This is a genomic window from Kribbella sp. NPDC002412 (assembly GCF_053592935.1).
Map to the genome: position 1 here is coordinate 1 of NZ_JBSFBL010000058.1, position 46904 is coordinate 46904.

At 69.4% G+C, this 46904-nt stretch carries 46 protein-coding genes; 17 read left to right on the forward strand and 29 right to left on the reverse strand.

Annotated elements, in window-relative coordinates:
* A partial coding sequence (locus ACWCOV_RS34075; protein WP_449833472.1) for a DUF5937 family protein occupies positions 1-833 on the reverse strand: 833 nt, incomplete at its 3' end.
* A 103-nt stretch (positions 834-936) separates the two neighbouring features.
* On the opposite strand from ACWCOV_RS34075, the gene ACWCOV_RS34080 reads away from it, so the two are divergent.
* Positions 937-2088 carry an MFS transporter gene (locus tag ACWCOV_RS34080; protein ID WP_449833473.1) on the forward strand — a complete coding sequence of 384 codons (1152 nt, stop codon included), beginning with the start codon at positions 937-939 and terminating at the stop codon, positions 2086-2088.
* Between the two features lie 192 nt (positions 2089-2280).
* Here the strand turns inward: ACWCOV_RS34080 and ACWCOV_RS34085 are convergent, their stop codons facing one another.
* On the reverse strand, positions 2281-3285 hold the full coding sequence (locus ACWCOV_RS34085) for a LacI family DNA-binding transcriptional regulator (protein ID WP_449833474.1): 1005 nt from the start codon (positions 3283-3285) through the stop codon (positions 2281-2283).
* 10 nt (positions 3286-3295) lie between these two features.
* Positions 3296-4996 carry a glycoside hydrolase family 36 protein gene (locus ACWCOV_RS34090; RefSeq protein WP_449833475.1) on the reverse strand — a complete coding sequence of 567 codons (1701 nt, stop codon included), beginning with the start codon at positions 4994-4996 and terminating at the stop codon, positions 3296-3298.
* Between the two features lie 102 nt (positions 4997-5098).
* Between ACWCOV_RS34090 and ACWCOV_RS34095 the strand changes: the two genes are divergently transcribed.
* Genes ACWCOV_RS34095 through ACWCOV_RS34110 form a run of 4 tightly spaced genes read left to right on the forward strand, consistent with a single transcriptional unit; the run spans position 5099 to position 9513 of the window.
* Positions 5099-6337, forward strand: a complete 1239-nt coding sequence (locus tag ACWCOV_RS34095) for a hypothetical protein (RefSeq protein ID WP_449833476.1) — start codon at positions 5099-5101, stop codon at positions 6335-6337.
* Entirely contained in the window at positions 6334-7581 is a 1248-nt protein-coding gene (locus ACWCOV_RS34100; RefSeq protein ID WP_449833477.1) for an extracellular solute-binding protein, read from the forward strand. The genes ACWCOV_RS34095 and ACWCOV_RS34100 overlap by 4 nt, the downstream gene beginning before the upstream one ends.
* A gap of 7 nt (positions 7582-7588) precedes the next feature.
* The gene (locus ACWCOV_RS34105) at positions 7589-8635 is read left to right on the forward strand and encodes a carbohydrate ABC transporter permease (protein WP_449833478.1); all 1047 of its coding nucleotides are present in this window, start codon (positions 7589-7591) and stop codon (positions 8633-8635) included.
* The gene (locus tag ACWCOV_RS34110) at positions 8632-9513 is read left to right on the forward strand and encodes a carbohydrate ABC transporter permease (protein ID WP_449833479.1); all 882 of its coding nucleotides are present in this window, start codon (positions 8632-8634) and stop codon (positions 9511-9513) included. The genes ACWCOV_RS34105 and ACWCOV_RS34110 overlap by 4 nt, the downstream gene beginning before the upstream one ends.
* A 20-nt stretch (positions 9514-9533) precedes the next feature.
* Here ACWCOV_RS34110 and ACWCOV_RS34115 read toward each other — a convergent pair whose 3' ends face one another.
* From ACWCOV_RS34115 to ACWCOV_RS34145, 7 genes are all read right to left on the reverse strand, one after another.
* Positions 9534-9944, reverse strand: a complete 411-nt coding sequence (locus ACWCOV_RS34115; protein WP_449833480.1) for an STAS domain-containing protein — start codon at positions 9942-9944, stop codon at positions 9534-9536.
* A gap of 101 nt (positions 9945-10045) precedes the next feature.
* Entirely contained in the window at positions 10046-10744 is a 699-nt protein-coding gene (locus ACWCOV_RS34120) for an endonuclease/exonuclease/phosphatase family protein (protein WP_449833481.1), read from the reverse strand.
* On the reverse strand, positions 10741-11877 hold the full coding sequence (locus ACWCOV_RS34125; protein WP_449833482.1) for an ROK family glucokinase: 1137 nt from the start codon (positions 11875-11877) through the stop codon (positions 10741-10743). Before ACWCOV_RS34125 ends, ACWCOV_RS34120 begins: the two co-directional genes overlap by 4 nt.
* A 61-nt stretch (positions 11878-11938) precedes the next feature.
* Entirely contained in the window at positions 11939-12898 is a 960-nt protein-coding gene (locus ACWCOV_RS34130) for an ROK family glucokinase (protein ID WP_449833483.1), read from the reverse strand.
* A complete protein-coding gene (locus ACWCOV_RS34135) occupies positions 12889-13272 on the reverse strand; it encodes a hypothetical protein (protein ID WP_449833484.1) in 384 nt (127 codons plus the stop codon). Before ACWCOV_RS34135 ends, ACWCOV_RS34130 begins: the two co-directional genes overlap by 10 nt.
* Positions 13269-14585: an ArsA family ATPase gene (locus ACWCOV_RS34140; protein WP_449833485.1), complete on the reverse strand. Its 1317-nt coding sequence runs from the start codon at positions 14583-14585 to the stop codon at positions 13269-13271. The genes ACWCOV_RS34135 and ACWCOV_RS34140 overlap by 4 nt, the downstream gene beginning before the upstream one ends.
* A 4-nt stretch (positions 14586-14589) precedes the next feature.
* Positions 14590-15480, reverse strand: coding sequence for an SRPBCC family protein (locus ACWCOV_RS34145; RefSeq protein WP_449833486.1), 891 nt, complete (start codon positions 15478-15480; stop codon positions 14590-14592).
* Between the two features lie 110 nt (positions 15481-15590).
* Here ACWCOV_RS34145 and ACWCOV_RS34150 point away from each other — a divergent pair, with 110 nt between their 5' ends.
* Positions 15591-17378, forward strand: a complete 1788-nt coding sequence (locus ACWCOV_RS34150; RefSeq protein WP_449833487.1) for an AMP-dependent synthetase/ligase — start codon at positions 15591-15593, stop codon at positions 17376-17378.
* A gap of 28 nt (positions 17379-17406) precedes the next feature.
* On the opposite strand, the gene ACWCOV_RS34155 is transcribed toward ACWCOV_RS34150, so the two are convergent.
* Positions 17407-18024 carry a LuxR C-terminal-related transcriptional regulator gene (locus tag ACWCOV_RS34155; RefSeq protein WP_449833488.1) on the reverse strand — a complete coding sequence of 206 codons (618 nt, stop codon included), beginning with the start codon at positions 18022-18024 and terminating at the stop codon, positions 17407-17409.
* Positions 18025-18041: 17 nt separating this feature from the next.
* Positions 18042-19736: a histidine kinase gene (locus tag ACWCOV_RS34160; protein ID WP_449833489.1), complete on the reverse strand. Its 1695-nt coding sequence runs from the start codon at positions 19734-19736 to the stop codon at positions 18042-18044.
* A gap of 136 nt (positions 19737-19872) precedes the next feature.
* Between ACWCOV_RS34160 and ACWCOV_RS34165 the strand changes: the two genes are divergently transcribed.
* On the forward strand, positions 19873-20790 hold the full coding sequence (locus ACWCOV_RS34165; protein ID WP_449833490.1) for a hypothetical protein: 918 nt from the start codon (positions 19873-19875) through the stop codon (positions 20788-20790).
* On the opposite strand, the gene ACWCOV_RS34170 is transcribed toward ACWCOV_RS34165, so the two are convergent.
* Positions 20759-21907, reverse strand: a complete 1149-nt coding sequence (locus tag ACWCOV_RS34170) for an alpha/beta fold hydrolase (protein ID WP_449833491.1) — start codon at positions 21905-21907, stop codon at positions 20759-20761. The two genes, ACWCOV_RS34165 and ACWCOV_RS34170, sit on opposite strands and share 32 nt — an antisense overlap.
* A 186-nt stretch (positions 21908-22093) precedes the next feature.
* Here ACWCOV_RS34170 and ACWCOV_RS34175 point away from each other — a divergent pair, with 186 nt between their 5' ends.
* Positions 22094-23515 carry an FAD-dependent oxidoreductase gene (locus ACWCOV_RS34175; protein ID WP_449833492.1) on the forward strand — a complete coding sequence of 474 codons (1422 nt, stop codon included), beginning with the start codon at positions 22094-22096 and terminating at the stop codon, positions 23513-23515.
* Entirely contained in the window at positions 23512-24489 is a 978-nt protein-coding gene (locus ACWCOV_RS34180; protein ID WP_449833493.1) for an NAD(P)H-dependent flavin oxidoreductase, read from the forward strand. Before ACWCOV_RS34175 ends, ACWCOV_RS34180 begins: the two co-directional genes overlap by 4 nt.
* Here the strand turns inward: ACWCOV_RS34180 and ACWCOV_RS34185 are convergent.
* Complete coding sequence (locus ACWCOV_RS34185) at positions 24479-25222, reverse strand: phytanoyl-CoA dioxygenase family protein (RefSeq protein ID WP_449833494.1); 744 nt, start codon at positions 25220-25222, stop codon at positions 24479-24481. The two genes, ACWCOV_RS34180 and ACWCOV_RS34185, sit on opposite strands and share 11 nt — an antisense overlap.
* Positions 25223-25364: 142 nt before the next feature.
* Between ACWCOV_RS34185 and ACWCOV_RS34190 the strand changes: the two genes are divergently transcribed.
* Entirely contained in the window at positions 25365-27704 is a 2340-nt protein-coding gene (locus ACWCOV_RS34190; protein ID WP_449833495.1) for a glycoside hydrolase family 95 protein, read from the forward strand.
* Positions 27705-27730: 26 nt separating this feature from the next.
* Here the strand turns inward: ACWCOV_RS34190 and ACWCOV_RS34195 are convergent, their stop codons facing one another.
* The 5 genes from ACWCOV_RS34195 to ACWCOV_RS34215 form a co-directional block, all read right to left on the reverse strand.
* Positions 27731-28480, reverse strand: coding sequence for an enoyl-CoA hydratase-related protein (locus ACWCOV_RS34195; RefSeq protein ID WP_449833496.1), 750 nt, complete (start codon positions 28478-28480; stop codon positions 27731-27733).
* A gap of 57 nt (positions 28481-28537) precedes the next feature.
* A complete protein-coding gene (locus ACWCOV_RS34200; RefSeq protein ID WP_449833497.1) occupies positions 28538-28957 on the reverse strand; it encodes a YybH family protein in 420 nt (139 codons plus the stop codon).
* Positions 28954-30183, reverse strand: a complete 1230-nt coding sequence (locus ACWCOV_RS34205) for an ornithine cyclodeaminase (RefSeq protein ID WP_449833498.1) — start codon at positions 30181-30183, stop codon at positions 28954-28956. The genes ACWCOV_RS34200 and ACWCOV_RS34205 overlap by 4 nt, the downstream gene beginning before the upstream one ends.
* A 106-nt stretch (positions 30184-30289) precedes the next feature.
* Complete coding sequence (locus ACWCOV_RS34210) at positions 30290-31588, reverse strand: hypothetical protein (protein ID WP_449833499.1); 1299 nt, start codon at positions 31586-31588, stop codon at positions 30290-30292.
* Positions 31581-32363 (reverse strand): alpha/beta hydrolase, encoded by a 783-nt coding sequence (locus ACWCOV_RS34215; protein WP_449833500.1) that lies wholly within the window; start codon positions 32361-32363, stop codon positions 31581-31583. Before ACWCOV_RS34215 ends, ACWCOV_RS34210 begins: the two co-directional genes overlap by 8 nt.
* Before the next feature lie 299 nt (positions 32364-32662).
* Between ACWCOV_RS34215 and ACWCOV_RS34220 the strand changes: the two genes are divergently transcribed.
* The 6 genes from ACWCOV_RS34220 to ACWCOV_RS34245 all read left to right on the forward strand — a co-directional run bounded on the left by ACWCOV_RS34220 (position 32663) and on the right by ACWCOV_RS34245 (position 38198).
* Entirely contained in the window at positions 32663-33427 is a 765-nt protein-coding gene (locus ACWCOV_RS34220) for a lysophospholipid acyltransferase family protein (RefSeq protein WP_449833501.1), read from the forward strand.
* A gap of 37 nt (positions 33428-33464) precedes the next feature.
* Positions 33465-33857 carry a DUF2237 family protein gene (locus ACWCOV_RS34225; protein ID WP_449833502.1) on the forward strand — a complete coding sequence of 131 codons (393 nt, stop codon included), beginning with the start codon at positions 33465-33467 and terminating at the stop codon, positions 33855-33857.
* Positions 33858-33899: 42 nt separating this feature from the next.
* Positions 33900-35273, forward strand: coding sequence for a class II 3-deoxy-7-phosphoheptulonate synthase (locus ACWCOV_RS34230; protein WP_449833503.1), 1374 nt, complete (start codon positions 33900-33902; stop codon positions 35271-35273).
* A 13-nt stretch (positions 35274-35286) separates the two neighbouring features.
* A complete protein-coding gene (locus ACWCOV_RS34235) occupies positions 35287-36312 on the forward strand; it encodes a threonine aldolase family protein (protein WP_449833504.1) in 1026 nt (341 codons plus the stop codon).
* A gap of 81 nt (positions 36313-36393) precedes the next feature.
* Positions 36394-37371 (forward strand): ribose-phosphate diphosphokinase, encoded by a 978-nt coding sequence (locus tag ACWCOV_RS34240; protein ID WP_449833505.1) that lies wholly within the window; start codon positions 36394-36396, stop codon positions 37369-37371.
* A gap of 401 nt (positions 37372-37772) precedes the next feature.
* The gene (locus ACWCOV_RS34245) at positions 37773-38198 is read left to right on the forward strand and encodes a hypothetical protein (protein WP_449833506.1); all 426 of its coding nucleotides are present in this window, start codon (positions 37773-37775) and stop codon (positions 38196-38198) included.
* Between the two features lie 114 nt (positions 38199-38312).
* On the opposite strand, the gene ACWCOV_RS34250 is transcribed toward ACWCOV_RS34245, so the two are convergent.
* The 10 genes from ACWCOV_RS34250 to ACWCOV_RS34295 all read right to left on the reverse strand — a co-directional run bounded on the left by ACWCOV_RS34250 (position 38313) and on the right by ACWCOV_RS34295 (position 46539).
* Positions 38313-39191: a helix-turn-helix domain-containing protein gene (locus ACWCOV_RS34250; RefSeq protein ID WP_449833507.1), complete on the reverse strand. Its 879-nt coding sequence runs from the start codon at positions 39189-39191 to the stop codon at positions 38313-38315.
* Positions 39192-39201: 10 nt separating this feature from the next.
* The gene (locus ACWCOV_RS34255; protein ID WP_449833508.1) at positions 39202-39771 is read right to left on the reverse strand and encodes a DUF6879 family protein; all 570 of its coding nucleotides are present in this window, start codon (positions 39769-39771) and stop codon (positions 39202-39204) included.
* Positions 39768-40007, reverse strand: a complete 240-nt coding sequence (locus ACWCOV_RS34260) for a hypothetical protein (protein WP_449833509.1) — start codon at positions 40005-40007, stop codon at positions 39768-39770. The genes ACWCOV_RS34255 and ACWCOV_RS34260 overlap by 4 nt, the downstream gene beginning before the upstream one ends.
* 581 nt (positions 40008-40588) lie before the next feature.
* On the reverse strand, positions 40589-41299 hold the full coding sequence (locus ACWCOV_RS34265) for an SDR family oxidoreductase (RefSeq protein ID WP_449833510.1): 711 nt from the start codon (positions 41297-41299) through the stop codon (positions 40589-40591).
* On the reverse strand, positions 41296-41676 hold the full coding sequence (locus tag ACWCOV_RS34270) for a DUF3224 domain-containing protein (protein ID WP_449833511.1): 381 nt from the start codon (positions 41674-41676) through the stop codon (positions 41296-41298). Before ACWCOV_RS34270 ends, ACWCOV_RS34265 begins: the two co-directional genes overlap by 4 nt.
* A gap of 61 nt (positions 41677-41737) precedes the next feature.
* Positions 41738-41950, reverse strand: a complete 213-nt coding sequence (locus ACWCOV_RS34275) for a hypothetical protein (protein ID WP_449833512.1) — start codon at positions 41948-41950, stop codon at positions 41738-41740.
* 68 nt (positions 41951-42018) lie between these two features.
* Positions 42019-43365 carry a glycoside hydrolase family 32 protein gene (locus ACWCOV_RS34280; RefSeq protein WP_449833513.1) on the reverse strand — a complete coding sequence of 449 codons (1347 nt, stop codon included), beginning with the start codon at positions 43363-43365 and terminating at the stop codon, positions 42019-42021.
* The gene (locus tag ACWCOV_RS34285) at positions 43362-44207 is read right to left on the reverse strand and encodes a carbohydrate ABC transporter permease (protein WP_449833514.1); all 846 of its coding nucleotides are present in this window, start codon (positions 44205-44207) and stop codon (positions 43362-43364) included. Before ACWCOV_RS34285 ends, ACWCOV_RS34280 begins: the two co-directional genes overlap by 4 nt.
* Positions 44204-45136 (reverse strand): carbohydrate ABC transporter permease, encoded by a 933-nt coding sequence (locus ACWCOV_RS34290; protein WP_449833515.1) that lies wholly within the window; start codon positions 45134-45136, stop codon positions 44204-44206. The genes ACWCOV_RS34285 and ACWCOV_RS34290 overlap by 4 nt, the downstream gene beginning before the upstream one ends.
* On the reverse strand, positions 45136-46539 hold the full coding sequence (locus tag ACWCOV_RS34295; protein ID WP_449833516.1) for an ABC transporter substrate-binding protein: 1404 nt from the start codon (positions 46537-46539) through the stop codon (positions 45136-45138). The genes ACWCOV_RS34290 and ACWCOV_RS34295 overlap by 1 nt, the downstream gene beginning before the upstream one ends.
* Before the next feature lie 164 nt (positions 46540-46703).
* Here ACWCOV_RS34295 and ACWCOV_RS34300 point away from each other — a divergent pair.
* Positions 46704-46904 (forward strand): LacI family DNA-binding transcriptional regulator (locus ACWCOV_RS34300; protein WP_449833517.1); only part of this gene is annotated, 201 nt, incomplete at its 3' end.

Here is a 46904-nt window from a genome sequence, read left to right on the forward strand (position 1 = left end):
TGCTCGGACAGCGCACTGGTCGTTGCGGGCGGGTCGAGCGCGACCAGGAGGGTTGCGCGGGTGCGGCCGAGCAGACGGGCCAGTGGATCAGGGGGAGCGGGGGCGTCTGACCACAGGCGGGCCGCTCCGCGGGCCGGGTAGACCACAGTGGGCTGGTAGCTCGGGTCGACGACCATGACGAGGTGCGGCCAGGCGAAGACGCCGGGGACGAGCAGGATGCCCTGTCCGGTGAGCTCGTGGTCCGGTTCGCGGTACCGGGTGGCGATCAGGCGGTCGTCCTCCCAGACGAGCGTCGGGTGCAGGTCGTCGAAGAGGGCGGCCAGTCCGCCGTCGGTGAACTGCTGGCCGCGATACGCGATGTCGTCGTCCAGCACGCGGCTGATGAGCTGCCAGTCCGGCCGGACCAGTGCTTCCCAGGCGCTCTCGATCTCGTCCGCGAGGCGTTCCCGAGCGCCGGGCAGGTCCTCGAGCATCCGGTCGATCTCGGGTGCGCCGGGGTTGCCGAGCTCGTCCCGGGAGCGGGTCAGCTCGGATCGGACGCGGTCGAGCGGTGTGCTCCGGACCCGTGCGATCTCCGTCGCGAACCTGGCTCGCGAGGCCTTGGGCGGCGGCGTGAGGAAGTCCGGTGTGAACCCGACGCGGGGCTGGACTGCCTTCAATCCACGCAGCTCGAGTCCGGCCGCCGCCTCAGCCTTCGCGGCCACCCACGGGGCGTACAACCCGCGCTGCCGCACGCCGTGCAGCACCCGGACCGCCGACATCGTCTCCCACAACGGCGAAGCCCCGAACCGGCACCGCAACGCATCCCCCTGCGTGAACCGCAGAACGGTCATCCGTCACAACTTTCGGCCACAACCAAAACTCTACGCCGCTAAGGCCGACACCGGTCACCCTCGAGCTGTGAGGTCCTACCGCGCAGTTCTAGCCATCTGGGGTATGCGCACGATCTTTGTCGCCCACACCATCTCGATGGTCGGGACGATCGCCGCCCAGGTCGCCCTGTCCATCCTGGTCTTCGAGCGGACCGGCTCCCCACTGCTCTCTGCCTTGGTCCTCGTCTGCTCCTTTCTGCCCTATGCCTTGGGCGGGATCGTGCTCTCGTCCATCGCCGACCGCTTCCCCGCCCGCCGCGTCCTGGTGGGTTGCGACCTGCTCAGCGCCCTCTGCATCGGCCTCATGCTGATCCCCGGCCTACCGGTAGGCGCCCTCCTCGGTCTCCTCCTGCTGACCGGCGTCATCGCGCCGATCTTCGCCGGTGCCCGCGCGGCCAGCCTCGCGCACCTGCTGCCGGCGGACCTCTTCCCGATCGGCCGATCGTTGCTCCGGGCAATCAGCCAGGTGACTGTCCTCACCGGCTTCGCCCTTGGCGCAATCGCCGTGGCTGCGATCGGCCCCACCTGGCTCCTCGCCCTTGACGCAGTCACCTTCGGAGCATCCGCGATCCTCATCGGCGTAGGCACGCCGTACACCCCACGCGGCGAGCGGAAGCGCAACACAGTCAGTGACTCGTTGGCCGGCCTGCGCTACATCTTCAGCACCAAGCGCCTGCGCACCCTCATCCTGCTGACCTGGGTCGCGCCCGCCTTCTCCTCCGTCCCCGACGGCCTCGCGGTCGCGTACGCCGCGCAGACCGGCGCCGCCGCGTCAGCCGCCGGCGCACTCTTCACCGGGTACGCCGCCGGCACCGTCCTCGGCGAACTCGTCGTCGCGCGCTGCACCCCTGCCACGCGACGACGGCTCGTCGTCCCACTCGTGATCGCCAGTCAGGTCCCCGCGATCGCGTTCCTGCTAACGCCTTCCATCCCGCTGGCCGCCGTACTGCTGGCCGTCTCCGGCGCCGGCTACGCCTTCAACCAGGCCATCGACCCGATGATCCTCGCGACCGTGGAACCGTCGTACCGCGGCCGCCTGTTCACCGTCCAGACCAGCGGCCTGATGGCCGTCCAGGGCCTGAGCATCGCCCTCGGCGGCCTGGTCGGCACCTTCCTGAAGCCCAACCTGACCATCACCGTCTCAGGAGTCGTCGGTACGACGATCACCCTGCTGATCGCCCGTCAGGCGCTCACCACGGAACGACTGCGCCGTTGACCGAGTTGACCTTGATGCCGTCCTGGCGCAGGGTGCTCGCGTAGAGCAGGGTCAACGCGTTGAGCGCAGCCTTCGGGGTCCGACAACAGCACGACTGAGCCCAACCCGCTGGACATGTTGGCGATCCGCGCGTTCGGGTGTGGCCGGTCGGTAGTCGCTCGCCGTGGATCGCCCGCTTCCTCGATACCGCGCTCAAGCGCTCGAGCGAACGACCAGGGGAGCGGTGACGAGGCAGCCCGGGTGATCCGGGTCGCCGTTGATCTCGCGCAGCGCCCGGTCGAACAGGGCGGTGGCGATGTCGCGGAGCGGGATCCGCGCGGTGGTCAGCGGGGTGTCGAGCATGCTCGCGAAGGGGAAGTCGTTGAACCCGGTGACCGCGACATCCTGGCCCACCGTGATCCCGCGCCGCTGCAACGCGCGCATCGCGACCACGGCGTACGCGTCGTTGTCCGCCACGAACACGTCCGGCGGATCCGTCTCTCCGACGTACGACGCCACCGCCTCGAGCGACCCGAACGACTCCACGACCGTCTCCGGGAACTCCCGCAGGAACCCGTCCTGCCGTTGATGCACCCACGGCAACGCGCTGTCGGTCGCCAGGTACACGGCTCGCGTCCGACCGGTCGACTGCAGGTGCCGGGCGATCCCGGCCATCGACGTCTCGTTGTCGACGTCGACCCAGCACTGCCGGTGCTGGTGCCCGGTGCGCCCGAACGCGACGAACGGGAACGGCCGCTGGCTGAGGTACGCGATCCGGTCGTCGTGCGGCATCGTCTCGAGCACGACGATCGCGTCGACCTGCCGGGCCGCGATCAGCTTCTCGTAGAGGGCGATCTCGGTCGCCCCCTCGGTCGGGGTGGTGACGTGGACGCCGTACCCGGAGACCGCGGCGGACTTCACCAGGCCGCCGAGCAGCCCGTGCAGGAAGCCGCCCAGGCCTGGGTTCTGGTCGCTGAACGCGTCGTCCTCGAGGTAGAGCGGAAGCCCGATCACCTGGCTGCGGCCGGACGAGAGCGCCCGCGCGGCGTGGTTCGGCGTGTACCCGAGCTCCTTGATCGCGGCCCGCACCGTCTGCACGGTCGGCGGGCTGACCCGATGCGGCGCGTTGAGCACGTTCGAGACCGTCATCGCCGAGACCCCGGCCAGCCGGGCGACGTCCGCGACCGTCGTCCGTCGTGGCTTCTGCTGCTGCGTCAATCCAGCCCCCTCAGTTCCGCACGATCCGCGCCAGTCCGGCCACGGGTACGTCGATCGCCCACAACTCCGGCGGTGTCGTCGTCTCCCGATGCAGCTCCACGCCCGTGCAGTCCGACACTACGAGGTCGACCGGTCCAGGACCGGCTCCTTCGACCAGAATGCGCGTTTCGCTGCCCCCGTTCACCACCACGACGGTCCGGTCGGACTCACTCAAACGCACGACAGGGTTGGCGAAAACGGCCACGACGGTCGACCCGCCGACCGCCCGCACCTGCGTGTACCGGGCATCCGGCCGCATCGGAGTCAGTACGCCGCCCAGCAGCACGTCGGCGTGATCGCTCAGGAACCCGAGCCAGAACCGCACGACCCGCTGATGGTCCACCGGCAGCGCATCGAGCTCCATCGACACTTGCGGGGTACTGAACATCGCGCCGATGAACTGCTGGGCGACCGTCTCCGGAGCGGCGGACGGGTGCCACATCAGCATGTCCGAGTGCACCGCCCGATCGCCGGCGAGCAGTCGCGCGTCGACCGTGCGGACCCGGTTCTCGACGGGGTCCATCGCGCAGTCGCCCGCCCGCAGAAACGTTCCGAACCGCCACAGCCGCGGATGGACGTAGTCCTGCCGGAACTCGATCAGCACGTCACGCCGCAGCCGCCGGAGCTCGTCGGTGATCGCCTGCAGAATCGACTCGACGCCCTCGTCCAGTCCCGGGAGCTGCCAGGACGCCCACGTGTCGAGGAAGTCGAGCTTCAACCCGTCCACACCCCAGTCGCGCACCGGCCGCACACAGGACTCGACGATGTGGTCGCGTACTTCGGGCAGCCGTGGGTCCAGCACCGACGCCTCGAGGTGCTCGAGATGGCCGAGCGTGCTGTCCGCCAGGCGCTCCCAGGCCTTCGAGTGGCGACCGATCAACGGTGGCGCGATCCACAGGACGTACCGCAGCCCGAGGTCGCGCACCCGCCGTACGTGCTCGGTCATGTCGTGGAACGTCGGCTCCCAGTCGCCGCAGTAGGCGTAGCCGCGGCGAGTGTCGTCGGTCTGCCACCCGTCGTCGACGATCACGGCTTTGCAGCCGTACGACGCTCCGGAGCGAGCGTGCCGTTCGACGGACTCGGCGGAGACGTGCTGGTGGTCGCTGTACCAGGTCGAGTACATCGCCTGCCGGGCCAGCTCGGGGACCGGCGCGATCCGGTCGCCCAGCTCGCGCGTCCAGTCGTCGGTCACACCCCGCAGTGCCTCGGCGAAGTGCAGTCCGCGCAGGTCGATCCGCACGGTGAACCGGTGCAGGCCGTCGGTCGGCTCGACGTCGTCGACCGCCAGCTGGATCAGCTGCTCGGCGCTCTCCTCGTTGACGCCGATCGCGAAGTCGCAGCCGCGGACCGTCGCCGACAGGGAGACGGTCAGCAGGCTCCGGTCCTGCGCGTCGACGAGAGCCGCGACCGGCGCCGACCGGACCGACCGGATGTCGCGGTGCGAACCCCAGTCGGTCGGCAGCTCGCGATGTGACGACTGCGTCGCCCGCCACAGGGTCACGGCGGACTCGGCGGGCCAGGTCCAGAGCAGCTGCGCGGTGCCGTCGGCGACCACGTCGTACCGCAGCACGCCGGGCTCGGCGGCCGGCAGCTCGGTGATCGAGTGGGCGCCGCCGACCGAACCGGTGCGGTGCGTGCGGCCGTCGGGGGAGCGGATCTCGAAAGTCGTCACGAGCTGGACTATAGCGGTAAAACCCGATGCCAAGAAGGTATTGACGGAATTCCCGGGCGCTCCTAGTTTTAGCGCTAATATCCGATTCCCCGAGGAGTGGCCGTGCTGGCTGTCAGCTCCGACAACCCGATCGTCGAGGACGCCTTCGGCTGGGCCCGCAAGCGCGCGCTCGACTGGGTCCAGACCGGCGCCGCGCCAGGCAACCTGCCGTCGTACTGGGCCGGCTACCCGTCCCGGCCGCTGTTCTACGCCCGCGACGTCTGCCACCAGGCGGCCGGCGCGCACCTGCTCGGCCTGGACGCCGAGAACTTCGCGATGTTCCGGCACTTCGCCCGGTCGGCGACACCGGCCCGGAAGTGGTTCCCGCTGTGGGCGTTCCACTTCGACGGCCGGATCGCCGAGATCGACTACCACCACGACGAACACTTCGTCCGGGAGATCCCCGCGGTGTTCGACCTGACCTACCGGGCGCTGGAACAGTACGACTGGACCGGCGACCGCCAGTGGCTCGACGACCCCGACCTGGCCGCGTACTACCGGCACTCGATCGGCGAATTCATCGAGGCCCACGACGCCGACGGCGACGGCGTCCCGGAGGCGTCGGGCACCGGCGACATCTTCGTCGGCACCGCCACCTACAACGAGCAGGACGCGCCACTCGTCGTCGCCGGCGACGGCCTCGCGCTGCAGTACGCCGTACTCCGCAAACTCGGCCTGGACGAGCGGGCCGAGCGGATCCAGGCGACGTTCCTGAACGACTGGTGGAACGGGGAGTGGTTCGCGCGCGGCCGGACGAAGGCCGGGCTCGACTTCGGGTGGGGGCTGGAGTCGCACTGGATCGCCGCGATGACCGGGCTGAGCGGGACCGGTGACCGGAACGAGCGATTCCTCGACTACCTGGAAGCCCAGCTCGAGCAGCGGCCGCCGCAGAACATCGAGGCGTTCAGCTACCTGCCCGAGGTGTTCTTCCGGCACCGCCGGGACGAGAGCGCCTGGCGCTGGATCCGGCACCTGATCGACAGCCGCGACGACTACCCGGAGATCTCCTTCACCGTCGTCCAGCACCTGGTGGCCGGCCTGCTCGGCCTGGTGCCGGACGCGGCGTCGGCCTCCCTGACCATCGACTCCCACCTGCCCGCCGGCATCGGCCGGCTGACCGCCGACCACGTCCGGGTCGGCGGGTGGGACCTCCGCATCAGCCAGCAAGGCCGGCACACCACCGAGATCACCGTGCACAGCGGACCGGGGCCGCTCACGGTCACCGTCGGCCAAGCGGCACCTCACATCCTCGAACCCGGTCGGACCGCCCGGGTCAGCACTCAGAGCAAGGACCTTTCATGAAGCTTTCCCACCGCCTGATCCCGGCGACCGTCGCCGTACTGCTGGCCGCCGGTTGCGCCACCAGCAACCCGCCTGCTTCCAGCGACTCCGGCGACTCCGCAGACATCAGCTTCTCGTTCTGGGGGACGAACTCCGAGGCCGCCTCGCTGAAGGCGATCGCGGCCGCGTTCGAGAAGGCCAACCCCGGCACCAAGGTGACGACCAACTGGATCCAGGCCGACTACGAGCAGAAGCTGCAGACCTCGATCGCGGCCGGCACCCAGTCGACCGTGATGGAGATCAGCAACACCAGCCTGGCCGGGTTCGCGCCCAGCTTCGCCGAGCAGCAGGTGGACGCCGGCAAGTTCGTCCAGCCGAACATCTCGGAGTCGCTGAAGTACGACGGCAAGTACTACGCGATGCCGTTCACCGCGAAGCCGAAGGTGATGGCGATCAACGTGGACGCGTTCAAGGCGGCGGGTATTCCGTTGCCGAGCGCAACCACGCCGCTGACCCTGGAGGAGTACCGCGACATCGCGGCCAAGCTGTCCCACGGCGAGGGCAAGAGCCGGGTCTACGGCGCGAGCAACTTGTGGTTCAAGGGCTGGCTGACCGCGGCCGGCGGCGGGTTCTACAACGCCGACGCGACCGCCTGCACGTTCGGCGACGCGCAGGGTGTGAAGACCGCGCAGTACGTCGTCGACATGCAGAAGGACCGGTACGCGCCGAGCTCGCTCGACGTCCAGGGGCAGGACCAGGCGCAGTGGTTCGCGGCTGGCCGGCTCGGCACCTTCAGCGACTTCGGGCCGTGGACGGTCGCGGACTTCGCCAAGATCAGCAAGCCGAACTGGACGCTGGTCCCGGTTCCGGGCAAGGGATTCCCGATGGAGGTCGGCGGGCTGGCGATCTCGAAGACCGCGAGCGGCAAGCAGTTGGAGACCGCGAGGAAATTCGTCGAGTTCGCCAGCTCGAACCCGGACGCGCAAAACCAGTTGATCCAGGGCAACACCGCGCTCGGCGTGCCGATCATCGCCGAGTCGACCGGCACGCTGGAGAAGGTGCTGCCGGCCGAGCGGAACCTGGCCGCGTTCACCACAGCGATGAAGACCGGGCTGGTCAGCCCGTCGGTGCCGCGGGAGGCGCAGATCGCCGGCGACGCCGACAAGGGCATCACCAGCTACACGCCGCTGGGCAGCGGCAAGGACGACGTCGCCAAGATCCTGCCCGGGCTCAACGACAAGTGCACCGCCGCACTGAAGCAGTGAGCAGCCGATGAACCCGACCATCGGCTGGATCCGGAGCCTCGCGGAGTCCTGGGGCGTCCCCGCCGTACTCGTGCCGCTGGTCCCGTTCCTGCTCCTGCTGATCGTCCTGTACGCCGTCATCGGACTGGCGGCGTACGGGGCGAGGCGGAAGTGGCCGCGGGCCGACAAGACGATCGCGTTCTGGCTGTTCGTGTCACCCTGGCTGATCGGCTTCGCGCTGTTCACGGTCGGCCCGATGCTGTCGTCGGTCTACGTCAGCCTGACGTCCTGGGACCTGATCACGCCGCCGCGGTTCGTCGGTCTCGCCAACTACAGCGAGGCGTTCCAGGACCCGCGGGTCGCACAGGCCCTGAAGGTGACGCTGCTCTACGCCCTGATCAGCGTGCCGCTGCAGACCGCGCTGGCCTTCCTGGTGGCATTGCTGCTGAATGCGGACCTGCCCGGGATGCGGTTCTTCCGGACCATCTGGTACCTGCCGAGCCTGGTGTCCGGCGTGGCCCAGATGGTGCTGTTCCTGTGGGTGTTCAACCCGCAGTACGGCCTGGCGAACGACGTGCTGGGCAAGGTCGGCATCGAAGGACCCGGGTGGTTCAACGACGCGTCCTGGGCGCTGCCGACAGTGATCCTGATGAGCCTGTGGACGGTCGGCGGGGCGATGGTGATCTACCTGGCCGGGCTGAAGGACGTGCCGGCCAACCTGTACGAAGCGGCCGCCCTCGACGGCGCCGGTCCGCTGCGGCTGTTCTGGCACGTGACACTGCCGCAGCTGTCGCCGATCATCCTGTTCAACGCGCTGACCGGGATTATCGGATCGCTGCAGATCTTCACCCAGGGCTTCATCGCGAACGGCGGCCCGAAGGACTCGCTGCTGTTCTTCGTCTACTACCTCTACGACAACGCGTTCCAGAACTTCCGGATGGGCTACGCGTCCGCGCTGGCCTGGATCCTGTTCGTCATCATCCTGGCGCTGACCGCGGTGACGCTGCGGGGAAGCGCGTTCGCCGTGTACTACGAGACCGAGCTGTCGGTCCGCCGCAGGAGGAAGAACCGATGACCGCGCTGGCAGAGCCCCGTCCGGCGGTGGCGTTCCGCACCGACCGGCCGTTCTGGCGCCGGAACGTCTCGCTCACGATCGTGCTGTACGTCGCCCTGGTCCTCGGCTCGGTGGCGTTCGTCTACCCGTTCCTGTGGATGATCGCGACCTCCTTGCGATCGCTCGCCGGGGTGGGCAGCTCGGGCGCGAGCGTGGTGCCCGAGGAGTACCTGTGGGACAACTACACCCGCGCGGTGACCTCGTTCCCGTTCTGGCGGTACGCGCTCAACTCGGTGCTGACCACATTCATCCCGATCGTCGGGACGGTGTTCTCCTGCGCGCTGGCCGGGTTCGCGTTCGCGCGGCTGCGGGTGCGCTTCTCCGGGGTGGTGTTCGCGGTCGTGCTGGCGACCATGCTGCTGCCGGGGGAGGTGACGATGGTGCCGCAGTTCATGCTGTTCAACAACCTCGGCATGATCGACACGCTGTACCCGCTGATCCTGCCGGCGTTCTTCGGGTCGCCGTTCTACATCTTCCTGTTCCGGCAGTTCTTCCTGCGGATGCCGGGCGAGCTGGCCGACGCGGCGGTGGTGGACGGGTGCGGCTGGTTCAAGATGTTCCTGCTGGTCTACCTGCCGCTGGCCCGGCCGGCCGTCGTCGCGGTGTCGATCCTGCTGTTCATGGGCTACTGGAACAACTTCCTCGGGCCGGCGATCTACATCAACTCCGACGAGTGGAAGACGCTGCCGCTCGCGCTGGCCGGCTTCCAGTCCGTCAACGGCACCGACACCCCGTTGCTGATGGCAACCTCCGTGCTGATCACGCTGCCGTGCCTGCTGGTGTTCTTCGTCGCCCAGAAGCAGATCACCAACGGGATCACCTTCAGCGGCGGGAAGTAGCAGCCGATCGGCTGATCCGCCTAACCGAGTGGGCGGTACGACGGCAGCGCCTCGGCCAGCGTGGGGTAGTGGGTCGGCGTGATCGTCCGCAGCAGGTCCGCGAGCCACTTCGCGGCGCCCGACGTACGCAGCCACCCACCATGCTCCACGGCCAGGTCGTGAGCAATCGACAGTACGTCGATGCCCGCCGGCTCCATCACCGTGACGCGGCGCAGGTCCACGACCAGCTTCGGCAACTTGGTGGTGATCACGTGCCGCAACTCGTACTCGAACGCCGGCGCCGTCACCAGGTCGACCTGCCCGGCCACCCGAACCACCGCACAGCCACCGACAGCACTCCACCCACAGACGAACGGCCCACTGATCTCAGCCGGCCGCCGCGCGGCCCCGACCACGCGGGGTTTTCGCGCATGCCTCTCCACAGAACTCACGTCATCTCCTCGATCCGGCACGGCGACCAGACCCAGCAGATCGCCTCACACCACCGAAGTACCCACCACTAATCCCCGGCTCCAAGGCCAGGTCTGCTGGGTCAGGTGGTGAGCTCGATCAGCATCGGGAGGTGGTCGGAGGCTGCGGCCAGGTCTTCCCGGGTGGCCGGGGTCGGGAGGATGCGGCCGGACAGGTCGGGCGACAGGTGGGCGCCGTCGATGCGTTTGTGCGGGTTGGTGGAGCTGAAGGTGGGGCCGGCGTCGGCGCCGAGGTCGGTGAGGCCCTCTTCGGCGAGGCGTTTCCAGACCGGGCCGTCGGGTTCCTCGTTGAGGTCACCGACCAGGAGGTACGGCGTGCCGAAGGAACGGCAACCGCGCAGCACCTGCTCGAGCTCGTGCTCGCGGCCGCGGATGTGCAGGCCGAGATGGCAGACGATCAGCGCCAGCTCAGCGGTCCCGAGGATCACGCGGCCGCCGACCGCGCCGCCGGGGAGCTGAGTCGCGAGCAGCCGGAGCCGGCGGCGGACGAACGGGCGCCAGATCCGCCAGTGCAGCGGCTCGGCCAGTTCGGTGCCGTCGGCAACCAGGATCGCGTTGCGCGCGGACGCGACGACGTACGTCATCCCGAAGCTCGCCGCCATCGCCCGCCGCTTGCGTCGCGTGCCCCACCAGGTCGGCGCCTCCTGGACGAGCATCACGTCCGGCGCGCACGCCTTCACCACCCGAGCCAGCGCTTCCCGGTCGTCACCCCACCGATGCACGTTGTACGACAGCACGCGCAGGGCCGGACCGGACGTCATGCCTCGTGGTCGCCATTCAGGTCGGCGTGGTGCATCGGGTCGGGCGCCGTACGCATGCCGGTACGGCGGCTTGCCGACTTGCGGGCTGCCCGTTCGAGACGAGTGGTGCGGTTGCGGGCCGCCGCGGTCTTCGCGGTGACCGCGTTCGTCTTGACCCGGACGCGACGCAACCAGGTCGCCTCCTCGCGGGCCAGGTCAGCCGCGCCGACCATGCCGGCCTCCGGGCCGAGGACAGCGCGCACGATCCGCGCCTCCGGCCGGAACCCGCGACCGGTCAGGGTCCGCTTGAACGCCTCCCGGGCCGGCGCGAGCAACAGCTCACCGGCGTCCGAGACGCCACCGCCGATCACGAACGTGCCCGGATCCAGCGCCGCGGCCAGATTGGCCAGGCCGATCCCGAGCCAGCGGCCGACGTCCTCGAGCAGCTCGACCGCGACCGGGTCGCCGTCCTTGGCCAGCTCGGTCACCATCGGCCCGTTGATCTTGCGCGGATCGCCTTCGGCCCGGCGCAGCAGGTTGTGCGCGACCGGCGAACCGGACAGCGCCAGCTCCCGCGCCTCCCGGGTCAGCGCGTTGCCCGAGGCGTACTGCTCCCAGCAGCCGCGGTTGCCGCACTCGCAGCGGTGCCCGCCCGGCACGACCTGCATGTGCCCGAACTCACCCGCGATGCCGAACTTCCCGCGCTGCAGCGACCCGTCGTTGAGGATCGCGCCGCCGATGCCGGTGCCGAGCGTCACGCAGACCAGGTGGCTCTCGCCCTGGCCGCCGCCGAACCGCCACTCCGACCAGGCCGCGGCGTTCGCGTCGTTCTCGACCACGACCGGCAGCCCGAGCCGGCGCTCGACCGCGTCCCGCAGCGGCTCGTGCCGCCAGGCCAGGTGCGGGGCGAACAGCACCGACGACCGGGTCCCGTCGACGAACCCGGCGGCGCCGATGCCGACCGCGATCACGTCGTGCCGGGACTCCAGGTCGCGGACGATCTCCGCGATCGCGTCCTCGGTCTCCTTCGGGTCCTTCGTCGGCGTGTCCCGGCGCAACCGGTCCAGGATGTTGCCCTCCGGGTCGACCACCCCGGCGGCCACCTTGGTGCCGCCGATGTCGATCCCGATCGTCAAAGCCTGCGTCAGAGCCACCGCACGACCCTCCTCGCCGTACCCCCGGCCCCCGCCGGTCTACATCCAGTATCCACGGTCGTCAGGTCGCCGGGATCGGACGGCGGGCGAGGTCGGCGGCGCCGATCAGGCCGGCGTCGTTGCCGAGCTCGGCCAGGCCGAAGGTCGGGTGCGGCCGGTTGGACTTGGCCGGCAGGTGCTTCTCGAACGCGACCTGGGCCGACTTCAGCAGCAGGTCCTTGGCCGCGCTCACCCCGCCGCCGATCACGACAACGCTCGGGTCGAACAGCGTCACGATGCTCGCCAGGCCCTCGCCCAGCCAGCGGCCGAGGTCGTCCAGCAGCTCGACCGCGCACGGGTCGCCCGCAGCGGCCGCCTCGGTGATCATCGGCCCGGTCAGCTCGGCCGGATCGGAGATCCCGCACACGCTCAGCATCTGCGCGGCCGCGAGCGAACCCGACTCCGCCTGGGCCCGGCCTTCCCGCACCAGCGCCCGGCCCGACGCGTACTGCTCCCAGCACCCGCGCGCACCGCACCCACACCGATGCCCGCCCGGTACGACGCGCATGTGCCCGAGCTCGGCCGCGACCCCGTGGGCCCCGCGCAGCAGCTCGCCGTCGGTCACGACGGCGCCGCCGATCCCGGTGCCGACGGTGATGCAGACCATGTGATCGACGTCCTTGGCCGCGCCGAAGGCGAACTCGCCCCAGGCCGCCGCGTTCGCGTCGTTCTCGACCACGACCGGGATCCTCAGTTTCTCCGCGACCCGGGCGCCGAGCGGCTCGTCCCGCCAGGCGAGGTTCGGCGCGAACAGCACCGTCGACCGGTCCGCCGAGACGAACCCGGCGGCGCCGATGCCGACCGCCTCGACGTCGTTCCCGGCCATCAGTTCGGCGGCTGCGTCGCAGATCGCGGCGGCGGTCTCGTCGACCGAGCTGGCCGGCGTGTCGCGCTGCGTCCGCGCGCCGATCGCGCCGTCGTCACCGACGACGCCGGCTGCGATCTTGGTCCCGCCGACGTCGATGCCGATGGTCAATCCCATGGTTCGGGGTCCTCACTCACGTCGATCCGGTCCACCCGGGACCGGCTCGGCTCCTCGTCCTGCTGTGAGGATCGCGACGCTGCGTCCTCCCGCGCCTGCCGGGCAGCCTCGGCGGCTGCCTCGAGCAACGATCGCACCGACCCGAGCACGTGCGCGGCAGCCGTCGACAGCTGCTCGATGGTCTCCGGGCTGGTGTTGCGCACCTTGTGGATCAGCTGGCAGACCGGGCACCACTGACAGTCCGGCCCGAGCTTGTGCTCATGTGGCTCGTCCACTGGTGCTTCCGCCGTGCCCTTCGTGTCGGCCGCGTTCTGCAGTACGGCGAACAACTTGGCGGCCTCCTCGGCGACGGAACCGATTGGCTCCTTGCTCACCGGCCCTCCCCGATCGCGGCTTCACGCTCACGGCGCTGGGCGTGGTACTCGGCGGTCAGCCCTTGCGCCAGCTCCTGTGCAGATTCCAATGGCCCGGCCCCACTCGGTACGTCGGTAGTCACCGGGCGAGCCAGCTCACGCGGCGCGAACCGCACTTGCAGCCGGCCGTCGTCCAACCGAGCACCCGCGACCACACCACGCGCCAGCGCGGCCGGCAGCGGCAGCACACGCCGGTACGACCCGACCGTGATGATCAGCTCGTCGCCGTGCCGCGCCAGCTCCAGCTCACTCGCCGATGCCAGGGGCAACGGCATCGTCAGCGTGTACGTGCGGCCGTCGGTGTCGATGTGCCGGTCCACCCACAGCGAGGTCTCGTCCGTCGCCCGGGCGAACGGGTCGTCCCCGCCGTACATCTCGACGGCGAACGCCGCCAGCTCCTCCACACCCACCGGCTCACAGACCCGGTACGGCGACTCCCAGATCGGCAGCGGCCGGAACGAGTCGGCGACCTCTTCGAGGATCCCGCGCTGTGCCGCGACCCACTGCCGGCGCCAGCTGTCCGCACCGGCGGCCGGGAACACCCGGTTCGCGACCACGCCGTCCACGCGGTAGCCGTACAGCGACAGCCGGGTCAGCGAGCGCCGCGCCTCGGCCACGACCACGGCCTCCGGTGTCAGCACCAGCCGCACGGACGCGTCCGGCCCGGCCAGCAACGTCTTGATGTCCGACAGGTCGCTCTGCAGCCGCCGCAACGCGTCGAAGACGGTGTCGTCCGGCATCGGCAACGCCGACCCGCGGCTGAGGAACGGCCGGAAGGTCCGCATCACCTTGCGCTCGGCGTTGAAGATGCGGTCCATGTACCAGTTCAGCGCCTCGGGCAACGCGAGCAGCCGCAGCGTCTCCGCCGTCGGAGCGCAGTCGACCACGATCACGTCCCAGCGGCCGGACCGGACGTGGTCGCGCACCTCGAGCAGCGCGAGCACTTCCTCGGCGCCGGGCAGCACGGTCAGCTCCTCGGCCTCGATCGGGTCCACCCCGACCATGTGCAGCACCGAGCGCAGGTACGACTGGATGTCACCCCAGGACCGCTCGAACCGGCGCTGCGCGTCGATCTGCTGAACGAACAGCAGGTCGTCGATCTCGGTCGGCTCACCGCCGACCTCGGAGTCGAACGCGTCCGACAGCGAGTGCGCGGCATCGGTCGACAGCACCAGCGTGCGCAGCCCGCGCAACGCGGCGAGCGTGGCCGTGCCGGCGGCGGAGGTCGTCTTCCCGACGCCGCCCTTACCTGTGTACAGCAGAACCCGAGTCACTGGATCAGGACTCGACGCGCTTCTTCAGGCCCTTGAGGGCCGTGTCGATGATGACCTTCTCCGCCTTCCGCTTGAGCATCCCGATCATCGGGATCGCCACGTCCACGGCCAGCCGGTAGGTCACTTCGGTCCCCTCCGCACCCAGGTCGCGCAACACGTAGGCGCCGTCCATGCCCTTCACCATCTTGGCCCGCACCAGCGTCCAGGTCACCTCGTTGCGGGACCAGGTGTAGTCCAGCGTGTACTCGTCCGAGATCGCCCCGGCGTCCACCTTGAACCGCACCTGCTTCGGCCGGCCCGCCTCGTCGGTCGACAGCACCTCGGTCTCCCGCATCGAGTCGGCCCACTCCGGGTACGCCGCGAAGTCCGCGATCACCGTCATGATCTCTTTCGGAGTCGCGTTCACGACGATGGTCGAGGTGGTCTGTTCCGCCATCGATTCACCTCTTAGCTGCCGGGACTGGTGGAGCGGGGTCGCCTGCGGGTCGGTTCCCTCCCCGGAGACTATCGCGGGATCGGACCCGGTACGGCGCTCGCCCGCGGCGCGGCCCGCCTCGACTTCGTCCTTGAACCGCCACAGCCGCTCCCGGTACTGCGCGACGTACCGCTCCCGCAGCTTGTTCAGGGCCCGGCCGCGGACCGGCTCGGCGGGGTCGACGCGCAGGTACCAGTGCACCACCACCCCGTCGCGGACCCGTTCCAGCCACCACTCCGCCGTACCGGTCGCGGCGCCGGTCACGGACCAGCGGACACCCTCCAGGCCGCGCCGCTCGGACGGCGTCAGGGTCAGGTCCGGCCACCACTCGCGCCAGAGGGTGTCCGAACCGAGCCGTTCGGCGACGTAGGCTGGATCAGCAACGACCAGGTCGTCGCAACTGATGTCGAGCATGGGCATTGCCGAGGGACACCTGTTCCTTGAGTCACATGAACCTGGCTACTTCTGGGTAGGTGACTGTAGCGTGCGCCGGAAGTCGACAATTCGTGACCGACTAGGAGACGACGCGGATGCGTGAGTACACCGTTCCTGCTGTGACCGAGCCACCCACGGGGAGCCTGAGCGACCCGGTCTGGGCGAACGCGTCCTCTCATCCTGACACCGCGGTGTTCAGCCGCCGGGCCGCAGGCGGCTGGCTGGACGTGTCCGCGGCCGAGTTCGCGCGGCAGGTGACCGAGGTCGCGAAGGGCCTGATCGCGGCCGGCGTGAAGCACGGCGACCGGGTCGCCCTGCTCAGCGCGACCCGGTACGAGTGGACCCTGGTCGACTACGCGCTCTGGAGCATCGGCGCGGTCACGGTGCCGATCTTCGAGACCTCGTCGGCATCGCAGATCCAGTGGATCCTGACCGACTCCGAGGCGGTCGCCGCGGTGGTCGAGACCGCCGCGCACGGCGCCGTGGTGGAGTCCGCCCGCGCCGACGCGCCCGCGCTGCAGGAGATCTGGCAGCTCGAGGCCGGTGCGGTCGAGGAGCTGACCGTGCTCGGCCAGCAGGTCTCCGACGCCGAGTTCGACAAGCGCCGGACGGCGGTCGAGCCGGGCGACCTGGCGACACTGATCTACACCTCCGGGACGACGGGCCGGCCGAAGGGCTGCAAGATCAGCCACGCGAACTTCCTGGACGAGCTCAACCCCGCGGTGCAGGTGCTGGACGACCTGTTCGACGCGAACGGCGCAAGCACGCTGCTGTTCCTGCCGCTGGCGCACGTGTTCGCCCGGATCATCCAGGTCGGCTGCGTGATGATGCGGGTCAAGCTCGGCCACAGCGCGGACGTGAAGAACCTGGTCGACGACCTCGGCGGGTTCAAGCCGACCTTCATCCTGAGCGTGCCGCGGGTGTTCGAGAAGGTGTTCAACTCGGCCAGCCAGAAGGCGCATGCCGAGGGCAAGGGCAAGATCTTCGACGCCGCCGCGGACACCGCGATCGCGTACTCGCAGGCGCAGGACAAGGGCGGCGCCTCGTTCGGGCTGAAGGCCAAGCACGCGCTGTTCGACCGGCTGGTCTACGGCAAGCTGCGGGCCGTCCTCGGCGGCCAGGTCCAGTACGCCGTCTCCGGCGGCGCGCCGCTCGGTGACCGGCTCGGCCACTTCTTCCGCGGCATCGGCGTGCCGGTGCTGGAGGGCTACGGCCTGACCGAGACCACCGCCGCGGTGGCGGTGAACCTGCCCGACGACATCCGCATCGGCACCGTGGGCCGGCCGCTTCCTGGTGTGACGGTCGGCGTCGCGGAGGACGGCGAGCTGTGCTTCAAGGGTGGCCAGGTGATGCTGGGCTACTGGAAGAACGACGACGCGACCGCGGCCGCGATCGACGCCGACGGCTGGTTCCACACCGGCGACCTCGGCGAGTTCGACGTCGACGGGTTCATCAAGATCACCGGGCGGAAGAAGGAGATCCTGGTCACCGCCGGCGGCAAGAACGTGGCGCCGGCCGTGCTCGAGGACCGGATCCGCCTGCACCCGCTGGTCAGCCAGTGCATGGTGGTCGGCGACGGCAAGCCGTTCATCGCCGCCCTGGTCACCATCGACCCGGAGACGATCGTCCCGTGGGCCACCGAGCGCGGCAAGCCCACCGACGTCGCGTCGCTGGTGGACGACGAGGACCTGATCGCCGAGGTCCAGAAGGCCGTCGACGACGCCAACGGCGCGGTGTCCAAGGCGGAGGCGATCAAGAAGTTCACCATCCTCCCGAACGACTGGACGCAGGAGACCGACGAGCTCTCCCTCAAGCTCTCCCTCCGCCGCCACATCGTCATGCGCAACCACGCCGCCGACGTGGAAGCCCTGTACGCCAAGTAGTTCCGGCGCGGTGGTGTGCTGATCGAGCTCACCGCCTGAGGAACAGCAGCACCGCGAGGACGCGGCGGGACTCGGCGCCGGTGGCGGGGATGCCGAGTTTGGTGAAGATGCTGGAGACGTACTTCTCGACTGCTCGGACGGTGATGACCAGGTGGTCGGCGATGCCCTGGTTGGAGTTGCCGGTGGCCATCAGGGCGAGGACCTCGCGTTCGCGGGGCGTGAGTTGGTCCAGGGGATCGTCGGTACGGCGTCGGGACAGCAGCGTGGACACGATCTCCGGGTCGATCGCCGAGCCGCCGGCCGCCACTCGCCGTACCTGGGCCAGGAAGTCGGGGACGTCGCTGATCCGGTCCTTGAGCAGGTAGCCGACGCCTTCCGCGGAGTCGGCGAGGAGCTGCATTGCCAGCCCTGGTTCGACGTACTGCGACAGCACGAGTACGGCGACCTCGGGATGCCTGGACCGGATGTCCACGGCGGCGCGGAGGCCTTCGTCGGTGTGGGTCGGCGGCAGCCGAATGTCGACGATCACCACATCAGGCAAGTGCACACGCAGTACGGCGCGCAGCTCGTCAGCGTCCCCGCAGCGGGCGATCACGTCGAATCCGGCGTCGCCGAGGAGCCGGGCCAGTCCTTCCCGCAGCAGCACGCTGTCCTCGGCGATCGCTACCCGGACGGCAGCTCCGCCCGCAGCCGGGTGCCTCGACCACGCGGGGTCCAGATCCGCAGCCGGCCACCGAGGGACTCGACCCGGTCGGCGAGACCGCGCAGCCCACTGCCGCGTTCGGTGTCCGCCCCACCGATGCCGTCGTCAACGACCTCGACCACGAGAAGGCCGGCGGCCAGGTGCACGTCCACGCTCGCGGTCCGCGCCTGGGCGTGCTTGCCGATGTTGGTCAGGCTCTCGCTGACCACGTAGTACGCGGCGACCTCGACGGCCTCCGGCAGCCGCTCGTCCAGCTCCACCTTCAGCTCGACCGGCACCGGCGCCCGGGCGGCCAACGACTCCAAGGCGACCGCCAGTCCATGCGCGGTCAGTACGGCGGGATACAGGCCGCGAGCGACGTCGCGCAGTTCGTCGAGCGACACCGCGATCTCCTTGCGCGCCTCGCTCAGCAACGCCTTCGCGGCCGGATCCGATCCGAGCCGCGTTTCGAGTACGCCGAGATCGAGCGAGAGCGAGACGAGTCGCTGCTGGGCGCCGTCGTGCAGGTTGCGCTCCAGCCGCCGCCGTTCCTGCTGGCCGGCCTCGAGCACCCGGGCCCGGGAGCCGCGGAGCTCGTCGACATTCGCCCGCAACTCGGCCTGCAGCCGACCGGTCTCGATCGCGATCGCCGCCGCCGCGCTGACTGCATCGAGCAGCTCGCGTTCCTCGTTGAGAGCCGGGTGATGCAGCAATGCCGCGACCCGCGCTCCGTCTCGCTCGATCAGCGTCACCCGGGCCGGATCGGCCGGCAGGTCGACAGGTCGGCCGTCCTGATCCGCCCAACTGCCGAACTGCGGTAGCCAATAGGCCAGGTCCACCGACGGATCCCGCAAGGCCTGCGCCAGTGGGCCGCGCAGGTCGAGTGGATCGGCGCGCAACGCGAGTACCAGGTCGCCGACCGCCGTACGCGCGAGCCGGGCCTGCAGCAGAAGGCCGACGTACGCGATCGGCGCGAGACCGATCAAGGCCAGGCTGACATCCCGGACCGCCGGGAACGCCGGCCCTTCGAAGACACCGACGACGAGCAGGACGGCGATCATCAGCAACCCGAGCACGAACGCGTCGACGAGCAACGCCAGCGACCGGCGCAGCGGTCGGCCCTCCGCGCGACGTCGTGCGATGAGCAACCCGACCCCGGTGAGCGCGACGCCGCTGATCACGAGCAACTCGACCGCATGCAGCGGACCGGCCACCTCGGGTACGTCGGCAACCGTCAGCAGATGCCCGCCGCCGGGCCCACCGAGCAGCATCACCAACAGCTGGACGCCGAGCGCGAAGACGTACCCGATCCCGACCAGCACCCGCTCGTACCCGTGCCGCAGCCGGCCCGCCGGAAACGCCAGGCTGACGTGGACGACGAGCACCAGCGGCACGAGGTCGAGAGCCTGACCGATCGTGTGGGGGAGTGCCGCGGTCGACCAGATCAGCGCACTCGCCAACACACCGAACCCGGTCATGATCATCAGCGGCCCGAACCGGTTGGCCGGCCGGCGGACCCAGGCGATCAGCCCGCTTCCGGCGTACGACGTCGCGATCCAGAGGATCAGGAGCGCGTGCAGCGGATCGGTCCCACCGGCCGCGGCGAGCGCGATCACAGCACCGATCGCGACCAGCAGAGCGGCCGTCGTCAGCACCAGCACGGGTCTCGTCGGCATCGGATTCCCCCTCGTTCAAGCTACGCCCGGCGCCGGGTGATGACCAGAAACCCGAACCCCCGATCGGCCAGCCGGCCGCCTTACCGCCCGGCTCCCGCGCTGCCAGCGTGGAAGGAGACCGGAGGGGGTTGGAGCAATGAAGACGCGGATCATCCAGGACGAGCCGGCGAAGGCTGAGGTCACCACGAGCCTGGTCGAGGCGGTACGCCGTACCGGGAGGTTCACTCCGGTCGCGTCGTACCAGTGGTTCGGTTACGTCTGCGCGGCGCTGCTCGTGCTCAGCGGACTGGTCCACGTGGTCGTCTTCCTCGTCGACGGCGGGCCGTGGGAGGGGCCGGTGTCGTGGCGGAAGCCGATCGTGTTCGGGCTGTCGTTCGGCATCACGCTGGCGACGATCACCTGGCTGATGAGCTTCCTGCGGTCCGGCCGGGCCGGCGGCTGGATCGTCGTCGGGATCTTTGCGCTGGCGTCGCTGGGCGAGGTGTTCCTGGTCTCGATGCAGACCTGGCGCGGGGTGGCGTCGCACTTCAACGAGACGACGGCGTTCGACGGGTCGGTGTTCTCCTTCATGGGGATGCTGGTCGCGATCCTGGTGCTGGTGACGGTCTACGTGACTGTGCGGTCGTTCGTCCGGATGGACGCGCCGCCCTCGCTCGCCTGGGCGATCCGGCTCGGGCTGCTGCTGATGCTGGTCAGCCAGGGCGTCGGCGCGCAGATGATCGCCGAGGGCGGCAACACCTTCGGTACGGCGGGCGCCCTCAAGGTGCCGCATGCCGTCACCCTGCACGCCGTCCAGGTCCTGCCGGCGTTGGCGATCCTGCTGCTGGTCTCCAGGTCGACCGAGCGCCGCCGCGTCCGCATCGTCGTCCTCGGTGCGGTCGCGTACGCCGTACTGATCGCCTCGACGATGGTCCAGACGTACGACGGCCGCGGTCCGCTCGACCTCAGTCCGCTGACGACCGTGCTGGCGCTGACCGGCCTGATCCTGCTCGCCGGCGTCGGCGTGGTGGCGCTGAACGGCCTCAGGTCGTCAGGAAGCGGTTCACCTCGTTGACCAGGATCGGCCACGCGGGTTCGTGCTCGGTGATGATGTGGTTGCCGCTGTCCAGGAAGACCAGGCGGCTGCCCGGGATGAGCTTGGCCAGTTCGCGGGCCTGCGACTCGGGCACCCGGATGTCGTCTCGGGAGTGGACGATCAGCGTCGGGCAGCGGACCCGCGGTGCGACGGCCGAGACGTCGATGTGTGCGAAGGCGTCGAGGAACCGGACGACGTTCTCCACCGAGGTCGTGGCTCGCTGGAGCTCGTTGAACGCATCCCATGTCTCCCGGGGCGCGTCTGGCAGGAACTGGCTGGCGAACACCTGCCGGAACGCGGCGTCGCCGCGCCGCCAGCTCACCTGGCCCAGCGTGAGGTCCAAGGACGCCTCCTGGCGCTCCTCCTCGGTTCGCGCCCGGGCCAGCCGGCCGCGGCAGTAGGCGCCGATCAGGACGAGCCTGCTGACCCGGTCGGGGTGGCGTTCGGCGTACTTGATCGCCACCGCGCCGCCTTGGGAGACGCCGAGCAGCGGGAACTGGTCGACGCCTGCTGAGTCGGCGACCAGTTCGAGATCCTCGACCCAGGCGTCGAGGCCGAACTCGGTCACGTCCCAGTCCGACAGCCCGCAGCCGCGTTCGTCGTACCTGATCAGGCGATGGGCGCCGGCGAGCCACTGGATCCAGTGCCGCCAGATGATGCTGCTCCACTCGTGGTCGAGGTGGGTCAGCCAGTTCGCGGCCTTGACCAGCGGCGGGCCGGCGCCGCAGATCGCGTACGCGAGCCGGACGCCGTCGGGGGAGTCGCAGTAGCGGATCTCCTGGGTCTGGCACTCGGCCGGCAGCGCCGGTTCGCCGATCACCTCGACCGGGGCGACGAAGCGGTAGCCGACCCCGTGCACGGTGGCGATCACCTCCTGCCGGTGCCCGTCGTCGCCCACCGCGCGGCGGGCGTCCTTGAGCCGGCTGGTCAGCGCGGAGTCGCTGATGAAGCGGTTGCCCCAGACCGCGTCGAGAAGCTCGATTTTCGGGACCACGCGGTCCCGGTTCTCGATCAGGTGGACCAGGACGCCGAAGACCTGGCGCTCCACGCGCACCGGGTCGCCGTCCCGCCGGAGCTCGAACCCGGGGGGATCCATCTCACAGCCGTGGAAGCGGTACATCCGCAGGCCCCCTCTTGTCGAGAGTGTGCCACTCTCCAGCCCTTCTCGGGACGGTCTGCAGAACTTCTTCATGACTCGGCCGCGCCCCGGCTGCCACCGTGATCCGACGGGTTCGCGGCCAGGGGGTTGGCCGGCCCGCACTCATTCCGAGGGGGAATCAGCATGTACGACGACCGACTGGGCCACGCCGTGGTGATCGGCGGGAGCATGGCCGGCATCCTGACCGCACGCGTCCTGAGCGACCGCTTCGACCAGGTCACCGTCATCGAGCGGGACCAGCTGCCGGACGGGCCGGACGTCCGCAAGGGAGTCCCGCAGGCGCGTCACCTGCACGCGTTCTGGGCCGGCGGGATGGAGGTCGTCGAGCGGTTGCTGCCCGGTGTGGAGCGGGAGCTGCTGGCGGCGGGCGCCGTACCGATCAATCTGCCGACGGACATGGCGTGGCTGACGCCGGCCAGCCGGTGGACCCAGCCGTTCCCGGCCACGCAGCGCGTGGTCTCGGCGACCCGTTCGCTGCTCGAGTGGACCGTGCGCAGCCACGTCGAGAAGGTCGGCAACATCAGCTTCTACACCGACCACGAAGTCACCGCGCTCAGGCTCGGGGAGACCGGCGACGTGGTGGGGCTGACGCTGCGCGGCCGGCACACGGGTACGGCGGCCGACCTGCCGGCCGACCTGGTCGTCGACGCGAGTGGGCGCGGGTCGAAGCTGCCGGAGTGGCTCGGGGAACTCGGGTTCGACGCTCCGGAGGAGAGCATGGTCGACTCGTTCCTCGGCTACGCGACGCGGCTGCTGGAGATCCCGGACGGGTTCAGCGCCCGCTGGAAGGCCGTCTACCTCCAGAACTCGCCACCTGTCCAGCCACGCGGCGGCATCATGTTCCCGATCGAGGGGAACCGCTGGGTGCTGACGCTGATCGGCGGCGGCCGGGACTACCCGCCGACCGACGAGGACGGGTTCCGGGAGTTCGCGCGCACGCTGCGGAGTCCGCTGCTGTCGGACCTGCTCGAGGTCGCCGAGCCGGTCTCGCCGATCTGGGGCTACCGCCGGACGAACAACCGGTGGCGGCACTACGAGAAGCTCTCGATGCCGGGCCGGCTGCTCGTGATCGGAGACAGTCTGTGTGCCTTCAATCCGGCGTACGGCCAAGGTATGACGGTCGCCGCGAAGGAGGTCGAGGTGCTGGCGGGCATCATGGCCGACTGCCGATCCAGTGCCGACCTACCGCGTGCGCTGAAGGGAGCCCAACGGTCGATCGCCGGCCGGGCCAAGGGCCCCTGGATGCTCGCCACCGGTTCGGACCTGCGCTACCCGACGACTGTCGGAGCCCGCCAGACCCCGGTCGACAAACTCGTCAACAAGTACCTCGACCGCGTGATCGCCGCCGTCTCCGACGACCCGGTGGTCAGCGCCGCCTTCCTGCGCGTCCTCAACATGTACGACGACCCTCAGGCCCTGTTCTCGCCCCGTCTCATGCCCCGCGTCCTCCGCCGTCCCCGCCGGTCCGCCCCCGTCTCGAACGACTTCACCGTCGCCGAGCCGGCCGCAGAGTTGGCCCCTGAGTACGCCACTGAGCGCCGATGAACGACCTGTGTTCGCTCCTCGGGATCGAGGTGCCGATCGTCCTGGCGCCGTTCGGTCCCTGGGAGGAGGTCGACCTCGCCGCCGCGGTGTGCAACGCGGGCGGTCTGGGCAGCCTCGGCACCGCCCTGCGGAGTCCGGACGAGCTTCGGCAGCAGTGGCGCCGGCTGCGCGAACTGACCGACCGCCCGTTTGCCGTCAACCACACCGGGCGGCCGTTGAACCAGGAGGCGTTCGACGCCACGCTCGAGGCCCGGCCGGCCGCGATCTCCTTCCACATGGGGATTCCGGCCGAGCTGATCGCCCGGGCGCACGACCACGGGATCCGCTGGATCCAGACGGTCGGCGACGTCGACGCGGCGGAGATCGCGCTGGCCGCCGGTGCCGACGTACTCGTTGCCCAGGGAACCGAAGCCGGTGGGAACGCCGGCTGGGTGTCGACGCTCGTGCTGGTCCCCGCCGTTGTCGATCTCGCCGGTACGACGCCGGTCATGGCAGCCGGCGGGATCGCGGACGGGCGCGGGATGGCCGCCGCCCTCGCGCTCGGAGCCCACGGTGTCAGCCTGGGCACGCGGTTCCTCGCCACCACCGAGATGACGATCGACCAGGCCTGGAAGGACCGGATCGTCGCGGCGCACGCCCGCGACGCGGTCAAGGTCGAGCACTCCGAGCGGGCACTGCCGCCGTTCAACCTCCCACAGGTCGGCACGCCGTTCGCACCACGTGTCCTCCGCACCCCACTCACCGACCAACTCGAACAAGCCCCGGACAGCGTGGATCCCCAGGAGCTGGCCACTCGCGTACGGCGCGAAGTCCTCGCCGGCGGCGGACACGACCTCCTACCCTTCACCGGCCAGTCCACCGAACTAATCCACGACATCATCCCCGCCGCCGAAGTCGTCTCCCGCCTGCTCGCCGACTGCACCTCGGCCCTGCAGCACGCCGGCACACTCCTACCGGGTCGCGTCAGCCTCTGAGCTCGAGCAGCGGATCGGTCACCGCTTCACGCCAGCGGGCCCGGTGGCCGCTGGTGTGCAGGCGGTAGTAGATGGTCTCGCGGCGCTCGTCACCCTCCGCGCCGGAGTGGCCGCCCATGTTGTGGCCCAGGAGGTAGTGCGCGAACAGGACGCTGCCGGCCGGGCCGGACACCTGGACGGGAGAGCCGAGCTCGATCTTGGGGTAGGGCCCGTCGTTCATCTCGTCGACCCGGGTCAGGGCGTCGGCGCCCCGCTCGGCGAGGTAGGCGCCGAGTCCGCGGTGCGACCCGGGCCAGACGTAGAGGTTGCCGCGGTCAAGCTGTTCGTGATCGGTGAGCCAGAGCCCGGCCAGCATCGTGAACGTCCCTGGCACGCCGTCGGCCGCCATCGGCGTCAGACCGTCCACATGCGGCCCGCCCGGTCGATGTGGCCATGGTGGGATCGTCGTCGCAACCTGCGCGAAGTCCGGCTCCTCGATCACCAGGTCCGGCCGGACCAACTGCCCCGCGAGTTCGGCGATCCCGGCCTCCCGGTAGAGATCGAGTAGCGCGGGTGCATCATCCAGCCGGGGCCACAGGAAGTGCACACCGACATCGGTGGGTGGCTCCTGGTCGAGCATCGCCGCGACTGTACGGCGGCCGGCTGCCAGTTGGGCGTTGGTCAGTACTTCGGGCACGACGACATACCCCTGGTCCCGGAACTGCTGCCGCTGCTCGTCGGTGATCTGCCGCATCCGGTCAGTGCACCAACCGGGTGCGCGTCGGGCAACTGAATTTCGGATCATAGGTCGGATGTTTCCGGGCATCCGTCTCGCTGCTGATCGAGCTGCGCGGCTAAGATCTCGGGGATTCATAGGATCTGTGGCTGGAGGCAGTGTGAGGGCGCAGCGGCTGTACTACGACCGGCCGGCGGGGGAGTGGGTGGAGGCGTTGCCGCTCGGGAACGGGCGGATCGGGGCGATGTGCTTCGGCGCGGTCGGGGCGGACCGGATCGCGCTCAACGACGAGACCTGCTGGTCGGGCAGCCCGGAGACGGCCCGGCTGCTGTCGACGCCGCTGGGGGCGACCGGGGCCGAGGCAGTCGACGAGGTGCGTGCTGCGCTCGCGGCCGGGGACATTGAGCGGGCGCACGAGTTGGCCCGCGGATTCCAGGCCGGGCACTCCCAGGCATACATGCCGCTCGGTGACCTGCTGCTCGACCTTCAGGCGAGCGACTCCACGCCGACCGCCGAAGACGCGACGCAGTACCGGCGGATCCTTGATCTCGACACGGCGACGGCGACGGCGTCGTACGAGGTCGGCGGGGTCGAGGTCCGGCAAGACGTGTTCGTGAGCGCCCCGGCCGGAGTGCTCGTACTGCGGTTGACCGCATCGCAACCGGTGACGCTGACGGCACGCCTGACCTCGCAGCTACAGTCCTGGCCGCAGGCGGTCCCGCAAGGCCTCGGCCTCCTCCTGCAGGCGCCGGCCAACGTCGCCCCGCCGAGCCGCGACGCGACCGACCCGATCCGCTACTCCGACGGCGCCGACCGCGGCATGGCAGCGGCCATCGCCCTCCGCACCAGGACCGACGGCGACGTGACCGCGACCGACACCACCCTCACGATCAGCCAGGCCACCGAGCTCACCCTGATCCTCTCCACGGCCACCGGGTACGACGGCCCGTCGACGCCACCCACTCGCACCGCCGACGAGTGCCTCGCCCTCGCGGACGAAAAGGTCGCCGCCGCTCTCGACCGCGAGTACGACGCCCTCGTCGACGAGCACACCGCGGACCACCAGCAGCTCTTCCGGCGCTCGTCCCTCGAGCTCGAGGGGCCAGGAGACGACTCCGACGTACCGACCGACGTCCGGCTGACCAGGGCCGTCACTGAAGAGGACCCGTCCCTGGCGGCGCTGGTGTTCAACTACGGCCGCTACCTGATGATCGCCGCCTCGCGCCCCGGCGGCCTGCCGACCAACCTGCAGGGCATCTGGAACGACATCCTGCAGCCACCGTGGAGCTCCAACTACACGGTCAACATCAACACCGAGATGAACTACTGGCCGGCCGAGACCACCAGCCTGCCCGAGTGCCACGAGCCACTGCTCGACTTCCTCTCCCACCTCGCCGAGGCAGGCCGCCGTACGGCGAAGGAGCGCTACGGCTGTGGTGGCTGGGTCGCCCACCACAACGTGGACGCGTGGTGCTGGACGATCCCGGTCGCGGGCCGGCCGCGGTGGTCCAACTGGCCCATGGCCGGAGCCTGGCTGGTCCGGCACTTGTGGGACCACTACGCGTTCGGCGGCGATGTGGAGTTCCTGGAGCGAGCCTGGCCGATCCTGCGTGGTGCGGCTGAGTTCTGCCTGGACTGGCTGGTCGAACTGCCCGACGGCAGCCTGGGCACGTCGCCGTCGACCTCACCGGAGAACACCTACCTCGCCGACGGCGAGCCCGCGTCGGTCACCGTCTCGGCGACGATGGACCTCGCGCTCATCTCCGACCTGTTCCACCGCTGCGAGCTCACGGCCGAGGCGCTCGAGCTGTCCGACCCGCTGGTCGAGCAGTTCGCCGCCGCCCGCAAGCGGATCCCGGACCCGCCGATCGGTGGCCAAGGGCAACTGCAGGAGTGGGCTGCCGACCTCCCCGAGGAGGACCCGCACCACCGGCACATGTCGCACCTGATCGGCCTGCACCCCGGCGACTCGATCACCCCGGACGGCACGCCCGCACTCGCGGCCGCGGCAGCCCGCACCCTGGACCTGCGCGGCGACCGGGCCACCGGCTGGTCGCTGGCCTGGAAGATCAACCTCCGGGCCCGGCTCCGCGACGCCACCGGCGCGCACCGGCTGGTCCGGGCGTTCCTGACGCCAGCCCACGACACCGGCACGGACTACGTCGGCGCCGGAGCCGGCGTCTACCCGAACCTGTTCTGCGCGCACCCGCCGTTCCAGATCGACGGGAACTTCGGCGCCACTGCCGGGATCGCCGAGATGCTCCTGCAGAGCCACACCGGTGAGCTCGAGCTACTGCCCGCCGTACCGGCCGAGTGGGCGACCGGGCGCGTGACCGGGCTGCGGGCGCGCGGGGGAGTGACCGTCGACCTGGCCTGGTCACCGTCCGGTGTGGACGCCGTCCTCACCACGAGCCGCGACCAGCAACGCATCATCCGGTACGGCGACGAACGGATCCCGGTCACCTTGACGGCGGGCGCCGTACACCGCCTGGAGCTCTGAGGCTCAGCCCTTCCGGCGGGTTGAGGCTAGCTCTTCCGGCGGTTCAGGAAGGCGAGCATCGCCTCCTGAGCGGCCGGGGAGCCGAACAGCCCGGCCGAGAGCTCGGCGAGGTCCTTGCCACGGGCATCGATGTCGGCGAGCAGCTCGCGGTTGAGCAGCTTCTTGGTCTCCCGCAGGCCCTGTGGCACGCCCTTCAGCAGGGACTCGAGGACCGTGCCGACCGCGGAGTCCAGCTCGGCCTCGGGGACGGTCAGCGTGACCAGCCCGAGCCGCGCGGCCTCCAGCCCGTCGAACCCGTTGCCGGTGAGGAAGGTGTACGACGCGGCGCGGTCGGTCAACCGCGGAACGACGGTCAGCGAGATCGTCGCCGCCGCCAGACCCAGCCGGACCTCGGTGAGCGCGAACGTCGACTCGGACGCCGCGACACTGATGTCGGCGGCGGCGACGATCCCGATCCCACCGGCCCGAACCGGCCCGGCGACCCGGGCGACGACCGGCTTGGGGTTGGCGACGATCGCGCGCTGGACGTCGACCATCCGCTGCGCGCCGACGCCCATCCCGACCGTGGTCGCCTCGGACAGGTCGGCGCCCGAGCAGAACACGTTCAGCGCCGACCGGATCACGATCACCCGGACCGCGTCATCGGCGCCCGCCGTCTCCAGCCGCTCGAGCAGCTCGCCGGTGAGCTGCCGCGAGAGCGCGTTCTTGTTGTCCGGCGAGTCCAGGGTGATCGTCGCGACGCCGTCGGCCACGGCCAGGTGCACGAGTTCCGTCATGTGGACATCCAACACCCAGCGCGGCCCTCGCGGCTGTAACCGGCCGCACAACCCGGGTCAGGAGGGTGGCGGCGAGGGCGGGCCGAGCGGGTCGGCGTGCCGGTGCACGATCTTCCAGTCGCCGTCCTCGCGGCGGAAGACCATGGTCGCGCGGAGGACGTGCGGGATCGGCTCGGGGCGGTGCACGTACTCCACCGTGCACCGCTCGATCGCCACGTAGTACGCCGTGTCCGTGCTGACGTGCTTCTCCAGGTACTCGAACTCGACCCGCGCGTCACTCGGCCGGAACTGCGCCGCCGCCCACTCGTAGCGCGGCCCGACCTGGGACCAGCCGACCTCGAGGCCGCCGAAACCGCCGAAGATCGACGTCTGCTGGCTGCGCGACACCAGCGGCATCCACAACGAGACGTCCCCGTTGACGAACGCGGTGTTCGCCTTCTCGTACTCCTGCAGGAAGGTTTCGAAGCTCTGGGTCATTTCCCGTCAGCGTACGTGGGCGACAGTTCACGAGCGAGGTGCTCGACGAACAGCCCGACGTCGGTGACGATGCCGCGGGCCTGCGACGAGCCGCGGTCGGCCAGTTTGGTCACGGTGGCCGGGTTGATGTCGACGCAGGTCAGCGGGATGGACGCCGGCAGGATGTTGCCAGTGGCAACCGAGTGCAGCATGGTCGCGGCCATCAGGCAGTAGCCGACCCCGGGCAGCTCGGCCCGCATCGCCCGCTGGCCTTCCAGTACGTCGGTATAGACGTCCGGCAGCGGCCCGTCGTCGCGCACCGACCCGACCAGCACGAACGTCTTGCCCATCTTCACCAGCGCGTGCATGACGCCGGAGGTCAGCACGCCCTGCTCCACCGCGGCCGCGATCGAACCCGCCTTGCGGATCGTGTTGATCGCCCGGATGTGGTGCTCGTGGCCGTGCTCCACTCCGCGACCACGGGCCAGGTCGACGCCGAGCGACGTACCGTAGAGCGACGACTCGATGTCGTGGGTGGCCAGCGCGTTGCCGGCGAACAGGACGTCGACGAAACCGGCCTCGACCAGCGCCACCATGGCCGGCGCGGCGCCGGTGTGGACGATGCCCGGGCCGCCGACCCAGAGCACCTTCTGGCCGTTCGCCTTCGCCTCGCGCATGCCGTCCGCGACCTGCTTGACCAGCACCCGCTGCGGCTTCTCGCTGGAGACGTCCGACTCCATGAAGCCGAACCCCTCCTCGGTGTTCACCGCGATCGGGGGGATCACCTTGACGCCCTGGGCGCTGGTGATGATCTTCATCCCGGCCTTCACGTCGGACATCGGGATGGTCCGCACGGTGTCGCCCTCGACGAGCAGCCCGCAGTCCATCTCCGGGTTCTGCACGACGACCCAGTGGCCGCCGAGCCGGACGCTGGTCGGGAGGTTCGTGGTCGAGTAGAACCCGTCCGGGAACACCCCGTCCTGGGACACCTCGGTGATCTCCGGCGTGCCGGGGTCGACCAGGTTCGCGCCCTTGGTCTGGATCCGCATCAGCAGCCGCTGCAGGGCCTCCTCGTCCTCCGCGCCGACCGTCATCCGGACCGTGGACGGGTCGTCCTTGTCGTAGCCGAGGTCGAACCGGTCCAGCGTGTACTCACCGCCGTACCCACGGATGTCGTCCAGGACCCGGGACAGCAGCCCGGAGTCCATCAGGTGGCCGGTGATCTCGACGGTCTCGGTGACCTGCACGGGTTACCTCCCTCGGTGTTCGTCGGATTGTCCGACGATCCGCACTCTAGCGTGCCGATGTGACAAATGCTTCACCCGGCTCAGACTGCGGTACGGCGAGGAGCGGTCAGACCACCGCGCCGTCGTCGCCGGTGTCGTCCGGGGGCAGGCGGTCCTTCATCCGGATCACCAGGGTGAGGAAGCCGGCGATGAAGCCGACCACCGCGATCGTGGTGATCCGGCCGGTGCCGAAGTCGAGCACGGCCGCGGCGATCAGCAGCAGCGGGCCGCCGAGCAGGCCGAGCCAGGCGAGCCGGCTGATCCAGTCCAGCCGCGGGCCGCGTGGCGGCTCCGGCGGGACGTAGTGGTCGTGCGGGTCGTCCGCCTTGCGGGCCGGCCGCGCCTCTTCCTCGTCGTCCTTCTTCTCGTCGTCGGCGTCGAGCCCGGCCGGTACGTCGATCAGCGGCTCGTACTTGTCGTCGACGTCCTCACTGGCCGGCCAGCGCGGCACCGGCGTCTCGCCACCGTCGTGGCCCGGCGCCGACGGCGCGTTGAACTGTTCGACCAGCGACTTCCACTCCGCGTCCTCGGTGCTCCGGGCGATCACCGGCCGAGCCCGCTCCACAGCACCACTGTCGACAAAAATCTCCTCGAACCCGGCAGGCACCCGAGCCCGAGCCTCCGCCTTGGCCCGCCCCTCCACCGCCGGCGCGGAACCGTCACCCGCCGCCGGCGTCGCATCAGTCTTCGCCGGAGCCCCATCAGCCTTCCCCACCCCCTCAGCAGCCCGGCCTGGCTCGGCCGCCAACTCAGCCGCCCGCCCCGGCTCAGCAGCCCGGCCCGGCTCGGCCACCCGTCCTGGCTCGGCCGCCCGGCCCGACTCGGCCGTGCGTCCTGGCTCGGCCGCCAGCTCAGCCGCCCGGCCCGGCTCGGCCGCCCGGCCCGGCTCCGCCGGTGTCGGGACGGAGGTGTCGTCGGCGGCTTCGCCACCAGCTTCGGCCTGCTCCGCCTGCGCCGCCGCCTCGGCGGCGCGCCCGTCCATCGAGCCGCTGCTCGCTTCGCCGGCGTCCGCCGCACCCCGCTCGCCGGCGTCAACGCTCTGTTCACCGGCGTCTACTGCGCTCCGCCCACCGGCGTCTACCGCGGTCCGTTCGCCGGCGCGCGCCGCCTCGGCGGCGCGCCGGTCCGCCGAGTCGCTGCTCGTTTCGCCGGCGTCAGCCGCACTCCGCTCGCCGACGTCTGCTGCGCTCCCACCGGCGTCTACTGCGGTCCGTTCGCCGGCGGCGGCCCCGCTCTCTCCACCACCCGCGGCGCAGTACGCCGCGATGCCGGCTTCGGCGAGGGCGGTGAGGACGGGCTCGGCGACCAGGGGGTCGATGCTGCCCAGGGAGGTGTAGTCGGTGGCGGTGAGGCCGTTGTCACGCATCGGCGACCTGCTCTCCGACCGCGCTCAGGCGCCGGATGAAGGCTGCGGAGTCCGCGAAGATCCGCGGTGCGTCGTTGTCCAGAGTTGCCACGTGATAGCTGTCCTCGAGCAGGGTCTCGGTCACGTCGCGGGACGAGATCGAGGCCAGCACAGTGCGCCCCGAGCTCGGTTCCACCACGTGATCGACAGTACTGCGGAACATCAGCACCGGCTGTGTGACCTTCGCCAGGTCGTCCCGGGTCAGCTTCCACAGCTGCGACAGCGACTGCAGCGCCCGCAGCGGCATCCGGTCGTACGCGCCCTCGTCGACGCCCGGCTTCTTGATGTCGTTCGCGACCCCGGGGAACGACGGCAACAGCCGGGACAGCACCGGCAGCAGCACCAGCCGCTTGTCATCGGTCTGCACCGACGGGTTGATCAGGACCAGACCGGAAATGTCGGTCCCGTGCTGCTCGGCAAGCCGTAGCACCAGGCAGCCGCCCATCGACTGCCCGACCAGGAACACCTCGTCGTGCTCCTTGCGCAACCGCTCCAGCTCGTTGTCCAGTACGGCGTACCAGTCGGGCCAGCCGGTCTTGTTCATCTCCTGCCGGCTCGTCCCGTGCCCGGGCAGCCGCGGCACGGCGACGCCGTACCCCTCGGCGGCCAGGTGCTCGGCGAACGGGCGCATCGACTTCGGCGAGCCGGTGAAGCCATGGCTGAGGAGCACCCCGACGGCGGCGTTCGGACCGGATCCCGGGCTGCGGAACTCCTCGGCATGGGGTTGCACTGGCACGGTCGACTCCTCGCCGGTCATGGTCCTCACAGGCGGTCTGGCAGGTAGCACGCCCACCGCAGGCCAATGGTCGCATCTGGGCTGCATCCAGTCTGCATCCAGGTGACAACACGGTGAGCAACACGGGCATTCCTGGCGGTGACATTGCCTGAGGAGGAAGCTGGAACGTAATGTCCTGCACCGACGGTGGGCGCCGGAGCTGTCGTGACCGTCGCCACCGGAGGACACTGGGACCGGACAGGGTCGGGCCGAAGTTGGTCGGTGGTAGGCGTGTCGGGCGAGTGACGGAGGTCGAGCGAATGCTGTATCTGTTCCTCAGACGGTTCATAGTTGCGCCGCTGGTGAAGCTGATCTTTCGTCCCAAAGTCACCGGGCTCGAGCACATCCCGGCCACCGGACCGGCCCTGCTGGTGAGCAACCACCTGGCCTTCTGCGACTCGATCTTCCTGCCCGTCGCGGTGCCCCGGCAAATCGTCTTCCCGGCGAAGTCGGAGTACTTCACCGCCCCGGGGCTCAAGGGCAAGCTGGTCGCGACCTTCTTCCGGTCCGTCGGCCAGATCCCGATCGACCGGTCCGGGGGGCGCGCCTCGCTGGCCGCGCTGAACACCGGGCTGGACATCCTGAAGAAGGGCGAGCTGTTCGGGATCTACCCCGAGGGCACCCGATCGCCCGACGGGCGGCTCTACAAGGGCAAGACCGGCGTGGCCCGGATGGCGATCGTGGCGGGCGTACCGGTCATCCCGGTCGCGATGATCGACACCGAGAAGCTGCAGCCGCCCGGCCAGCTCTGGCCGAACTGGTTCTACCGGGAGAAGGGCCGCCGGTTCCCACGGCTGATCCGTCCCGGCGTCGCGATCGGCAAGCCGCTGGACTTCTCCCGCTACGAGGGGATGGAGCGGGACCGGTTCGTGCTGCGCTCGGTCACCGACGAGATCATGTACGCGCTGATGGACCTGTCCGGCCAGGAGTACGTCGACATCTACGCCGACAAGGCCAAGGAGCTGATCAAGGCCGGCGAGTCGGTCGACGAGCACGTCCGGCTCGGCGACACCAAGGCCAGCTGATCCCCGATTCCCCGCTCGGCGGGTGAGGATGGTCGGCATGGAGAGCGACCTGAACGTGCTCGGCGAGCCGCTGGAGGAGTGCGGTACCGACCCGGTCACCGGGTTCTACCGCGACGGCTGCTGCACGAGCGGCCCGGAGGACCTCGGCAGCCACACAGTCTGCGCGGTGATGACATCGGAGTTCCTCGCCCATCAGGTCTCGGTCGGGAACGACCTGGTGACCCCGCGCCCCGAGCTGCAGTTCCCCGGTCTGAAACCGGGCGATCGCTGGTGCGTGGTCGCGGTCCGCTGGTTGCAGGCGTACCACGAGGGCGTGGCGGCTCCCGTCGTACTGGCGTCGACTCATGCGCGGTCGCTGGACACCATCCCGCTGGCAGTGCTGCGGGAGCACGCGGTCGACGTACCTCCGGATCTCAGCGCGTTGACCTGAGACGGCGATCAGGCTTGCTGAGGCCTGGCCTAAAGTTGGGCCATGCAATTCGCGACGTTGACTGCGGGGGAAGTGCCCGGTGTGCCGAGCCTGGACGAGCTGCGGGCGCTGAAGCCGCTCCAGCAGCCGGAATGGCCGGACTCGGCGGTGCTCGACCAGGTGATGACCGAGCTGCGGACGCTGCCGCCGCTGGTGTTCGCCGGTGAGTGCGACGACCTGACCGCGAAGATCGGTGCGGTCGCCCGGGGCGAGGCGTTCATCCTCCAGGGCGGCGACTGCGCGGAGACCTTCGACGGCGTGACCGCGGAGAACATCCGGGCCAAGCTGCGGGTGCTGCTGCAGATGGCCGTCGTACTGCAGTACGCCGCGAGCGTGCCGGTGGTGAAGGTGGGCCGGATCGCCGGCCAGTACGCGAAGCCGCGCAGCTCCGGTGAGGAGACCCGGAACGGCGTCACGCTGCCGTCGTACCGGGGTGACGCGGTCAACGGGCTCGAGTTCAGCCCGGAGGCGCGGATCCCGGACCCGCGGCGGCTGCGCGGGGTCTACAACGCGGCCGCGGCCACGCTGAACCTGACCCGTGCGTTCACCACCGGTGGGTACGCCGACCTGCACCAGGTGCACGCCTGGAACACCGACTTCGTGAAGTCGTCCCCGGTCGGCCAGAAGTACGAGCGGCTGGCCAGCGAGATCGAGCGCGCGCTCGCCTTCATGCGGGCCTGCGGGGCGAACTCGGAGGAGTTCCACACCGTCGACTTCTACGCCTCGCACGAGGCGCTGATCCTGGAGTACGAGCACGCGCTGACCCGGATCGACTCCCGCACCGAGCAGCCGTACGACGTCTCCGGCCACCTGCTGTGGGTGGGGGAGCGGACCCGGCAGCTGGACGGCGCCCACGTCGAGTTCCTGGCGTCGCTGTCGAACCCGCTGGGCGTGAAGATCGGCCCGACCACCACTCCGGACTACATCCGGACCTTGATCGACAAGCTGAACCCGAAGGGCATCGAGGGCCGGCTGACCTTCATCACCCGGATGGGCGCCGGCAAGATCCGCGCGGCGCTGCCGCCGCTGCTGGAGGCGGTCCGCGACCACGGCTCGCCGATCGCGTGGGTGTGCGACCCGATGCACGGCAACACGTTCGAGACTCCGAACGGGTACAAGACCCGCAGCTTCGACGCGGTCATGGACGAGGTCCAGGGCTTCTTCGACGCGCACGAGCAGGTCGGGACCTGGCCGGGCGGGATGCACATCGAGCTGACCGGCGACGACGTGACCGAGTGCCTGGGCGGCGGTGAGGAGCTGGTCGCGGAGGATCTGGTCAACCGCTACGAGACCGCCTGCGACCCGCGGCTGAACCGGCACCAGTCGCTCGAGCTCGCGTTCCTGGTGGCGGAGCGGCTCCGCGGCGCCCAGGCATGATCCGGGGCGCTGCATGATCGATCTGCGGTCGGACACCGTCACCCGGCCGTCGGCGGGGATGCTGGCCGCGATGACGTCGGCGCCGCTGGGCGACGACGTGTACGGCGAGGACCCGACGATCAACCGGCTCGAGGAGACCGTGGCCGACCTGCTCGGCCACGAGGCCGGCCTGTTCACGGTCAGCGGCTCACTCGCGAACATCCTCGGCGTCCGTGCCCTCGTGCCGCCGGGCGCGGAGATCCTGTGTGAGGCGAGCGCCCACATCGCCCGGGCCGAGCTCGGCGCGCACGCGGCCGTCAGCGGCGTCACCACTCGCACCTGGAGCGCGCCGGCCGGGCAGATCGACCTCGAGCAGATCCGCACGCTGATCTCCGCCGACCTCGGGCGGTACTTCGTGAGCACGGCCGCTGTCTCGGTCGAGAACACCCACAACTTCGGCGGCGGCGCCATCCAGCACGCGTACGACGCTCTGGCCGACGAACTGGATGCCCGCGGCCTGTCGCTCCACCTCGACGGGGCGCGGTTGTGGAACGCCTCCGTCGCGTCTGGTGTGTCGATGGCGTCGTACGCGTCCCGGGCTCAGGCTGCCAGCGTGTGTCTGTCGAAGGGTCTGGGCGCCCCGGTGGGCTCGGTGCTCGTCGGGTCGACTGAGCTGATCCGTGAGGCCCGGGTGTGGCGGAAGCGTCTCGGCGCGGGCTGGCGGCAGGCCGGCGTACTGGCTGCGGCGGGGCTGTACGCGATCGAGCACAACGTGGAGCGGCTGGCCGAGGACCACGCTCATGCTCGGCTGATTGCCGACGTACTGGCCGATGCCGCGCCCGGCTCGGTCAAGCCCGACCAGGTGGAGACCAACATCGTGGTCGCCGACCTGGCCGCCACCGGCAAGTCGGTGCCTGAGGTCGTCGAGGGGGCTCGGGCGGCCGGCGTACTCGTAGGTGGTGTCGGGCCGACCCAGCTGCGGGTCGTCACGCACCTCGACGCCTCGACCGAGGATTGCCGGACCGCCGCGGAGGTCCTGGCTCGGCTGCTCGGCAGCTGAGTTGTCCACAGGCGCTGGCACGAGCTTGCTGTTCGGCGAGATAGGCTGCGGTTGTCGGGTCGGCAGCATTCGGGGAGAGCCGTGCGAGAGATCGTCGTGTTCAGCGGAAGTGCCCACACTGGTTTGGCGGAGCGGATCTGCGCCGATCTCGGCGTAGCGCTCTCACCGGTCGAGATCCATCGGTTCAGCAACGACTGCTTACAGGTCCAGCTGCAGGTCAACTGCCGGCAGCGGGACGTGTACATCGTCCAGCCGCTGGTGCCACCGACCCAGGAGCACCTGATGGAGCTCCTGCTGATGATCGACGCCGCGCGAGGCGCCTCCGCGCAGCAGATCACCGCGGTGATGCCGCACTACGCCTACGCGCGGTCCGACAAGAAGGACGCCTCCCGCATCTCGATCGGCGGCCGCCTGGTCGCCGACCTCCTGGTCGCGGCCGGCGTCGACCGCGTGCTGACCATGGCGCTGCACGCGCCGCAGGTGCACGGCTTCTTCTCCGTCCCGGTCGACCACCTGACCGCGATCGGCGTACTCGCCGACCACTTCCGCGGCCGCGACCTCAGCGACACGGTCGTCGTCAGCCCCGACCTCGGCAACGCCAAGACCGCCACCCAGTTCGCCCGCCTGCTCGGCCTGCCGGTCGCAGCCGGCAGCAAGCAACGGCTCGCCGACGACCGCGTGGTCATCGACGCAATCGTCGGCGACGTGGCCGGCAAGCGCGCCATCATCCTCGACGACGAGATCGCCACTGGCGGCTCGATCATGGAGCTCCTGGACCGCCTCAAAGACCTCGGCTGCACCCAAGCCGCCGTCGCCTGCACCCACGGCCTCTTCGCCGGCCCCGCAGTCGAGCGCCTCCGCTCCCACCCCTCGGTCACCGAAGTCATCAGCACCGACACCGTCCCCCGCCCACCCGGCTTCCCCGAGCTCCAGGTCAGCTCCGTCTCCACCCTCTTCGCCGAAGCCATCAAACGAATCCACGAGGGCGAATCAGTCAGCAGCCTCTTCGACGGAGTAGACCCCACCCACGCCCCACCCCAACCCAAACTCCCCTTCTAGCGGGAAGTCCAACCCACGCGTGCTACGCGGGCGCCTTTCGTCGCTCCGCTCCTCAACGCGCCCACTACGCCCGCTCCCACCCACCCCCCGGCTCATCGCCGGTACATCCTTTCCGGCTACAGCCGGGACTGTCGGCTACCGCCGACGTTTGCGGGCTACCGCCCGCGAGCGACTACTCGGCCGGCGCCCGCGGTCAAGGACTGTGATAGCCGTGACCGCGGGCACGCAACTTGACGACACGCCCCGTCGGTGACTGTTTGGTTGAACTACTGCGTGGGACGCGCGATCGTGCAAACGAACATGGACACGCGCGAAGCGGTCGAAGAATGAGCCCTTCAAAGCTGACGGACTCGACCGAATGAAGGAGTTGCGAGTCGTGACCAACCGGGTGGTCGGTCTCCGTGGGTGATCAGCTGAAGCCACCGCGGTCCGGCCGTCGTGCCCGGTCGCTGTGGCTGTCTGAGCGCGTCGAGGGAGCGTTCGGGTTTCTCGTCGTGGAGCACGGATTCCTCGGACCAGAGCTCCACGACCATGGCCTGCGGTACTACTCGCCGGCCTTCAGCATCGAGATCGTCTATGACGAGCGCGAACAGTCCGTCGAAGCGCTCGCGTGCGCCGACGTCGGTCAGACCTACACCCGCGCCCGCTTGGCTTGCTTGATCGCCGAGTCCAAGCTGGGTGCCGCCCAGGAAGTCAAAACCGTGGCCCGCACGACTCACGCCTTGGACGTCGCCCTCGCCTCCCAAGCCGCCGTACTCCAACGCCTCCTGCCGACCCTCGAAGCGCCCGGAAGAGGCAACCTCCTCAAGGCCTGTCACGCCCGCTAGACGACTGACACGCCAATTAGGCGCCGCTTCCGCTGTCGCCGTTCTGCTTGTTGAGTGGATGCCGTAGGTGCCTGGCGCCTGAGCCGTATCCCAACCCGCACTGAGGGCGCCGGACTATCCGCTGCTGAGATCGCGAGGCGTGCTCTGGTGTTGTTCGAGGGCGTGGGTCAGGAGTGAGCGGGCGGCGGGGCCGTAGGTGGCGGCTTCGGCGAGGTGGGTGAAGACGCGTTCGTAGGCTGCGATCTCGTCGGTCTGGCTGACGTTGAGTACTGCGGTGAAGAGTTCTACCAGGACGAGTTTGTTGTCGTAGAGGTAGAAGCCGTGGAGTGGGCCGACATTCAGGGGTACGCCGAACGGGATGATTCCGACGCGGATGGTCGGGAGCGTGGTCATCGAGATCAGGTGGCCGATTTGTCCGGTCATCACGTCTGGTGGGCAGACCTGGTAGCGGAGCACGGCTTCGGTCATGACGAAGTGGAACTTCGCGTCGCCGCGGTGCAGGGCGCGCTGCCGGTCCATGCGTGCGGCGATTGCTTCTTCGAGTTCGGCCTCGCTCTTCGGTACGCCGCGCTCGGACTCCTCGGGATCGCCCTCCGCGAATCGATACCTGGCGTACTCGGCCGTCTGCAGCAGGCCGGGCACGAAGCATGGCTCGAAGTTTCGGGTGAGCTTGGTCTTCGACTCGATCTCGGCGATCGACCGCTGCCTGGACGGGAGCCCGGTCCGGAACATCCGCCGGAACTCGACGTACTGCTGTTCGAGCGAGCGCAGTGTTGCCACGAGCTCCGGAACGAGCTGGTCGCTGCCGCAGATCCGGGCCCACGTCGTGATGTCGGTATCGGAGGGTGTCTGCCGGCCGGCCTCGATCTTGGAGACCTTCGACGGGGCCCATCCGGCCTCGCTCGACAGGCCGCGGCCGGTGAGATGGGCGTCCAGCCTCATCTCCCGAAGCCGGTTGCCGAGCGACTCGCGCGCTCGCTGAAAACTGGACACCCACGCTCACTTACTTGTCGATGTGGTTCTTGCGGAGGAACTCGTCGTCGAATCTGCTGAGGTACGCGGCACGAGGCAGCGCAAATCGTCGTGCGATGTCACGGTAGTGCGCGTGTTCGACCACGACCTGAGGATCCTGGATCACGTCCGCGCCGAGCAGGACGTCTTGGTCGTCGTGGCGCAGGATGCACATCTTGTGCGAGTCGAGCAGCCAGTAGTCGTATGCCGGCAGGCCGAGCTCGGTCGCGCGGTCCCGCGGCATGTAGCGGATGTCCTCGCCGGCCGCGGTGTTGAGCCGCGACAGGTTGAGGCCGAACCTCGTGTAGTCGGACCAGGGCTCGGTGACGACGCGGACGCGTTCGATGCGCTGACCCTCCAGCGTGCGGCGGAGGATCAGGCCCATCCAGTCCTCCATCCATGCGTCGTCACCCGGTTGGCCGGCGAGGAACTTCTGGACGTGCTCCGCCTCGCCGGGATCGGCGTAGTTGTCTCTCACCTCCAGCCGGTACGCCGTGTGCTCATAGCTTCGAGCGAACTTGACGAATTCGGGTCCGGCGGCGACGAAGGTCGAGCCAGTCACGCCGTCGTACCGGTGTGGTGGGCAACGATCAGGTCGGCGAGGCCCTTCGTGATGATCACCGCGTCTTCACCGTCCGGGAAGCTCACGAGCTGGGCGCGGGCCTCGTCGCTCGTCAGCTTGTAGCCCTGCGCGATGAACCGACCGTCCTCGGTTGCGTAGTACGACGGACAGCCGTCCTTCCCGGTGTTCGGATCAGTGGCGATGTGTTCGAGGCGTTCAGGCTGCTTGTGGTCCATAGGGCGTCTCCTGGGCGATGCGGGTCGGTGGCCGGGTTGCTCACACAGCGTGCGCGCCTGATCGCGCAACAGTCAACACCTTCGCGAGAAATTTCAAGCAATTTTCTTCAACCGTGTGTGATCACTTTCTAGCGTTGTGCCACTCGGTCAGGGCGGTGGGTGAGCCAAGCGAGGCGCGTTGACGGTACGCGGTTCCCTGCCCCGTCGCCCTGACCGTTCCAGCGGCGGTCTGCGAGAGCCGGCCGCTCAAGAGATTGGAGCAGGGGGCGACATGCACGACGCCAAGCGGCGGGATTGGCCCGTACTGCGGTCCGCCCAGGAGGTGACTTGCTATGGGCGAAACCCGCGCAGCGAAGACCCATGCGTCCTCGGCCAGCACCAGGGACCACACCGAGACACGGCCGGTACCGAATGGCTCGACGATGGTGACCTCGCACGGCCGGACTGGCTCGACGAACAGATCGACACCCGCAGTTGACGTCCAGCCCAAGCAATGTCTGGCGGTTCGCGGAGCGTGGGATTGTCACGCTTGCTGACGGCTTGGTCGGCCGCGATCCACGGCTAAGCGCTGGTGTTGAGGGTTACCAGGGGATTGGGCCGGTTTCGTCGTAGAAGCCGCCGGTGGGGCCGTTGGTGGGGAGGAGGGCGTATTTGACCACGACCGCTGCGCCTTGGGCTGTTGGGCGGTCGGCGTTGGGGGACATGTCGGATTTGGTGTAGCCGGGGTTGACTGCGTTGACCTTGATGGGGGTGTCTCGAAGTTCGGTTGCGAAGGCGACGGTTACTGCGTTTACGGCCGATTTCGAGGTGTTGTAGGCGAGGCCGTTCCATTCTGGGCGCCAGTCGGGCTGGCTGACGATGGTCAGGGAGCCGGCGCCGGAGGACAGGTTGACGATGCGGCCGGCTTCGGATTGGCGTAGCAGCGGGAGGGCGGCCTGGGTCACGGCGATCAGGCCGAAGACGTTGGTGTCGTAGGTCTGTTTGAGTACGTCGAGCGGCACCTCGCTCGGTGGGCCTTCGGGCGGGGCGGTGGCGGCGTTGTTGATGAGTACGTCGAGGCGCGCGAGCCCCTGGATCGCAGTCTTGATGCTGTCCGGGTTGCTGACGTCCAGGACGACGTACGACGCCTCCGCGCCCTCGGAGCGGAGCTTCTCGACCGCTGTCCGGCCGCGGTCCTCGTCGCGCGATCCGATCACCACGCGGTGGTTCAGTTGGGCCAGCTGACGGGCGACCTCGAAGCCGATGCCCTTGTTGCCGCCGGTGACCAGCGCGACCTTCTCGTTGGCTGTCATTCAGGCAGCTCACAGTCGACCGTGATGCGGGCGCCCTGTTCGTCGTGTTCGTAGACGACGGTGCCGGTGAGGCCGGTCAGGTCGCCGTCGGCGGCGACGATCTTGCCCGGCGAGGAGGTCTGGTCGGCGGTCGCGCCGTGCACCATCACGAACGAGCCCTCCCGGCCGGCCAGCCGTCCGGTGAACCGCTCGACCGCCGTGTACGCCGCCGGGCCGTCGGCGGTCCCGACCATCAGCAACTCGGCCGAGCTGGTGCCGTCGAGATCGCCGTTGCCGAAGGTCTTGCCGACCGTTGCGCGACCAAGCTGCAGCTTGCCTGTTTCGTCGTACGCCGCCTGCTCCCACTGGGTGATCTCGAAAGCCTGGGTGAATCGCATCCGTCCTCCTACCTGGTCATCCGCAGGTAGATCTATCAGAGTCCGCCGACAATCGACCCCTCTAACGGCCGCGGCCGTCAGAGGGGTCGCTCCAGATCCAGACATCGGAGCCGTCGCCCGCCGGTCGGTAGGCGAGCGCCCAGCCCTGAAAGTCCTCGGCGGTCCGCCCCATTCGCTGCGCCGCGCGCCGGCGTTCCTCCCAGTCCTCGACGTAGAAGACCTGGCCGTGACCGGGACCACCGGACAGCCTGACAGTCCGCCGGAGCCCAGCCATTCAGACCAGCCGCCGACCACCCTGACCCATACCCCGATCATGAACCGTTGCGCCGACAATTCCAGCGGTCAGGGAGCGAGCGGCCAATGCCGGGCGGTGGGTGGGGCTTCGATTCTCCAAGGTGGTGGGGTGGTGGGGTAGATGCGCGTGCTCAGTACGCGGCCGCCGCTGGTGAACACCTCGACCACTGAGCCGTCGATGAAGATCCTGGCGGCCGGGCGGTCCGACATCGGGTCGAAAGCTTGGGTTGCCTGCATCCGTCCGTCGTGGGCATGGGTGTCGAGGCTGGCCTGGCCGCGGTCGATCGTCAGCGTGTCGGCTGCCGGGTCCAGCTCGATCTCGAGCCGTTCGTAGTCGTCGAAGTGCACGACGACCCGCCCCGACCCGCCCGGTACTTCGATCTCGCACTGGGGCCCTGTCGTGGCTCCGTCAGCGGCGGATCCGGAGCCGATGCGGAGGGTGTCGACGGTCGGGACCGGTGCGCTGCGGAGCGAGCCGTCCGGACCGAGGCGGACGACCCGGGGGAGTGAGATGACCCCGGCCCACCCATCGATCCAGCCCAGCTTGTCGCGCCCCTCGGTCAGCCAGCCGAAGAGCAGCGGCCCAAACCTGCTGTCGCGCAGCGCCGAGGCCGCGTAGAAGTTGGTGCCGTGGTCGACGCGATGCGGCAGGGTCGGTACGGCGACGTCGAACGACAGCACCTGGTTGGGACCGCCTTCGGGTGACCAGGACGAGACCACGGCGATCCGGCGGCCGTCGAGCGTGAGGACCTGGGGACATTCCCAGGCGGCGCCGGTGTCGTCGCCGCCGGCGTGGCTTCGGGGCAGTTCCGCCAAGTCGCCTTCGGCCGACCAGGTTCGCAGATCGGCCGACCGGTAGAGCCGGATGCTGGCTCCGCGACCGGCGTACCCGACGCCCACGGCCATCCACCACGCGTGGTCCTCGCGCCACACGAACGGGTCGCGGAACATGATCGCCTGCTCGTCCGGCGCCGGATCGGGGACCGCTTGGCTGGGGGGACCGAAGGTGTGGCCCCCGTCGTCCGAGACGGCGGTGAGCACGGACTGGTAGGGGAGACCGTCCACCCTTCCCGAGTAGAAGGCCCGGATCCGGTCGCCGTCCCACACGGTGTTGCCGGACCAGCAGCCGTCGCGGTCAGGTCCGTCGGGCAGCGGAGCCATCGCCGGCCGGTGCAGGGTCCAGCGCACGTAGTCGGACGAGGTGGCGTGCCCCCATTCGACCGGTACCTCCAGGTCGAGCGTCGGCCGGGACTGGAAGTACAGGTGTACGTCGGAGCCCGCTTCGATCGGGCCGTTCGGGTCGTTGAGATATCCCCGCGGCGGCCGGACGTGGAAGGCGGGGCGGAGGTGCGCCACCGTCCCGGCAGACTGGGGCGCGGATTGCGTTCGGGTCACCGTGAAGCTCCTGCCGTGATGCCAGCGATGAAGTATCTCTGCGCGAAGATGAACAGCACTACGCTCGGCAGGATGGCGAGCACCACGCCCGCCAGCACCACCGAGATCGATCCGGTGCCGAGGTTTCCCTGCAGGCCGACCAGGCCGAGCGGCAACGTGAAGTTGTCCTGGCTCTGCAGGAAGATCAGCGGCCGGTAGAACTCCGCCCAGAAGCCGGAGAAGTTCAGGATCGCGAGGGTCGCGATTGCCGGACCGGCCATCTTGGCGTAGACCAGCAGGAACGTCTGGAAGTGGCCGGCGCCGTCGATCCGGGCCGCCTCGCCGAGTTCCTTGGGCATCTGCATGAAGTACTGGCGCATCAGGAACGTGCCGAACGCGCTGCCCAGTGCCGACACGACCAAGGACATCGGGCTGTCCGACAGTCCGAGGTACCGGATGATCACGAACACCGGGATGATGATCGTCTGCAGCGGCACCATCATGGTGGCCAGGAAGATCGCGAAGATCACCGAGCGGCCCGGGAAGCTGACCATCGCGAACGCGTAGCCGGACAGCGTGCAGGTGATGGTCTGGCCGACCACGATCAACCCGGTCACGATCACGCTGTTGACGAAGAACCGGCCGATCGGGATCCGGTCGAACACCGCGCTGTAGTTGGAGAAGTCAGGCTGCAGCGGGATCCACTGCGGTGGGTTGCTGAACGCCTCGGCCGGCGTCCGCAGCGACGTGGTGACCGTCCAGAGCAACGGGCCGAGGGCAACCATCGCCGCGACGACCAGCACCACGATGCCGGCGATCCGGCCGGTCCGGGCGATCGCTCCGGTTCTGTGCACTGTGCTCATTGGTAGAACACCAACTTCCGTGCCGCGAGGAACTGCAACCCGGTGATGGCCAGGATCGCCGCCAGCAGGACGATCGCGATCGCGGAGCCGTACCCGAACTGCAGGTCCTGGAAGCCCTTCTGGTACATCGAGATCGTCACCGTCGTGGTCGCCGACCCGGGGCCGCCCTTGGTCATGATGTACGGCTGGTCGAACAGTTGCATCGCGTTGATCAGGGCAACTACTGCCGCGAACAGGATGGTCGGGCTGATCAGCGGGATCTTGATGCGGAACAGGGTGCGTACGGCGCCCGCGCCGTCGATCTGCGCCGCCTCCTGGACATCCGTGGGAACCGACATCAGCGCGGCGACGAACAGGACGAAGGTGAACCCGGCCTGCTGCCACACGGTGATCAGGACGATCGTGGTGGCCGCGCCGAACCCACTGGTCAACCAGGGCACGTTCGAGATCCCGAGCAGCCCGAGGTAGTAGTTGACGACCCCGAACTTGTAGTCGAACAGGTAGCCCATGAAGATCGACACGGCGGCGGTCGACGCCAGCAACGGCAGGTAGAACGAGGTCCGGAACAGGGTCCGCACCCACACCAGTTCGCGCTGGTTGACCAGGACCGCCAGGCCGAGGCCGACGATCAGCTGCAGTACGACGATGGCGACCGACATCCCGAGGGTCACGCCGAAGGACTTGAGGACCGGCCCGTCCTCGAGCAGCCGCTGGTAGTTCTCCAGCCCGACGAACTGCGGCTCGGAGATGACGTCCCAGGAGAAGAACGACAGGCCGAGGGAGGCGACGATCGGGATGGCGGTGAACACCGCGACGAACAGGACGGACAGCCCGATCATCGCGAAGCCGAACGGGGCCTCCCGGTGGGCGGAGGGATGCCTTCGCCGCTTCGACGCGGTGGCCCGCACCGCTGCGGTGGCGGCGGACATCAGCTGGCTCCCGCGGCCTTCTCGAGGTCGGCCTGCAACCCGTCCAGGGCCGCCTTGGCGTCGCCGGAGGAGATCGCCTGGGTGGTGCGCTGGTTGAGCGCCGTCGCGAGGGCGTTGTAGTACGGCGGAGCCGGGATCGGCGCCGTCTCGGGGTGCTTGGTCAGCGTGTCGTAGAACACCGACCAGTGCTTCGGGCCGGTCTTCGCGTACCGGTCGGCCGTCACCAGGGACTTGCGGCCGGGGGTGGTCACGTTCCCGGGGAAGACCAGGTCGAACGACTCGGGCTGCACCAGGAGCTTCAGGACTTCCCAGGCAAGGTCCTTCTTCTTGGACGACTTGAAGATGGCGTAGCCGCCGGCGCCGAACAGGTGCCGCTGGCTCTTCCACTTCGGGAACATCGTGACGTCGAAGCTGCCGTTCTGCATCCCCGCGTTGGTCAGCCCGCCGGCCCAGAACCCGCCGCCGATCGACATGCCGATCCGGTTCGAGGCGAACAGGCCCTGCAGCGTGCCGCCGCCACCGACGTCGGGCGACGGCGACAGTCCCTTCTTGGTCAGCTGGATCATGTAGTCGAGCGCCTCGACGGTGCCCTCGGAGTTGGCGGTGGGAGCACCCCACTTCCAGCCGCCCTTGCGGCCCGCGGCGGCCGGGTTGCCGGCGTACGCCTTGCTCCACAGCCAGTCGCCGCCGTCGTACTTGCCCTCCTCGAGGAGGTTGGCGTTGTTGGCGTACATGAACGACGTCCAGCTGCCCCACAGCCGCACGACCCAGCCGAACGCGTTGACGCCGTTGAACTTGGCGATCTTGGTCGCGGCCGACTCGAAGTCGTCGAGCGTCCAGGCGTCGCTCGGCGGCGCGACTCCGGCCCGCTGGAACAAGCTGGTGCTGTAGAACATGTTCCCGGCGTTGAAGCTGTCCGGCAGCTCCCACAGGTGGCCCTGGTACATCATCGACTCGACCAGCGCCGGGTGGATGTCGGCGAAGTAGGTCTTCAGCGCGTCCAGGTCCTTGGTGACGTAGTCGTCGAGCGGGATCGCCAGTTCCTTGGACGCCATCAGCTGCAGGCCCTCTGTCGCGACGCTGATGATGTCCGGCGGGGTGCCGGCCGCGATCTGGGTCAGCACTTTGGCGAGGAAGTCGTTCCAGTCGGTGCCGTTGATGGCCGAGATCTCGAACTTGATGCTCGCGTCGAGTTTGGTGATCTCCGGCTGCAACCGGTTCTGCAGCTGCGTCGCCTGCGCCTGCTCGCCGAAGTACAGCATCTTGAGCGTCTTCGACGACGAGCCGCTGCTGTTCCCGCAGGCGGCCAGATCGGCCAGCGCTGCCAGCCCGAGCCCGCCGACCCCGGCCTTCAGCAGGGTGCGGCGCGCGACGGAGCTACCGGGTGAATGGATGCCTGTCATGGGTCTGCCTCCTTGACCGCTGGGTGGCCCGGCGTGCCACCCAATACGTATTGACCGGCGACGGTAGCAGCGGTGTACGGTGGGACGCAATACGTATTGGCCCACGCTGTGATATTGAATTGGTGCGAGCGCGGCGACGGCGCCGCGGACCGTGAAGGGGGACCATGGCGAAGGATCCGGCCGGCCGGCCGAAGCGCATCACGATGACCGACGTCGCGCGTCGCGCGGGCGTTTCCCAGCCCACCGTCTCGTTCGTGCTGAACGACCGCCGCGACGTCGCGGTCGCCGAGGAGACCAGGCGCCGGGTGCTCGAAGCCGCGGCCGAGCTGGACTTCGTGCCCAACCGGGCCGCGCAGCTGCTGCGG

Coding starts and splice junctions, on each gene's coding strand:
- ACWCOV_RS34080 (WP_449833473.1), top strand. CDS start 937: ATGCGCACGATCTTTGTCGCCCACACCATCTCGATGGTCGGGACGATC.
- ACWCOV_RS34100 (WP_449833477.1), top strand. CDS start 6,334: ATGAAGCTTTCCCACCGCCTGATCCCGGCGACCGTCGCCGTACTGCTG.
- ACWCOV_RS34105 (WP_449833478.1), top strand. CDS start 7,589: ATGAACCCGACCATCGGCTGGATCCGGAGCCTCGCGGAGTCCTGGGGC.
- ACWCOV_RS34110 (WP_449833479.1), top strand. CDS start 8,632: ATGACCGCGCTGGCAGAGCCCCGTCCGGCGGTGGCGTTCCGCACCGAC.
- ACWCOV_RS34120 (WP_449833481.1), bottom strand. CDS start 10,744: ATGACGTCCGGTCCGGCCCTGCGCGTGCTGTCGTACAACGTGCATCGG.
- ACWCOV_RS34130 (WP_449833483.1), bottom strand. CDS start 12,898: ATGGGATTGACCATCGGCATCGACGTCGGCGGGACCAAGATCGCAGCC.
- ACWCOV_RS34145 (WP_449833486.1), bottom strand. CDS start 15,480: ATGCCCATGCTCGACATCAGTTGCGACGACCTGGTCGTTGCTGATCCA.
- ACWCOV_RS34150 (WP_449833487.1), top strand. CDS start 15,591: ATGCGTGAGTACACCGTTCCTGCTGTGACCGAGCCACCCACGGGGAGC.
- ACWCOV_RS34160 (WP_449833489.1), bottom strand. CDS start 19,736: ATGCCGACGAGACCCGTGCTGGTGCTGACGACGGCCGCTCTGCTGGTC.
- ACWCOV_RS34165 (WP_449833490.1), top strand. CDS start 19,873: ATGAAGACGCGGATCATCCAGGACGAGCCGGCGAAGGCTGAGGTCACC.
- ACWCOV_RS34170 (WP_449833491.1), bottom strand. CDS start 21,907: ATGGATCCCCCCGGGTTCGAGCTCCGGCGGGACGGCGACCCGGTGCGC.
- ACWCOV_RS34175 (WP_449833492.1), top strand. CDS start 22,094: ATGTACGACGACCGACTGGGCCACGCCGTGGTGATCGGCGGGAGCATG.
- ACWCOV_RS34180 (WP_449833493.1), top strand. CDS start 23,512: ATGAACGACCTGTGTTCGCTCCTCGGGATCGAGGTGCCGATCGTCCTG.
- ACWCOV_RS34185 (WP_449833494.1), bottom strand. CDS start 25,222: ATGCGGCAGATCACCGACGAGCAGCGGCAGCAGTTCCGGGACCAGGGG.
- ACWCOV_RS34195 (WP_449833496.1), bottom strand. CDS start 28,480: ATGACGGAACTCGTGCACCTGGCCGTGGCCGACGGCGTCGCGACGATC.
- ACWCOV_RS34200 (WP_449833497.1), bottom strand. CDS start 28,957: ATGACCCAGAGCTTCGAAACCTTCCTGCAGGAGTACGAGAAGGCGAAC.
- ACWCOV_RS34210 (WP_449833499.1), bottom strand. CDS start 31,588: ATGCGTGACAACGGCCTCACCGCCACCGACTACACCTCCCTGGGCAGC.
- ACWCOV_RS34220 (WP_449833501.1), top strand. CDS start 32,663: ATGCTGTATCTGTTCCTCAGACGGTTCATAGTTGCGCCGCTGGTGAAG.
- ACWCOV_RS34225 (WP_449833502.1), top strand. CDS start 33,465: ATGGAGAGCGACCTGAACGTGCTCGGCGAGCCGCTGGAGGAGTGCGGT.
- ACWCOV_RS34230 (WP_449833503.1), top strand. CDS start 33,900: ATGCAATTCGCGACGTTGACTGCGGGGGAAGTGCCCGGTGTGCCGAGC.
- ACWCOV_RS34235 (WP_449833504.1), top strand. CDS start 35,287: ATGATCGATCTGCGGTCGGACACCGTCACCCGGCCGTCGGCGGGGATG.
- ACWCOV_RS34260 (WP_449833509.1), bottom strand. CDS start 40,007: ATGGACCACAAGCAGCCTGAACGCCTCGAACACATCGCCACTGATCCG.
- ACWCOV_RS34265 (WP_449833510.1), bottom strand. CDS start 41,299: ATGACAGCCAACGAGAAGGTCGCGCTGGTCACCGGCGGCAACAAGGGC.
- ACWCOV_RS34270 (WP_449833511.1), bottom strand. CDS start 41,676: ATGCGATTCACCCAGGCTTTCGAGATCACCCAGTGGGAGCAGGCGGCG.
- ACWCOV_RS34275 (WP_449833512.1), bottom strand. CDS start 41,950: ATGGCTGGGCTCCGGCGGACTGTCAGGCTGTCCGGTGGTCCCGGTCAC.
- ACWCOV_RS34285 (WP_449833514.1), bottom strand. CDS start 44,207: ATGAGCACAGTGCACAGAACCGGAGCGATCGCCCGGACCGGCCGGATC.
- ACWCOV_RS34290 (WP_449833515.1), bottom strand. CDS start 45,136: ATGTCCGCCGCCACCGCAGCGGTGCGGGCCACCGCGTCGAAGCGGCGA.
- ACWCOV_RS34295 (WP_449833516.1), bottom strand. CDS start 46,539: ATGACAGGCATCCATTCACCCGGTAGCTCCGTCGCGCGCCGCACCCTG.